Here is a 57671-nt window from a genome sequence, read left to right on the forward strand (position 1 = left end):
GAAGCCCTAAGCATAAGCTGGTAACGGCGTGCATCTTCTTGGTTCTCCCATGACTTTGCCGCCGGCACATTCGTCTCCGGCACTTTCCTCTCGCCAATCGCAAAGGCCATCTTCTCCGACGGGGCATCTTTGCTGACGGAGCGCCAACCGCAAGACGCCACACTACAGGGCGGTGACATGCACCTATCAGAATTACCTTATCGACAACGGCGCCGGGGGATATTTCGATTTTGGTGTCGCTAGTCAGATTATCGACGGCAGACCGAGCTCGATACACGTCCACCGCACCAGAACTTCAGTCCCCGTGCCATCTCCCGGGGGATTATTCGGCGTTGAAATCTTCCAACTCGTGGCGCAGCTATCATGGACTTATCCCACCTGAAGCCTATCGAACCGCCCCTTCATTCGCGGTGGTGATCGAGGCGGATTGCGACACGACATGTCGGGAACCCTACAAAACCCCTCGCATAGCGACAACGAAACATGTGCAATCTCGAAGGCTTACCGGCGCAACCTGATTGGCACGAGTAGTGCTCAGAGTAAGTCGGGTCGCTAAAGCCCGATCGTGGTCCCCGACCTGATTGGCACGAAGGGAGACTGACATGGCAGGAATGCGAAAAAAGATCACCCCCAGCCCTGAGAGCGAACAGCGCGAGGTCAAGGCGTCCGATCTCGTTGTCCGGGCGCTTGAAAACGAGGGGTCACGGTCATCTTCTACATCCCCGGCGAGGAAACCATCGACCTCGTCGAGTCGCTGCGCAACTCGACGATCAAGCTCGTGCCGACCCACACCGAGTGGGCCGCGGCCCTCATGGCCGCCAACTGGAGTCGGCTCACCGGCCGCACTGGCGTCTGCATGGCCACCTGCGGTCCGGGCGTGCTCAACTTCCCGAACGGCGCGGAATATGCCCGGCTCCCTATCGGCGGTTGGAATCGGCGAAGGCGATCTTTCCAAGCTAGCGAAGGATGCGATGAAGCAAAAGGAGCGCCTCCTGATCAACAATCCGCGCGAGCTCGACTACGATCACGCCCGGGCGATCTATGCCAGCGCGCTTGCGGGAGTGAGCCGGCCATGACCCCGAGCTCGGACGACCAACCGGAATTCTCGCAGATGCTGCTGCGCATGTCGGAAATGTGGCGCAGCAACATGGAGCAGTCAGAGGAGGTTGGAAAATTGTGGTTCAACTCGATGATGCCCTTTTTCACCATGCGCGCGGCTGACAGCAGCCTGTTTGCCGCCGCACAGGGCGGCGAGATCTTGAAAACTATCAAGCGCATGGTGGAAGGCCCGCACCTTGCCGACATGTGCAACCTCGACCGGCAGGTCTACGCGCTGATGGCTGCCTGGATGGACGTGGGCCAGCGCATGGCGGCCTATCACGCCATAGCCTCCGTGCCGTGGAGCAAGGCCTATGAACGCTACAGCGCAACGCTCGCCGGCACGAAGGAAGGAGACGCCAAGGATTTCGGCTGGCGCAAGGCTTTCGACAAGTGGAGGGACATTGCGAACAAGGAACTGATCAGCAACCTGCGCTCTAAGGATTTCCTCGCCGCGCAGCGCGAATTGCTGCTCGCCGCGCTGGACCTGCGCACCTGCCAGCAGCAAATGACCGACAGCGTCGCGAAGCTGTTAGGCGTTCCGAGCCAACACGACTTCGACGAGCTGACGCGGCAGTTCACGGAACTCAGGCGGGAGGTGCGCGCCAGCATAAGGGCACAGCGCGATGAAGTCGAAGGTGCACGCGGTGTCGCCACACAACCAGGAAAGGGATAAGCGATGACCGAACCCCGCAAAACCGCCTTCAACAGCATCCTGAAGGATTTCGCCGAGAATGTCGGCAAGTTTTACAAGGGCGCGGACGTGCTCGCCGGCATCCGCGACGAGGATGTCGATGTCGGAACAACCCCGAAGACGCTCGTCATGCGCCGCGACAAGGTGAAGCTGTTTCGCTACGAGCCGACGGTCAAGCGCACCGTTGAGACGCCGGTCCTCATCGTCTATAGCCTGGTCGGCCGCTACACTATCGCGGACCTCCAGCCCGACCGCTCGCTGGTGCGTAGCCTACTCGCCGAGGGCGTCAACCTTTGGCTGATCGAATGGGGCAAGCTCGGCCGCGCCGAGCGCTGGCTGACTATGGACGACTATGTCGACGACTACATCCACGAGGCGGTGCACCGGATCTGCCGCGAGACGGGCCATGACAAGGTAACGCTGCTCGGCATCTGCCAGGGTGGCGTCTTCACCACCTGCTATGCGGCGCTCCACCCGGAGAAGGTCAAGAACCTGGTCCTGACCATGACGCCGATCGACTTCCACGCCGATATCGACGACCCGGAGCCCAGTCACGGCCTCCTCAACATCTGGACGCGCGCGCTTGCGCCCGAGGATATCGACCGCATGGTCGATGCGCTGGGCGTCATCCCCGGCGAACTTATGAGCTTGATCTTCTCGCTCATGACGCCAATGCAAGCGCTGACTAAGTACAATGTCGAACTCTTCGACATCGCCGGTGACAAGGACCGGCTGATGAACTTCCTGCGCATGGAGAAATGGCTGGCCGATCGACAGGACCACCCAGGCGCAGCCGGCCGGCAATGGCTGAAGGAGCTCTATCACGAGAACCGCCTGGTCGAGGGCAGGTTCGAGCTGTTGGGCCGCATCGTCGACCTCCGCGCGATCGACGTGCCCGTGCTCAACATCTTCGGCCTGGACGACCATATCATTCCGGCGACCTGTTCCAAGGCGCTCGGCGGTCAGATCGGCGGCACAGACTATACGGAGGTTCCGTTCCAGGGCGTGGGGCATGTCGGCGTGCTCGTTTCGAGCAAGTCGCAGGGCAAGCTCGCCAAAAGCATAGTTGAATGGCTCCAGCCACGGGACGGGTAGGGGATAGCGATAGCAAACAAGATTTGCTCCCCGCCGAAGCGGTCACGATCATCCGTTCGGGCGATACAGTCGCCTTTTCCGCTTCGAGGCGGGATGTCTCCAATAGAACACAAAATCTCCTCCGAATAAGCTCGGAGACTGATGAAACTGCTTGGAGGACAGGTGCTGCCCAACTGGACCTGGGCAACGTTCGAGCACCAGAACAATCCAGGCCGTTGCGATTATACCGGATGCCATGATGCCTATGGTGCGGTTGTCGCCGACGTGGACGCGAATGAGGTCCTTGATCGGCCCTACAGCGCCTGTGCAAAGAACGACGCACTGAAAGCGGTGCTGGGCTCTGCAGGCCTTTCACCCGTGTGGGAACATTACTGCCTGAAGGGCAGCCAGACCGACTTCGTCTCGGCGACCGGCGTGCCTACGCAACTTGGCAATTCGGTAACGGAGGCCGGATTCGCGGACACTTCGTCCTGCATCACCTGCCATGCGCGTGCCGCCGTCAACGCGAAGGGAATAAAGACGACGCCAGCAGGATTCGTCGACCCGCCGATCCCGGCGCTCTGTTCCAGTCCATCCGGTCCCGGATCCGAATTGGTTCTGGACCAATCCCGGCAAGCTCGACCAGGCAGCCGTTGCCATGCAGACGGATTTCATCTGGTCAATTGCCCGCTTTGCAATCGGGGACTAACACCGGCCCCGTCATGACGCTGCCCAAGAAAGCGACCGACGAAAGCTGGCCGGCGATGAAGATCTGGGCATGACCGCTATGTTCGCCATCGGCGCCCGGTCCGGCATCGTCCCGGCAGCGGCACGGACCTAGCCGCGCCGGTTTCGCGGAGCACGAGACCTGGATCTTGCGCGCGAGCGGCGCAATGTCCTGCGCCAGACCTCTTTCTGAATTCAGCCGGCTGGCGCGGATGTCGAAGGCACGGGTTGTGCGCTTCGAGATCGTCCGCCGCACTGCAACGATCGTCATGTTGTGACAAGAATCTGGATCGTTTCAATTCGCGAGTCCACGTCTTAGGCTAATTAGGGACAAGCGGGGCCGCACGATCCGTGGCCAGAAGGGCCATACGGGGTACATCGAAGGTCGTGGCACGCTGGGTCGAGTGGTCCCTGTGCGGAGGCCCCGCCGGCATGGAGGATTGTTCGTCCCGCCGAACACGAGCCCAAGCCGGACCCCGGAGCAGATCGCCCAAAAAAATCTTGTTCCGCCCTAAGAGGAATTGAGAACAAGAATTCCCTGACGAAAGTATGCAGCCGTAAGTTTCCTGGCGCGGCAAAGTGCTTGTTGACGGCACAGGACATATGCTAAATCGTGACAGCCTAAACACATCGTATACGAGAGAAACCTCCACCGGGAAACTTATGCCGCATTCTGAGAATCCAAGCTTTCAGACGGAGAAAGCGTCGGAGCGCATTTCGCGCCATGCCAATGAAATTGCGGCTCGCCTAACCAAGCGGGGGGCAGTTCCTAATTTCGGAGAACCCGACGACAGGACCCTTCGCTCGTTCTCCTTGGGCGAGGTTGCCGAGATTCTCGGCGTGTCGGGCAGTTATTTGCGCCAGTTGTCAATTGATGGGCTGGGGCCAACACCGGAACTAGGGACCGCAGGACGGCGCTCCTATACGCTTCGACAGATCAACGAACTCCGTGCCTATCTCGCTTCGGCCCGTCAGAAAGAGGCTTTGAAGTTTTGCCCGCGCAGGCGCGAGGGTGAGAAACTCCAGATCATCCCAGTAGCCGGCTCCGCAAGCACCACCACATCGCTCTATCTGGCTCAGGGCCTTGCACTTCAAGGATACCGCGTTCTCGCCATAGACCTCGATCCGAATGGCTCATTGTCGAAAATGTTCGGTTATTATTTTCCAGATATCGGTTTTCCCGACCACTACGTGAGCATGTATGGCGCTTTAAGCTATGATGACGATCGGTCCAGTATGAGCTCTGTAATCCGACCCACCCATTTTGATGGCCTTGATCTTGTGCCGGGTACTTGCGAGCTCGAAATATTCGAACGGGAAAGTACGAAGCGCTTCCATAGTGAGGACTTGAGAATCGCAGACGTTAGCATCAAAATGGTGTCTGCGCTCAAAGAAGTCGAGGCGAATTACGACGTCGTCGTTATCCGCTGTGGAGGTGGAAGCTTTCTGACCGCAGGTGCGTATGAAGCAGCGACCGGCGTGCTGTTGACGGTCCGCCCTGAATGGCCTGAGATCACGTCAATGACCATGTCCCTCAGCGTTTTATCGCATTTCGTCTCCTTGATCGAAGAGGCTGGAAGGTCGGTAAATCATGATTTCACCAAATTCTTGGTGACAAGACACAGCCCGCGTGACGTCTCGCAGCAGGAGGCAGTCGCACTACTGCGGGACTCCCTGGGGCATGATCTGTTGACTGTGACCGTCTGGGAATCGGACGCGATCCGAGACGCGGGGGTCAAAAAGCGATCGTTGTATGAGTTGGTAGCCGGGGCGGTAGGCCGATCGGCGTACGAGCAAGCGATGGAAACACTGAATTCCACGAATGCGGAGGTAATGGACATCATATCCGAGGTTTGGGGCCGTCCCCCGATGTATGTGATGAGGGCTTCGCGCACTGCAGGTAAGGCGAGTTCCTAATCGAGAGGACTTAATGGTTGTATCATCAATGCCGGCCACGCCGCGTGCGTCTGGTGATTGCCGCCTGTCTCGAAGGAAATCGAGATCCCTGGTCGCAGAATCCACCGACCAGAATGGCGCCAGGCGTCCCATCGTCGAAAACAGCCTTCGTGAGCCGCTCGGCCCGGCTACGATCGATATGATTGGGATTAGGATAATCAGGGGCGTGCAACGAGCTCAAAGCTCGTAAATTCGATCTAGACCTAATCCGCGTAACGTCATACAGGCCCGCAGTGCATATGATGCCGCAACGATGGGGCCTGACACATGACCGCGCCCGTTCACATGCTCAAGAAAGCTCGACGCCTACTTGCATGGCCCTGAGCATTTATAGGAAGGCCGCCCCAAACACCCCTACCGCCGAACCAATGTTGTTTCCGACATACCCGATCGCGTGGATCGGGTCGACTGTGCCTAACCCGACCGCTCCCGTGACAATCTCAACTCAGCCGGCCTGATATTTGTTCTGCAGCTGTAAGGTCGGGCACCGCCGATGGTCCGCCACAGGTGGCTCAAAATTCGGCGGTGCACACTTCGTCCGGCTGGAAATTCGCGGGGCACGCCACGCTACTGGTTCTGCACTTCAATTACAGGAAGCCTCTCCAAAATAATCTATCATGCAGATACCGTCCAAAAACGCATCGAGCAATCGCCGCCGCCCAAGCACGTATTGTGGGCAGCTAGCGAACGCGATGGAATAAAGCCAGGCCGCCTAACTCTTAGCACTTAGGGATTTGCTGTTCCGCTAATTTAACAACATTGCGAATGAGATCTATATTTGCCTGATATTTTTGTATTTTGTAATACCCTTCATTTAAGCAATTGAAATAAAGAGCCTTAAGGTACCGGTGGCTTCTGAACCTTAGAAAATGGTTATAGAGGTCATCTGGATCTGCCGAGAGGATGTATTTTATTGTCCGAGCGGTCATGTGATGACTAGGCTCCACCACGATCCGGTTTAGATCCTTGATTGACTTAACGGCGGCAAAATTTAGCTCGGATTCTATGTTAGGACGGAATAGATTCCGAACCGAAATACGCATCCAAAGGTGCTCTCAAGAAAGTTGTGCATCGTAGTGCCGCTAATAAAACTCGAGTTGCTACCAATTGATAGCGTAAACCCGTCGTCTGCCAACGAATGGATTAACCTCACCGTGGTGTCCAAAACAACTGGTTTGCAATTCTCAAAAACGTGCTCAAACGCCTTTGCGATCAAACCTGGATCTTTTTGAACATTACAACGCATCATAAGCAGACGAATATTTTCGGACAGGGATGGGGCGTACCCCGTTTCGATCGCGTGTTGGTTAACCCACTTCTTGACCTCCGCGTATGCATTCCTCACAGCTGCTTCTTCCTTATCAAAACAGGTGGCGAGAAACTTGGTCCTCCTCGTCGCATGACTGGGGTTCGCTGTTACGAGAGTATTCCAGACGTCAAAAGAAATGTGACTGATCAACGTGGCTCCACGGGATCTGCGATCCCTCAAGCGATGCGTAACTGTGATTGGTCGTCCCGCAGCCGTTTCGGCTGCGGCGTGTGGGCGGGTCCGAAACGGATCGTCGGGATGCGCCACTTCCAACTGGGCGGGCAGCCCAATCCGATCCGCCGTACAAGCCGTTCCCTGGATCGGCAACATGGCGACGAATGCACTCCGACGCCGACTTCCTTTCAGGGCGCGCTTTTTCATTTTCGGCATAAAATCTCCATGACGTAGTTTTGGCCAAATGACGCTTTAAATCCGTCGCGGAAACTCAAACCGGTCGCCTGGGTCAGTCAACAGTCTGCGTATAATGCCGCGGCAACAATTCAACTTAGCGGCCGGGTGAACCGAGCATCGGCGTATAGAGCTTCGAACCGGATGTTCAAGAAGCAACCAATCGAATCCAAGGTGAGGAGTTGACGGCGAGTGTGGCCAATCCACTGCGCCGCCACGAGGTAAACCGCATCAATTTTGACTTGATCAACGGCCTTCCAAATCAGACGGTGCAGTCCTGCGTCAACGCCGCGGGAGCTGCCGCCGCCATGCACCCCAGTCGATTTGCCGTGTTCGGCTACGCACATGTTCCAGCCTTAGAATAAACCAACGTCTGATCGAGGAGGAGGCGCTTCGCAGCCGGACCTGTCAGCTCGCGGCCGTGGCCAACGCGCTGATTGCGGAAAGGCTAACTCCCGATCGGCCTCGATCATTTCGCTTTACGGGACGATGAGCTTGCGTTGGCGCAGGAGGCCGGCCGGCTGCGGCGTAACTCTTTGCGGGTATTCGGCACACTCCTGCGCAACGGTGATAGGCTGCGGCGCGTCAGCTATTCATGGTGTAGGCGACGGCTATGTCGTCGACCTCTCCGGTCAAGGCCGGGAGCAGGTTAACTTGCGGCAAGCAAGTTGATGGGGCTGTCACAGATTCCGTCAGCCGCAGTTTGAGTCGTTTCATTGCTAACCTTTTGCAGTCCAAAAGGCGTCCCGGTCGGAGGCTAGTCCACGCCTGCCCGCAGAGCCGAGGAAGTTTGCTTCGATGCGCCCCACTGAGATGAGCAACAAAAAACTCGATGCGGCTGGCGAAAGGCCTGCTCGATGGACCGGTGGGTCTGTCGGCGCGAAAAACGGCGTTTGGCCATTGACCAACAAAGCCGCCTTGGCTATAGACGCTTTTATAACGTCATGTGGTATTATTTCCGTCAGAGAGGCCCCATCTTGTCCATTAGTAATTCATCTTACGCGAAGAGCGAACAGCGCAAGGTCAAGGGTTCCGACCGAGTTGTCGCGGTCCTTGAGAAAGTGGGCGTCGAGCGCATTTACGGCGTCCCCGGCGAGGAAATCCTCGACATCATGGAGTCGCTGCGCAAGTCGAAGAAGATCAAGTTCGTGCCGACCCGTACCGAGTGGGGTGCGGCCCTCATGGCCGCCACCGAGGGCCGGCTCACCGGCCGCCCAGGCGTCAGCCTCGCCACCTGCGGCCCGGGCGCACTTAACTTCCCCAACGGCGCTGAGTATGCGCATCTCGGCGGATTTCCGCTGGTGATGATCGCCGGCCAGAAGCCGATCAACAGCAGCCTCCATGGGCACTTTCAGGTCAGCCCCCTCGTCTCCGTGATGGAGGGGCTCACCAAGTCCGCAGTGCAGATCGGGTCGGTGCAAATGATCCGGCCAGTCCTCACTGAGGCGTTCCGCATCGCTCAAGAGGAAAAGCAAGGCCCAGTGTCTGTTGTAATACCGGAAGACATTGCGGCCGAAGATGGTGAGGAGGATGCACTATGACTACGAAGACCCTCGATCGCGCGGTTGAAATGATCCTTGCGGCCCAGTGTCCGCTGATCATGGTGGGCGGGGCGGCAAGCCGCCTCGACCAGCACTCGATCGCCCAAATCCGTGACTTCGTGCAACGCACCCGCATTCCCTTCTTCGCCACGCAAATGGGCAAGGGCGTGGTGGCGGAGGACTCCGACCTCTATATGGGCACGGCGGCGCTTTCTAAAGGCGACCATGTCCACGCGGTCATCGAGGAGGCCGACCTGATCATTCCGATCGGCCACGACACGTGCGAAAAGCCTCCGTTCATCATGTCTGAGGGCGGCCCGAAGGTCATTCACATCGCACATCAGACTGCGACCTTCACGCAGGCCTATTGGCCGCAGCTCGAGGTCATCGGCGAGATCGGCGCTTCAGTCGCGGCGCTGGCGGATCGCCTCGACGGCAAGCTGCCCAATGCCGGCGGATTGCTGCCGCTGCGCGAGAGGAGCCTCGCCCTGATTGGCGAGGGTGCCGATGATAAAAGTTGGCCGGTCACGCTGGATCGCATAGTGCACGTTGTTCGCAAGGTCATGCCTGAAGGCAGCATTGTTACGCTCGACAATGGCCTTTACAAGATCCCGTTCGCCCGGAATTATCGGACCAATCACCCCAATACGCTGCTGCTCGACAACACGCTCGCGACCATGGGCGCCGGCGTGCCCTCAGCGATCGTGGCGGCGATGCTGAATCCCGGGCTCTGTGTGATGGCGGTCTGCGGCGACGGCGGCTTTCAGATGACCGGCCAGGAACTGATGACGGCCGTCGAACAAAAGCTCAACCTCGTCGTCCTGATCTTGGACAACGGCGGCTGGGGCATGATCGAAGCGAAGCAAACCGCCAAAGGTTTCCCGAAATTCGGCGTCGACTTCCGCAATCCGGATTTCGTGAAACTGGCCGAAGCCTGTGGCGCCAAGGGCACGCGGGTTGAAACGCTGGACGATCTGATGCCTGCGCTTGAAGCCGCTCTCAAAGCCGGCGGGGTGCGTGTGGTCGCAGTGCCGGTCGATGATTCAAAGTACAAGCGACTGCTCGGCGGACTTCGCTCGCCCAAGGCGAAACCGCCGAGCGCCTGAGCAGGCCCGGAATGAACCGCCTCGGGGAGTGCCGGGGCGGTCGACAGCAAGGATCGGCTTTTCAGAGGGGGCGGGCAGGCGGCAGGCCGCCCTGCCTCCCGAGAGAGCCAAACAAAGGGACCAAACACATGAAAGCCTTTACTTTCCAGACCCCGTCAAACATCTTTTTCGGGGCAGGCGCGTCCAGCAAGATCGGCGAGCTCCTCAAGGGCTACAAGGCCGCCCATGTGCTGCTCGTCACCGACGAGAAGGTGCGGGCGGCCGGGCTGACGCGCAATGCGGAAGCGGCGATTGCCGAAGCCGGCATCGCGCTCACCGTGTTCGACGGCGTGGTCGTCGACGCACCGTCGCATGTCATCGAAGCGGCGGCAGAAATCTGCCGCGAGTGCGGCGTCGACGCTGTCGCGGCGATCGGCGGCGGCAGCGTACTGGATACGGCAAAGCTCGTCGCCTATCTCGCCAAAACCCCAGACAAGCTTGATGTTATCTATGGCGTTGGCCGTGCCACCGGCGACCGCCTGCCGCTGCTGCTGGTGCCGACCACGGCGGGCACCGGATCGGAAGTGACGTTGACCTCCATCGTTAAGACGCCGAACAACGAGAAGAAGGCGGTGATCTCGCCGCGCCTCCTCCCGGACTGGGCGATCCTCGATCCCCAACTGACGCTCGGCCTGCCGCCGCACCTCACCGCCCAGACGGGCATTGACGCCATGGCGCACGCGATCGAGGCCTATACCGGTAAGATCAAGAAGAACCCGATCTCCGACCAGTTCGCGCTGAAGGCGCTGGCGCTGCTGTCGGCCAATCTCAGGAAAGTGTACACGGACGGCTCGGACCTCGAAGCGCGCTCGGACATGCTGTTCGGCTCCATGCTGGCCGGCATGGCGTTTGCCAACTCGCCGGTTGCCGCGGTGCATGCGCTCGCCTATCCGATCGGCGAGACCTTCGATGTCGGGCACGGCCACTCCGTTGCGCTGGTCCTGCCCTACGTGTTGGAATTCAACCGCCCGGCAGCCGAAGCGCTCTATGCCGAGCTCTCCAACGTTATCCAGCCCGGCTATCGCCAGCAGTCCGATGCGGTGGACGCTGCGGCCTTCATCGCCGAGATCGAGGCGATCTGCCGAGACTGCGGGGTGCCCGGCTCGCTTTCGGCGGTTGGAATCGGCGAAGGCGATCTTTCCAAGCTGGCGGAGGGTGCGATGAAGCACGAGGAGCGCCTACTGGTCAACAATCCGCGCGAGCTCGACTACGACCAGGTTCGGGAGATCTATGCCAAAGCGCTTGCGGGAGTGAGCCGGCCATGACCCCAAGCTCGGACGACCAACTGGAATCTCCACATTCAACTTACGACATCGTCGTGACCTTTGTCGGCTTCGCGACACCCATTCCTCTTCGCCTAATCCCGTATCTCCGCCCACGTAGCTGAAATAGCAGCAAATAATTGTTCGTCAGCTCAATCCGCCGGCCTGGCACGAATCTTGAGAGCTATTGGGAGGCAGCGGAACGGCCGCCGCATCCACATTGCGGGTTAACCCCATTGCTTCGAACACATGAAGGAACGCCAAGCATGGTAGCACCGCATCAGATCGCATCCTATGGAAAGGGTCGAATTGACAAATCCACCAAGATTGTCTCCGCCGCCGAAGCCGTCGCGACCATCTGTCCGGGCGATACAGTTGCTTTTTCCGGCTTCGTCGGCATCGGCACGCCGGAGGCGGTGATCTGCGCCCTTGAGAAGCGTTTCCTGGAAACGGGCGAGCCGAGCAATCTCACTCTCGTCTTTGCCGCCGCCCCGGGCAACGGCAAAGACAAGGGCCTCAACCGACTGGCGCATGACGGGCTCGTGAAACGCCTCATCGGCGGGCATTTCAAGCTGGTGCCGAAGCTGGCGCAACTGGCGGTTAGCGGCAAGTGCGAGGCCTACAATCTGCCGCTCGGGATCATTTCCCATCTCTTCCGCGAGATCGCCGGGGGAAAGCCCGGGCTGATCTCGAAAGTCGGACTTCGGACCTTCATCGACCCGCGCATCGACGGCGGCAAGATCAATTCCAAAACGATAGAAAACCTCGTCAAGCTCACGGAAATCAACGGCAAGGAGTGGCTCTTCTACAAGACCTTCCCCATCCACGTCGCCATCCTGCGCGGCACGACGGCCGATCCATCCGGCAATGTCACGATGGAGAAGGAGGCGCTGACGCTCGACAACCTGAACATCGCCACCGCCGCCAAGAACAGCGGGGGTATTGTCATCGCGCAGGTCGAGCGGATCGCCGCCGCCGGCTCGCTGAACCCTCGCGACATTAAAATCCCCGGCCACCTGGTCGACTGGGTCGTCGTCGCCGAGCCGGAACATCACATGCAGACCTATGCGACCCCATACAACGGCGCCTTCTCCGGCGAACTCCGTGCGCCACCGGACAGCGCCGCCTCCATGGAACTGAACGAACGCAAGATCATCGCGCGGCGCGGCGCCTTAGAACTGCGGATGGGCGATGTCGTCAATCTCGGCATCGGCGTGCCGGAAGGGGTTGCGGCGGTCGCGACGGAAGAGGGGATCATCGACAAGATCACGCTCACTACCGAATCCGGCACCATCGGCGGCACCCCACAGAGCGGGCTGGACTTCGGCGCGGCCAAAAACTCCGAATCGATCATCGACCAGAACCAGATGTTCGATCTCATCGATGGCGGCGGGCTGGACATCGCCGTTCTCGGCTTCGCGCAGGTCGATGCGCAAGCCAATGTCAATGTCAGTCGGTTCGGTGATGTCCTCGCCGGGGCCGGCGGCTTCATCAACATTTCGCAGAACACCCGCCGGCTCGTCTTCTGCGGCACCTTTACCAAGGACCTGCGCACCGAGATCCGGGACGGCAAGCTCGTCATCCTGCAGGAAGGGCAGGCGAAGTTTATCGAAAAGGTCGAGCAGATCACCTTCTCGGGCGAATATGCCCGCGAGACCCACCAGACCGTGCTCATCGTCACCGAGCGCTGCGTCTTCTCGCTAACCCCCGACGGGCTGGAACTGATCGAAGTCGCGCCGGGTATCGATATCGAGCGCGACATCGTCGCCCATATGAACTTCTCGCCGATCATCCGCGAACCGCGCGAGATGGCGGCGGAGATCTTCACCGACGGTCCGATGAATCTCGACCAGCTGCTGCTCGAACGCCTGCTTTCAGAGCGCTTAGAATTCGATGCAGAGCGCAGCACGAGGCCGCCAGCTATGGGCTAGACGCCCGCAACCTTGTAACCCCATCGTTTGAGGAGAAGCCCACCATGCCTACATCGCAGACCCCGGATATCCAAACGTTGACCAACCAGATCAACGAGATGCTCGCCAAGTTCAACATGCCGGGCGTCGATCCGGCAGCACTTGTTAGGGAGCAGGCCAGGAATATCGAGGCCGTCGCGCAGGCCACGCAGGTTGCCAACAAAGGCGCCTACGGCGTCGTCGAAAAGCAGCTGGAATTGTTCCGCACGGCTTCCTCACAGCTCCTGATGATGTTTGAGGATGCGGCCCTTGCCCCCAAGGAGCGCGGCGAACTGGCGAAACAGGCTTACGAGGTGGCGCTGAACGGCTCGCGCGAGATCACCAGCATGGCGGTCAAGGCCAGCGAGAACGCTTTCGCCATCACCCGCAAGCGGATGACCGAGATTTTCGAGCAGTTCCGCAAGGCCGCGACAATCGGATAGGATACGTGAGGCCGGACCTGCCGAACGGAAAGCATAATTCGTGCATGACAATCCTCCACCCGTCGACGTGATGGGGAGCTGCGAAGAGCGTCCTAGGAGGGACAACGACAATGAACGAAAACAAGCAGGCGGCGGGCGTCTATTCAGTTCCGAAGGAATGGGCCGAGCGCGCTTACATCGACTCGGAGCGCTACGCGGCGATGTATGCGGCTTCGATCGCCGACCCCAAGGGGTTCTGGGGCGAGCATGGCAAGCGCATCCACTGGTTCAAGCCTTACGGCACCGTCAAGAACACCTCGTTCGAGCCGGGCAAGGTTTCGATTAAATGGTTCGAAGACGGCACCACCAATGTCTCCCATAATTGCGTCGACCGGCATCTGCCCGAGCGGGGCGATCAGATCGCCATCATCGGGGTGCGGGACGACCCGAAAGATGACGCCGTCCGGATCACCTATCGCGAACTACACGCCCATGTTATGAAATGGGCGAACGTCCTGCAGTCGCAAGGCGTCCGCAAGGGCGACAACGTCACCCTCTACCTTCCGACGATCCCTGAGGCGGCCTATGCCATGCTCGCCTGCGCGCGCATCGGCGCCGTCCATTCGGCGGTCTCCACCGGCCTCTCGCCGGACAAACTGGGAAGCCGCATCGCCGACGCCGCGAGCACCGTCGTGGTGACCGCAGACCAAGGCCCACGCGGCGGGCGCAATAATCCGATGAAGGCCAATGTCGACGCGGCGCTGGATAAGCTTCCCGGGGTGGTGACAAGCGTCATCGTTGTCAAGCGGACCGGCGCACCGGTCGAGATGCTGCAAGGCCGCGACCACTATTACGACGAGCTGGCCATGACCGTTCCCGACGAATGCCCACCCGTGGAAATGAACGCTGAGGACCCGTTGTTCCTCCTCTACACGTCGGGTTCCACCGGCAAGCCCAAGGGCGTGGTGCACACCACCGGCGGCTATCTCGTCTATGCCGCCATGACGCATCAATATGTCTTCGACTATCACGTCGGCGACATCCACTGGTGCACTGCCGAACTCGGCTGGATCACCGGCCACAGCTACATTGTCTACGGGCCGCTCGCCAACGGTGCGACGACCCTCATCTTCGAGGGCACCCCAACCTATCCGAGCATGTCGCGCTACTGGGACGTCATCGACAAGCACAAGGTCAGCCTGTTCTATACCGCCCCCACCGCGATCCGCTCCTTGATGGGATCGGGCGAGGACGCGGTGAAATCGAATTCGCTCGCCTCGCTCCGCCTCCTCGGTTCAGTCGGCGAGCCGATCGACCCGAAAACCTGGGAATGGTATCACCGCGTCGTCGGCGGCGGTCGCTGCCCGATCGTCGACACCTGGTTTCAGACCGAGACCGGCGGCATCCTGATTACGCCGCTTCCCGGCGCCACCAAGCTGAAGCCAGGCTCCGTCGGCACCCCTTTCTTCGGCGTCAGGCCTGAGCTGGTCGATGAGGCGGGCGACGTGCTCGATGGCGTTGAAAACGGAAACCTGGTTATCGCTGACAGCTGGCCGGGCCAGATGCGCACGCTTTACCGCGACCACGAGCGCTTCGAGCAGGAATATTTCTCCCTCTATCCAGGCAAATATTTTACCGGCGACGGCGCCCGGCGGGATGCAGACGGCTATTACTCGATCACGGGTCGCGTCGACGACGTCATCAACGTCTCTGGCCACCGCATCGGCACGGCGGAAGTCGAATCCGCCCTGGTCGCCCACGCTAGCGTTTCGGAAGCCGCGGTGGTCGGCTATCCGCACGAGATCAAGGGGCAGGGCATCTACGCTTACGTAACCCTTATCGACGGCGAGGCTGCCGCTGACGAGCTGCGCAAGGAACTCGTTTCCTGGGTGCGCAAGGAGATAGGCCCGATCTTCACGATCGACAAGGTCCAGTTCGCGCTGGGCCTGCCGAAAACAACCTCGGGGAAAATCATCCGCCGCATCCTGCGCAAGATCGCGGAGGACAAATGCACCGAGTTCGGTGACTCCTCGACGCTCTCTAACCCCACCGTGGTCGATCACCTGATAGACAACCGGCTGAACCGGAAGGCTGCCTGACGACACGACAAGATGAAGACGTGGGTTCCGGCGCGTTACCGCACCGGAGCCGACGGGACGATCAAGGGAAGGACAATTTGTGGCCAGACGTACGAGGGAGGGAACGATGAGATTGATCATCCTTGGACCGCCGGGGGCGGGCAAGGGAACACAGGCAGCGCGCCTCGCCGAGCGGCTGGGCGTGCCACAACTGTCGACGGGAGATATGCTGCGCGCCGCGGTCACCAAGGGCTCGCCGGTTGGCCTTGCTGCGCGCGACCTCATAGCGCGGGGCGAATTGGTTGGCGACGACATCGTCGTCAATTGCGTCCTCGGACGCATCGCCGAGCCGGGCGCTGCATCCGGCTTCATCCTCGACGGCTTTCCCCGCACGCTGGGACAGGCGCGGGCCTTCGACCAAGCGCTCGAAAAGGCACACCTCGGTCTGGATGCGGTGCTCGAACTGAAGGTTGTGGAATCCGTGCTGCTCGACCGCATCATCTATCGGGCGCGCGAGGCCAAGGCCGCAGGCCTGCCGGTGCGCGCAGACGACAATCCGGAAGCGCTGAAAGTCAGGCTCGAGGCCTACCGGACGCAGACGCAGCCGCTCGCGGACTACTACCGCACCGCCGGGCTCCTACGCACCGTCAATGGGCTGAGGCCCGTCGATGAGGTTACGTCCAGCCTTTTTGCGGAATTGCGGCTCCAACCGAGAACGGCCGACCTGGGTTCTCTTGGGTGACTTTCGATGAGCGACGCAATTCGTCTTGAGAAACCTACGGCTGGCGTTTTAGCCTCCCTGCATTTCTTGTCAGAAGCCTGGGCCAAGCAAAGTTGTCTGTTATTGATAACACCCGCCAGAATAACACCGCCAGAAAATCCAGCAGGCGACATTGAACTGGTACCCGGGCTAGCTGTCCAATACCCAGAAACTGAAAGGCACCTCGGGCGGCACGAAGGACAGCGTAGCGCCAGGCCAGGGCTCCGGCGCACCTGGGATTGCCCGGCCGACGGCATGAGAGGCGTTGTCGCGCCCGCGGCGCCATCTAAGCGCACGCCGACCCAGCAGGAAGTTGCTTGGATGGTCCAGGATGAGGCGATCCGGCAGGGAGTTGATCTGCGCGCTCATCGCTCCCAACGTTCTCTTTCTCTATGTGGAGTGTCGAATTGGTTCTCTTTCCCTTTGGCCACAACGCCTCAGGAGTAAATTGACAGAGCGGCACCCGCCAAGAGCCGCCCGCTTTCCTCAGTCCGCAATGTACAGCTAACCTGTTGTTTAGGAGGTTAAATTCGAGGTGTGCACCTATGCGGCCGTCTTTCGATTTCATCCTTAGCAATGTCGGGAGTAAGCGATGCAGATAGTCTAACTACCATGGCGAGTACCGCCCCTCATCAGACGTAGAACACGGACGAGACGCCTCCGACTGCATCGGTGGGCGCACTCATGCGACACCTGAACGGGAAGCGGAGCCGATGCTCAGAAGACTCGTTGCAGCATGCCGGATTGTTTCTCTTTGCGTCGCCGTGGCGTTTGCCGCCAAAAGCGGCGTCGGCAACCTCGATCGCGGGGACACCAGACTTCTAATTTCGGAATGCAAGTTGCACGCATTACTACGCCCCCAATGCGCCTACGTGTTGGCTACAGCATTTCATGAGACTGGAGGCCTTATGATGCCGGTGCGGGAGACTTTCGCGACATCTGACAATCAGGCGATTGCCGTTCTTGACAGCGCATGGGCAAAGGGCAAACTGCCTTGGGTCTCCTCCCCATATTGGCGTCAAGGCTGGTTTGGAAGAGGATATTCCCAACTGACGCACGAGAACAACTACCGCACGGTCAGCATCAAGCTCGGCATCGATCTCGTGTCCTTTCCAGCAAAAGCACTGATACCGGAAATTGCGGCGAAGGTGCTTGTCATGGGCTTGAAGGAAGGCTGGTTTACCGGCAAGAAACTCTCTGATTACATTAACCTTGGCACAACCAACTTCATCGGCGCTCGCCAAGTTATCAATGGAACGGATCATGCGGGTAAGATCGCGAAATATGCCGTCGCGTACGATGCGACACTTGAGCAAGGCGGCTATAGTGTGATGTAAACTACAGCAAAGGTTGCCGCGCCATAGCAGGAACTAACTACGGAAAGGAAATCGCTGGTCCCGTTCCAGCGTAGTTGGGGCCAGGGCAATGACCTCGTTGATATGATCAGCTTCAGGCGGCAATGATGAAGAACAAAGAATGACCAGTATTTAGTCCCGCGCTCCTAAGCCCGCGCGAATGTCTCAACGCAGCCTTGATAGAGCAGCCGTCGAAACCGCGGCTTACCGAAGTGGTTCACAATTTCGTATGCGGCGGTTGGGAGCATTAGTCGACAAGATCAAAACCGTTCAGGTGTTCCATAAGATAGATTACGCCACATTGGCTTGTAAGGGGGTACATTCTATTTCCAAGTGCGACATGCTTATAAAAACAATGGCTTCGCCTTGGAGATATATGCATGTCCCTTTGCTATTCGCAGCTCACCCTGCCTGATCGCAAGCGTCTTTTTCATCTTAGAGAACGCAAGGTTTCCGTCTCGGAGATTGCCCGCCAACTCGGTCGTCATCGTTCGACGATCTATCGCGAGCTTAAACGCAATACGTTCCAGGATCACGAATTTCCGGAATACAGCGGCTATTACAGCGGTATCGCCAACGACATGAGCAAGGAGCGCCGACGACGGCTGCGCAAACTCAGACGCCATCCGCATCTGCGCGATCTCGTCATCGACCGGCTGAAGGCGCATTGGTCACCTGAGCAGATCGCTGGCCGGCTTCTCGCCGATGGCGTCAGTCCTGTGCGCATTTGCCCGGAAACGATTTATCGTTTCATCTATTGCAAGGAAGATTATCCGCTCGGGCTGTATCAGCACCTGCCGGAACGACGGCGCAGGCGTCGGCGCCGCGGCGCACGCAAACCGCGCGACGGCTTAATCCCGCTCGACTACAGAATCTCCCAACGACCTGATTTTATTGATGATCGATCACAGTTCGGGCATTGGGAGGGCGATCTCCTGATCTTCCGGCGTGAACTCGGAGAGACCAACGTCACCTCTCTCGTCGAGCGCAAGAGCCGCTATACGGTGATGATCAAGAACCGCAGCCGTCACTCGCGACCGATCATGGACAAGATCATCCATGCCTTCTCACCATTGCCGTCTTTTGCACGCCGAAGCTTCACCTTTGATCGCGGCACGGAGTTCTCCGCTTTCAGGGCTTTGGAAGATGGGATCGGCGCCAGGAGCTGGTTCTGCGATCCCAATTCGCCTTGGCAGAAAGGCGCTGTCGAGAACACCAACAAGCGCATTCGACGCTTCATGCCTGGCGATACGGATCTGTCCAACGTCGCTCAGAAGCAACTTGTCGACCTCGCCCATCACCTGAATTCGCTGCCAAGAAAGTGCTTGGGCTACAAAACACCGGCCGAGGTCTTCATGGCGCATTTGCGTGAATGCGGCTGATCCCCTACCCTTCAAACGCCCATGTTGCACTTGGTGTAGATTCTCCAAGGGCTATTTAGTAATGCGACAGTTGGGCCAGTTAGAGATGCGACAGTCTCGCCTCTCGACGTTCTGGTCAATGCCAACGTTGGGAGCAAGGATGACGACCTTCAGCCTGGTCGAGACCATGAGCGGTCGGAGTCGTCATGTCCATGATCACCATGTCGCAGAAAGAATTGCATCGCCTCGAAGTTATTCAGAAGATCCGTGATCAGCGCCTGAGCGTCGTCCAGGCCGCCGAGCTGCTTGGGCTCAGCCGAAGTCAGATGCACAGGCTGCTGCAGGCCTATGACCATTCCGGTGCGGCCGGCCTGGTTTCGAAGAAGCGATCGAGACCAAGCAATCGGCGCCACAGCGAGGAGTTTCGCAATGCGGCGCTGGATCTGATCCGCGAACGGTATCTGGATTTCGGTCCGACGCTGGCGCGCGAGAAGCTGATCGAACTGCATCATATTTCGGTCGCCAAGGAGACGCTGCGTCAATGGATGACCGAGGCCGGCATCTGGGTCTCGCGACGCGAGCGTAAGAAGCGGGTTTTCCAGCCGCGCGGCCGGCGCGACTGTTTCGGGGAACTCGTGCAGATCGATGGTTCGCATCACTGGTGGTTCGAGAGTCGCCGCCCCAAATGCGCTCTGCTTGTCTATATCGATGACGCCACCGGCAAGTTGCTGCATCTGCGGTTCGCTGGGTCAGAGAACACGTTCGACTATCTGCATGCGACAAAGGCTTATCTGCAGCAATGGGGCAAACCTCTGGCCTTCTACAGCGACAAGCATGGTGTCTTTCGTTCGACCCATGCGTCGGAGAAAGACCGCACGAGCGGCCTGACGCAGTTTGGCCGTGCGCTTTATGAGCTGAACATCGACATCATCTGCGCCAATACCCCGCAAGCAAAAGGCCGCGTAGAACGCGCCAACCAGACGCTGCAGGACCGGCTGGTCAAGGAATTGCGGCTTCGTGGCATCGATACGATCGAGGCGGCCAACGCTTATGCATCAGAATTCATTGCGGATTTCAATTCCCGTTTTGGCAAATCGCCACGCAATCCGAAGGATATGCATCGGCCACTGGCCGATCATGAGAACCTTGACGGCGCCATGTGCCGGAAGGAAGTCCGCACGCTGTCACAGGCCCTGACGCTGCGCTACGACAAGGTCTTGTTCATTCTCGATCCGACGGAGCGGGCCAAAGGGCTGGCGGGAAAGAAGGTCGTTGTCTGCGACTACCCGGACGGCCGCCTCGAGATCATGCACGAGAGCTTCACCCTCCCCTACAGAACATTCGATACATTACGGTCGGTGCATCGGGCAGAGGTTGTCGAGAACAAGCGTCTCAACGACATGCTTTCCGTCGTCGCTGAGCTGCAGGCTGGGCGGGAACAGCAGCGCAGCAAGAGCGGTCCTCGCCGCACCGGCCAGACGGATCATATGTTCGGTATTCCCGATGGCAGCCAGGGCAATGGTTATCAGAAGCGCGGTCGCAAACCCGGCCGGCGGACGGATTTCATGAACGACCCGGAAGTCATTGCCAAAAGGCAAAAGGCGCTGGCGCGCATGGAGGCAGCGGAATGAATGGTGCGGACATAGTCTCAAAGCTAAAGCCGAAGGGGTCTCCCTCACCCGCCCCCGCTCCTCCCTCTCAACCCGGCCCAGCCGGTCGGATCGGCGGCTGACCGTCAGAGCCAGGACGACCTAAGTGTCGCATCTCTAACTGGCTGGCGCAGGCGCATCTCTAATCAGCTTTGACATGGCTGTAGCCGATTGACTTGAGCTTTGAGGTGTCTCGGTATCTCGCGCCCGTCTCCGGTCTGGAGCTCCTCCAGCCGCTTACGGCGATCCTTACGGAGCGGTTGATAGCCGCTGATGCCTTGCGCGAAGAGTAGACCCTTGACTCGATTGACATGCCTGACCCGTTCAGCAATCAACACTTTGCGTTCCCGGCAAATCCGACGCCGATCTTCGTCCTCCGGATCTGGCGCTCTGACCATCGCACATACACGTGGCTCGCCGCGCTTAAACGCGAGCAGTGTGCGCGTTAGTGCCGCTCCATCGATCTTGTCGGTCTTCGGTCGCCGACGTCGACGGGAGGTAGCGATCGAAGCTGCGTCAACAACGTAACTCTCGACGCCGTTAGCCTCCAGCACGCGATGTATCCAGAAGCCGTCCAATCCTGCCTCTTGGATCGTCACAATGGGAAATGACTTCCCTGTTCGCAACCGCGCCTTCTGTTGTAGCTGCTCAAACCGATCCAGCAGCTCGGCCACATTGCCACCGTCCACTACATGCTTCGACATCTTCTCGCCGCTGCCCGGCGACAACGAAGTGACCAACCAGGTCGATCGGCTCAGTTCCAATGACACAAAAATTGCGCCAAGATCAGTGCGGACAGCGGTTGGATGAATGGATGTAGGTTCCATAAACTGCTCCTCCTGAGCGAGTGTTTTGATGCAGCCTCACTCTGCCAGAGCGTCGGCCGCTGTTCACTCCTCATGGGATCTAAAGCCGAAAGGGGGCGTCTCACCCGCCCCCGCTCCTCCCTCTCAACCCGGCAGCCGGTCGGACCGGGGGCTGATTGTCGGTGCCAGTGTCGCGTTTCTAACTAGGCTGACAGCGTCGCGCATCTAATCAGCTTTGACATTGGCTGTAGGGGGGTGGGTTCAAAGTTGAAGTGTCCTGTTTCTGCAAAGTTGGAATGTCACTCTCCCCGGGTTTGAGGACGGTGGAGATTGCGGATGGGACTGATAGCGATGAGCGAGCGCGACCTGCAACGGATCGAGATTCTTTCGAAAGTGATCGCCGGCCGGATGACGGTGGCGTCGGCGGCGCATGCGCAGCAGAGATGCACAGGCGCTGCCAATGTCGGTCAAATAGAAGTGATCTGGCCACGGTCCATGCGATAAACCACATCGAGACCCTTACCGGCGTGCCGAAGATCGGCGCCGGAAAGAAGGATGGAAAGACCAAGCGGCCGCAGGGATGCGACGACCTCGGAAATGCGCTTGGAAAGCGCCGGGGCGACGCCTTCGAAGGGCTCGTCCAGCATCAACAGCTGGGTGCCCGTCATGCGTGCACGACCGATGGCCACGAGTTTCTGCTGGCCGCCTGAAAGCTGCAGGGCGCGGCGATGGCGGAAGTCCGCTGCCTCGGGAATGAGCGCATAGACATCGTCGAGCCGCTTCTGCGCATCTGTGACGCCAGCTGCCCACGCCGGAATAAGCAGGTTTTCCTCAACAGTCAGTTCGGGAATAAGGCGCCGGTCTTCCGGCGCGAAGCCCATCTGGTGGTGCACGCGCAGATGCGGCGCCTCATGGGAGATGTCCTTCTTCTCATAATGGATCGAACCTGCCCGGAGTGGCAAGAGCCCCATTATCGCACGCATCAACGTGGTCTTGCCGGCACCATTGCGACCGATGATTCCGACCATCGAGCGGGCTTCGACCTTCATGGAAACGTCACGCAGAATAGGAACCCCGCCGATCGAGACGTTGATTGACTTCACCTCAAGCATAGTTGTCCTCCTTGGGAACGCGATGTTCTTCACCAATGATGAGTTCGCGCACTTGTCGGTCACTGAGGACCGTTTCCGGAGGTCCATCAATCAGCACCCGGCCTTCGAAGAAAGCGAGCACGCGGTCGGAGTAGCGGCGAACGATCTCCATGTCGTGCTCGACGAAGAGCACGCTGACGCCTGCGACACGGGTCGCGTCAATAATGCGGTCCATGACCGAGAACTTTTCTTCGCTGGCGACGCCGCTCGTCGGCTCGTCCAGGAAAAGAACCTTCGGCTTGCCAACCATGGCAATCGCAATGTCGAGAAGCTTGCGGATGCCTTCAGGCATCGTGCCGGCAATCGAGTTGCGGAACGCTCCAAGTCCGAACACCGCGAGCGTCTCGTCAGCATGGGTCGCGAGCTCGTCATCGGAAAGAATCGAAAAGCCCTTGGCGCCAACGCTACCCGTTGCGCTGTAGGCAAACATCAGGTTCTCAATCGCTGTCAGCGAGTTGAACAATTGCGGAATCTGAAAGGACCGGGCAACGCCGCGCCGAGTGATCTGACGAGGTGAAAGCCCGACGATTTCCTGTCCCTCGAGCAGGATCGAACCGGAGTCCGGGCCCAGATACCCCGTAATCATATTGATAAACGTCGTCTTGCCGGCGCCGTTTGTGCCGATCAGCCCCGAAATCGTTCCAGACATGATGTCGACATTCACGTCGTTTGCGGCAGTTACCGCGCCGAACCGCTTGACGAGGCTCTTTGCTTCAATAATCGGTTTCATGCTTTTTCTCCTGCCTCGACGGTTGCCTTGCGCTTACCAAAACGGACGCCGCCAAGGCCTGTCGGCAGAAACAGGATCATCGAGAGGATTATGACTCCAAGTACCAGCTGCCAAGTGTTGGGCGCATGCTGATAGGCGAACGTCCTGACAAATTCGAGTGCGAGCGCGGCGATGAAGGGCGTGAAGATGTTCCCGGTACCGGCAAGGACCGCAATCACCACGAATTCGCCCGAGGTTGCCCAGAAGGCCATTTCCGGATCCACATGCGCGACGAGGATGCCGCTCATGGCACCACCAAGGGCGGCCAAAACTGCGGCAAGGATGTAGAAAAGATAGATGGTCTTGTTTGCAGACGCGCCGAGATACTCGACGCGGATCTCGTTGTCCTTGATGCCAGGCAGCAGGCGACCGAGAGCCGTCTTGCCGAAGTACCATACGGTTATCAGCGCTGTGAAACAGATCAGGACGAGGACAACGAGGCCGTTGAAACGCGCAGTACCGCTCAGCGGCAGGCCGATCAAGGTCACGCCTCGGATGTTGAAGCCGTCCGTGCCGCCAAGTTCCACCGACTTCACCAGAAGACCGTAGAGAAGCATCGACAGGGCGAGCGTCAGCATCGCGAAGAAGATGTCGCGGTAACGCGACAGAAGGAGACCGGCGACAGCTGCAGTCGCCGCGGCGATGACGACCGGGGCGATGAGCAGGAGAACCGCTTCGTTGATTTTCCAGAGATTGACCATCAGGCCGACGGAATAGCCGCCGATAGCATAGTAAAGTCCCTGGCCGAACGAGACCAGCCCACCGCGCATCATCAGTACAAGGCCAAGAACACCGAGCCCCTTGGCAAGGCCGATCGAGATGACGAAGTTCCAGGTGGGTAGCGCCCAGGCTGCGACGATAAGGAAAAGTGCCGCGCCGACGGCGACCGGCACAAAGGTTTGGGCTTTGTTCATCATATCTTGCGCAACTCCACACCGGAAAACAGCCCCTGCGGACGCAAGGCGAGAACGATAGCCATCACTGCATAGATGCTGAACACTTCGACTTCGGGCCAGTAGTGGATCGCAAGCGAGCGGACGAAGCCGACGATCAGGGCACCGACGATAGTGCCAGGAATCGATCCGAGCCCCCCGATCACCACCGCGGCGAACATCATGACGACTACTTCGACGCCCATGCCTGGCGCCACGGAGATGGTCGGCGCTGTGAAGGCGCCGCCGAGCGCGGCGAGGATCGAGCCGACCACAAAGGCCGACACTTTCCAGCGGCTGACATTGATGCCCATCGCCTGTGATACTTCCGGATCATGAATGACGGCGCGCAGCATCTTCCCCTTGGCAGTGAATTGCAGAAACCACGTGAGGAGACCACCACTGACGATCGCCACGACGACGATAATGAGGTTGTAGGTCGGGTAGACAAGGGGGCCGAGATAGACGTTGCCGAAAGCCCACACCGGGTCGGAGGCTATCCATGGATCGACACCCCAGATGAGCTTCACCACGTCTTCCAAAATGAGGAAGAGCGCGTAGGTTACCAGCAGCAGCACGACGGGATCGCGCCCCGCGAAGAAGCGCAGGACGCCCCGTTCGACGACGAGGCCGACAACCGTACCGGCGATCAGCGCCGCGACAATCATGACCGGAATGCTTCCAGCGGGCGGCAGGCCCTGGGCGAACCACCAACCCAGCAGAGTCACCGACATGTAGGCGCCGATGGCATAGAACGTGCCATGGGCCATGTTGAGGATCTTCATAACGCCGTAGATCAGCGTCAGGCCGACTGCGATGATGAAGAGCCATGCGGAATACAGAATGCCGTCAATAATAGCGCCTAGAAACGCGTTCATGCCACACCATTTCGAAACGAGGGGCGGGATTCATCTTTCGGTGCACAGTGGCGCGCGACGGGTGAAAACCGCTTCAAAGGGATTGCGGCGCCAAACGCGCCGGGAAAACCCGCGCAAGCGATGCCGCGATGAACATTTCTGAATCACTTCAGCTTATTCTTGATCCACTCATGGCTGGTCATGCCTTCCGGTGGGTTCACCCTTTCTGGAGCGTAGCGGATCACATCGACGAAGATCAGCTTGCCATCGACGGTTTTGGTGCGGCCATAGACCATTTCCTGCACAGCCTGGTTGCCCTTGCCCAGCGACATCTTCACTTCGCCCGAGGGACCCTGGAAGGTGGCGCCCTTGAGAGCAGCGGCGATCTCCTCCGTAGTCGGCGTCTTGGCGGCATCGCCGCCCTGTGCCTTCTCATAAGCGAACTTCGCCGCAAAAAGCGTCTGCACCATGTGGTAGGACGGATAGCTGGGGGGCGTGGCGGACTTTGCGTTGTAAGCGTTCTTGAACCAGCCGTTATAGGCGTTCTCCGGTGCAAAGATACCATTTGGACCGCGGGCGCCGATGATGGTGCCATCTGGGATTTGTTTGGCCTGTCGATGGATCGCCGTTTCGCCTGCCGTCAGAACGACACTGGCGTTCTTGAACAGGTCGCGCGGCGCTCCCTGAAGCACGAGACCTTCAAGGTCGCCACCCCAGAAGCTCGAATGAATGATATCGGGTTTGCTGCCAAGGATTGCGGAGATTTCGGTATTGTATTGACCGGCCCCGAGCTTCGGCATCTGCGACGTCGTCAGCGTCACTTCGGGGCGAAGGCTCTTCAGTGTGCCCTCGAAGTCGTTCCACGCGTCCTGACCCCAGGCGTAGTTCTGGTTGATGCCGGCGTAGGTGTTGAATTGCTTGACTGTCTCGTTGACGTAGAGCGCGGCACCGACGTTGTCCATCGTCGCGGTTGCAACGGGGCGGAATACATATTCGTAGTCAGCTTCCTCGAAGATACGCGGCGTGCCGCAATCGAAGAGAAGTGTCATGGTCTTCAGTTCTTCGGCAACAGGCGCGACCGCAAGACAATCGCCTGAGGATGTGTAGCCGACGATCATGTCTACGCCCTGCTGTTCTACGAGGTTGCGTAGTTCGGAAACCTGCTTGGTGGTGCCACCGGCCTCGTCGATGACGACGAGTTCGATTGGACTGCCGCCGAAGCCGGCCTTGTCATACGGCGCCGGGAGCTTGCCACCAGCATTGACCTGCTCGGCGAAGACTTCGGCGGCAATCTTTGCGGGGATGCCGAAGGGACCGGCCGGTGCGCCGGAAAGGAACGTCACGACACCAATCGTGAAGGGCTTCGACTCCTGAGCCATGAGACTAGCGGGGGCGGTGGCGGACAGAAAGATGGCTGCAATGGTCAGAGACCACGACTTTTTCATAGGTTTCCTCCTCTACGGCAAATTGCCGGATCTGATGCAATGACACATGCCCTTGCGTTGCAGGCAGAAGCGTCCTCTCACGCTGCGGTTGTGCAACTGAGTTCATTATAATGAACTCAGTTCATTACTGTGTATATTAAAAATTGCAACCAGCGTCAAGATGCTGGAACAACTGTCCAGCCAACAAGCGAGTACAAGCCGCGGCGCAAACTGTTCCGAAAGGGAAAAAGAACCGTAAGGCGCACGAAGAACCACTGAATATGAGGACGGCTTCTCGTGAACTCCCCGAGAGCTCGATGCTCGGCAAAGCTTTCATCAACAAGTCGACACGGAGAAGATTTTCGTTAGCCTGCTTATGCAGCTATTCTCGACTGAAGGGGAAACCGCGACATCGATCACCCGACGGTTCACACGTCAATATTGCATCGGAGTGATAGTGAGCCCAGATGAACGATTTTTGCAGCCCTTCGGTTCGAGGCTGGGACTGCGTTGGGGTCAAGGAACAGACGCGCTGCCAAACGGAGCCACCCCACCTGGCCTCCCTCGGTCGGCAATGAATTTCCGCCCTCGCCAAATGCTACGCTATCATTCGTCACGGAAGTGTGATGAGCTGTTATGCCCCAATTGCTCAGAAAGAATGGCGGCTGATCTGCGCATCGTCTCTCCGAGTGACTCGATGAGCGCCGGAGTTGTTTCGCTTTCCAGAAGGCTGATGGCAATGCCGGCAACCGCGCATCGCGTGTGATCCCGCACAGCGGTGCCGATGCAAATCATCCCTTCGCGAACCTGACCGTTATCGATCGAAAAACCGCGCGTACGGATGTCAGCTAGCTCCTGCCTTAGCAAGCCAAGATTTTTGACGCTTCTCGAGGTGATGGGCGGAGGAAAGTTTGCGCTGAACAGCGCCTCGAGTTTATCTTCCGGCATTTCGGAAAGCAGCATTTTGCCGGTCGCGGTAAAGGTGGCAGGAAGACGCATTCCAATCCGGAAAGTATGGCCCAGGGGCTGGTCGGAATTTCGGCAATCAATATAGACGACCTCGTCACGGTCAAGAGTTGTCAATGTGACTGTGTAAGGCGACAATGTGGTATCGGAAGCGAAGTAATTTCGGAAAATCGAGACAATGTCCATCTCGGACAGAAAGCCGTGCGCCCAGCGCATAGGATGGGGGCCGAGGCGGTACGTGCCGTCCTGTTTGCGAACGAGCAGGCCAAGCTCAATCATGACACCAAGTAGCCCGTGCGCCGTACTCTTTGGCAGCGACATCGCCCGTGTGATGTCGGCGGCCGACATTGCGTCGCCAGAATTGGTGACAAGATCGAGGATCGAAACCGCGCGCCTGAGCGCCGGAACAGAATCGACGGATTTTCCGACCGCAGTGTCTTCCCCTGCGGCGCGTCGTGTACTTGACACTTCGAACACCCCCTGATAGTTCAATATAAAGATATTAGTTCAGCAAATTGAACTATATGTTCGGAAGAGGTCATGGTCAATCTAAAAAAAACGGAACTCCTGCGCGATCGATGCCTGATAGATGGCAAGTGGGTCGCCGGCTCTCAAAACAACATCGCCGTTAAGAACCCCGCGACGGGGGAGATTGTCGGCACCGTTCCTTCACTGGAGGCGGCAGATATTGAGCAGGCGGTCGTAGCGGCCGAAATGGCGTTCCGTTCGTGGAGCGCGCTTTCAGCGAAGGAAAGAGCGGCCGTCCTGCTCCGCTGGTTCTATCTGATAATAGAAAACGCGGACGATCTGGCCGCGCTGATAACGGCTGAACAGGGCAAGCCGCTGTCCGAAGCCAAAGGGGAAATGCTCTACGCCGCCTCCTTTATCGAATGGTTTGCCGAGGAGGCAAAGAGGGTCTATGGGGACATCATACCTCCACCAACCACCGACAAGCGCATCCTGGTTTTCAAGCAGCCCATCGGTGTCTGCGCAGCAATCACGCCGTGGAACTTCCCGGCAGCAATGATCACACGTAAGGCGGCGCCTGCGCTGGCTGCCGGTTGCACCATGGTTGTGAAGCCGGCCGAGCAGACACCCCTCACGGCGCTGGCTCTCGGCGTTCTAGCCGAGCAGGCGGGTATTCCTGCTGGCGCTTTGCAGATCGTGACAGGAAAAGCACGCGAGATCGGCAAGGTGCTGACGGAAAGCGACATAGTCAAAAAACTGTCTTTCACCGGATCGACCGAGGTGGGGCGAATTCTCATGGCGCAGTCGGCGCCGACGATAAAGAAACTGTCCATGGAGCTCGGCGGCAACGCACCCTTCATTGTTTTCGACGACGCGGACCTCGATGCCGCCGTCGATGGGGCCGTCACTTCAAAATACCGCAACGCTGGTCAGACCTGTGTCTGCACAAACCGTATCTACGTGCAGTCGGGTGTTTACGATGTCTTCGCTGAAAAGCTCGCGGCGAAGGTTTCTGCACTGAAAGTCGGTGAAGGCACGCAGGTGGATGTAACGATTGGACCGCTGATTGATGCTGGGGCCATCGCCAGGATCGAGAACCATATTAGCGATGCGATCGCGAAGGGCGCGAAAGTGGTCGCAGGTGGCAAGCGACACAGCCTTGGCGGGACATTCTTCGAACCGACTGTCCTGACAGGAGCGACACAGGCGATGAAGATCGCCCGCGAGGAAACCTTCGGGCCAGTCGCGCCTCTCTTCCGCTTTGAGACAGAGGAAGAGGCGCTCGCTATGGCCAACGACACGGAATTCGGATTGGCTGCCTATTTTTATACTGAGAACATCCGCCGGACATGGCGAGTGGCCGAAGCACTGGAATACGGCATGGTGGGTCACAATACCGGTCAGATCTCGAACGAAGTGGCGCCATTTGGCGGCGTCAAGCAGTCCGGCCTCGGACGGGAAGGCTCCCGTTACGGAATCGATGACTATCTGGAAATCAAATATCTGTGCTCGGCCATCGCTTAAACGGCTGACAACGAGGGAGGAGTTAATGACGATCAATCCATTCGAATTTCGAACTGTCCCATCCATGGAGATGGCTTGGGGCGGAGCGAAGCGAATAGGTGAAATCATCGCTGCGCGATTCGCTGCGCGTAAGGTGCTTTTGGTCACCGACGCGGGCCTTGTGAAGGCTGGGATGATTGCACCCATTGCCGCCAGTCTGGAGGCGGCTGGTTTCAGTGTGGCGATTTTCGACAAGGTTGTGGCCGATCCACCGGAAAGCGTTTTGTATGGTTGTGTCGAGGAGGCGCGGCAAGTCGCAGCCGATATTGTCATTGGTCTCGGTGGTGGCTCGTCCTTGGACATAGCCAAGCTAGCGGCGGTGCTGCTATCAACAGAACAATCACTCGCCGATATGTATGGTGTCGGCAAAGTTCAGGGCGCGCGCTTCCCGCTCGTTCTCGTTCCGACGACGGCAGGCACAGGTTCCGAAGTCACCAATATTTCCATCATCACCACCGGCGAGACGACCAAGATGGGGATCGTGTCGCCGCAGCTATACGCGGATTTCGTGCTGCTGGATGCAGAACTTACCGTCGGTTTACCGCAGGTTCACACCGCCGCAACTGGTATCGATGCGATGGTGCACGCCATCGAAGCCTATACCAGCAAGCACAATAAAAACCCGCTTTCGGATGCGTTGGCACGCGAAGCCCTGCGGCTGCTCGGCCGCAATCTTATCGCTGCCTGCAAGGAGCCTTCCAATCGGGATGCTCGTGAAGGCATGCTTCTCGGTGCAACTCTTGCGGGCCAAGCCTTCTCTAACTCCCCAGTGGCTGCCGTCCACGCATTGGCCTATCCGCTGGGTGGACATTATCACATTCCGCATGGTCTTTCGAACGCTCTGATGCTCGGCCCAGTCCTTCGCTACAATGCACAGGAGGCTGCCCCGCTTTACGCCGAGCTTGCCGATGTGCTTGGCGTCACGGGAAGCGGCGACGCCACGGCCCGTTCGGAATATTTTGTTGCCCATATGCAGGTGCTGATGGATGAAAGCGGCGCGCCGCGACGGCTTCGCGATGTCGGTGTAACCGACAACAGTCTCGCCATGCTCGCCGCTGACGCAATGAAACAAACCCGCCTTCTCGTCAACAATCCGGTCGAAGTCCGGGAAGAAGACGCGCTTGCCCTTTATCGGGAAGCCTTCTGAAGCTTTCCGCAGAAATTCACCGTTCAAATCACCGCGGGAGGATCCAATATGACGGATATCAGACTTTACATGCTTCAGTCCGGCACCCTGAAATGCAAGGTGCACAACATCAAAATGAATCAGGGAAATGGCGCTGATTACGAAATCCCGGTTCCCTTTTACCTCATCACCCATCCCGACGGTCACACGATCATCGACGGTGGTAACGCCATTGAAGTGGCAACGGACCCGCGCGGCCATTGGGGCGGTATTTGCGACGTGTACTGGCCCGTTCTTGACAAGGACAAAGGCTGCGTCGATCAGGTCAAAGCTCTCGGCTTCGATCCGGCCGAGGTTAGATATGTCGTTCAGTCCCACCTGCATCTCGACCATACCGGCGCGATCGGCCGTTTCCCGAATGCCACGCATATCGTGCAGCGGGCCGAGTATGAATATGCTTTCACCCCCGACTGGTTTGCCGGTGGCGGCTATATCCGCAAGGATTTCGATCGCCCGGGTCTGAAATGGCAGTTTTTGAACGGCACTCAAGACGATTTCTATGATGTTTATGGTGACGGCACGCTGACGACGATCTTCAGTCCTGGCCATGCGATGGGCCATCAATCCTTTCTCGTCCGCCTTCCCAACAGTGAGCCGCTGCTTCTGACGATCGATGCGGCCTACACTCTCGACCATTGGGAAGAAAAGGCCCTGCCTGGCTTCCTCGCATCAACGGTGGATACCGTTCGCTCTGTACAAAAGCTGCGCACAATCGCGGAAAGGACGGGGGCCAATGTCGTCACCGGTCACGACCCGGATGCGTGGTCGAGCTTCAAGAAGGCACCAGAGTATTACTCTTGAGAAACCGCCGGGCCACAGCCGCGTCATAATCCTATAGAGGGCGAATACGCCTCTTTGGAACCTGAGAATATCAGCGCAATTACGAAAGCCCAGCGTGTTCGCGATGTCTTTTGCGGAAGAATGGGGTTTTGGACCCGGATCTATTTGAGCTCCAGTGACAAGCAAACCGAGGCTGAGGCGACCACTTTGCTTCATTGGTAACCCAACGAGGGAGAAATAAATGCGTCTGAAAATACTCATCACTATTGCCATGATGGCCGGCCATGCATTGGCGTACGAGCCATTGGTTGAGAAGCGGGAATTTACCCTGAAAAACTTCGTGACACGTGGAGGCAAGACGGTTCCCGAAATGCGGTTGGGATATGAAACCTATGGCACGCTGAACAAAGCCAGAGATAATGCCATCCTGATTCCGCATTTTTTCAGCGGAAGCAGTCACGCGGCGGGGAAATATAAGGAGGAGGATGTAAGCGCCGGCTATTGGGATGCAATCATCGGATCGGGCAAGCCCATCGATACAGACAAATACTTTGTCGTGTCGGTCGACACACCGGTCAATCTCGGTGCCAACGATCCGAACGTCATCACCACCGGCCCGGCGACGACCAATCCCAAAACAGGAAAGCCTTGGGGTATGGATTTCCCGATCATGACGATCGGCGATTTCGTTGATACGCAGAAAGGGCTGATGGAGCAACTGGGGATTGGGAAATGGCATGCTGTCATGGGCGCCTCCATGGGAGGGCTGCAAAGCTATGAATGGGCAGCACGCTATCCCGACAAGTTGGAGCGGGTGATTCCAGTCATTTCCTCTGGTTGGGCAGACGCGAATCTTATCGCGTGGCTGGACGTATGGGCGTCGCCGATCAAACTGGATCCAAACTGGAACGGTGGAGATTATTACACCGGCCAGGCGCCAAAAGCGGGGCTGGCTCAAGCCATGAAGACTTTAACACTGCAGGCAAATTCGGCAGAATGGACCGACGGCACATTTGGGCGTGACTGGGCCAGAGAAGGTGCGGATCCCGGGCAGAGTTGGGCGAATGACTATGAGGTTGTCACGAAGCTGAACGAGGCGGGCGCAGCAAGGGTAGCCCAGTTAGATGCGAACCATTTCCTTTATCTGGTGCGCGCCAATCAATTGTTCGTCGCTGGACATCCCAAAGACAGCCTGTACAAAGGGCTCCTGGATATCGAGGTGCCCGTGATGCTGATCTATACCGATGAAGACCTGATTTTTCCTGGAAATGCAGTGCGAGAGACAGGAACGATTATCAAATCCGACGGTACGCCAGTCGAATTCGTCGAATTGGAAGGCACGCGAGGGCACATGGATGGCGTGTTGAGCATTGCTCAGGCAGGAGAGCGAATTCGAGCATTTCTTGAGGTCAAGTAGGAGCGGGCGGGCCCTCCCTTTTCCTTAAGCCGAGCCAGCAGATGCTGCCGTCGTCGTGGCTGTAGTCGGCCACACCCGCCGTGCTCGGGGTCCATAAATCGGAAAATTAGTGGTCTCCGGCAAGTCCAAGACAGCCGAGGTGGTCCGCTACGCTCTCACTCGTCGCGAGGCGCCATCGAAAACGATGAACTGCGCGTTGCCGCCAAGCTCGGCGCCGCCTTTCATGATCTCGTTGGCGCCCTGGAGCATCAGGATCTTGCCGACATTGGTCGCGCCGGTGAAGGTGAGCTTGCGCACCTTCTCGTTCTCCGTGAATTTCGTGCCGATAAATGGGAATCCTCGGAAAGCACGACCATGAAGACACCAGTCGACAGGCCTGCGCGCTCTGCAAGCAGTGCGAGCGATGTGCCGAAAGCGGTTTCCTCGGTAGTGATCGGTGCGAGGAAGCGGATGATGTGGCCCAACGCCGCAGGTGAGCAGGATCAGCCCTTGAAAGGCGTTTCTCGCTGACCTGACTGATAAATTCGCCAGCGTCGCTGTTGCGAGTAATCGAACACATGGCTATGAAATCCCACACTGATTTCGATCTGCCACGGGTATTTTTCTCCAAATGTGCCCGTGTCTTTCCCTTTGCGAACGCGTTTTGCAAACAATGCAGCGTTCAAGACGCTTCCTTGGATCGAGCGTGCTTATAACCGGCAAAATTGCGGCTGAACGAAAGTGCCGAGATGAACCACAAAAAGAAAATCTATCGCGTTGCGGAGGCTGCACGTCTAGCGGGGGTTTCTGCATCGACACTTCGGCTTTGGGAGAAGGAGGGTCTCATCGTACCGGATCGCTCGGAAAAGGGCCACCGGCGGTACGACGCTGACCACGTTACGCGGTTAAAGCGTATCGCATCGCTCAGAAAAGACAGACGACTCACCATCGCGGGGATCCGCGAAGATCTCAGGAAGTCTTCGCCAGAAACGGGCACGCCTCGGGACGCGAGTGATGCCATTCCGGAAATGAAGAAGCGGAAGCAGCTCGAAGACGAAAACGCCCGGTTGAAACGGATTGTCGCAGAGCAGACGCTGGAGCTCAATATGTTGCGGGAGGTCCATTCGCCGACACGTCCAAGGCCTGCTCGGAAGCGGGAGGGGTGAAGGACATGTGCCGGGATTAGATGGTCTCGATCCGGCGTGTGTGGGCCGTTGAACTTCGATCGAACCACCTACCACTACACCTCTCTCCACGCCGATCAGGCCGGTCCGGAACGTCGTATTCGTGCGATCTGCGAGACGCTTGTGCGGTAAGGCTATCGTTGCTTGCATGTGCGGTGTCGCTGGGTTCGGTCATGGCTCATCCCTTTCCTGGTTGTGTGGCGACGCCGCCTGCACCTTCGGCCGCATCGCGCTGTGCCCTGAGGCGCGCAGCTCCCGCCTCAGTTCCGTGATCTGGCGCGTCAGCTCGTCGAAATCCCGCTGGCTCGGAACGCCGAACAGCTTGGCGCTGTCGGTCATTTGCTGCTGGCGGGTGCGCAGGTCCAGCGCGGCGCGCAGCAAATCGCGCTGCGCGGCGAGGAAATCCTTAGAGCGCAGGTTGCTGATCAGTTCCTTGTTCGCAATGTCCCTCCACTTGTCGAAAGCCTTGCGCCAGCCGAAATCCTTGGCGTCTCCTTCCTTATCAGCGTCACTATCAAGGCAGCACGATCAGCGCCGCGATCCGATCCGGCGAAGAGCCATGACTTCCTTCCAAGTGCAAAACCCCTGAGCGCGCGCTCGGCGGCATTGTTCGTGAGACAAATCCGGCCGTCGTCGAGGAAAGACACGAAGCCGTTCCAGCGCTTCAGCATGTCATCGATCGGCTCTGCGACCGGAGAACTGCGCGACAGTTTTGCCCGCTCGGTTTGAAGCCAGCGGTGCAGTTCGCCGACAAGCGGCAGACTGTGCTTGCGACGGCGCTCCAGGCGTTCCGCTGCGGCTCCTAGTGTTTGCACTAGGACTTCCGATGTTCGTCTCAACCTCGCAAGACGGCCCTGACCGGCTTGCAATTACCCATAAGTAGCTGACTCGTCTACGAAAAGCTTTCGCTGAAATCTTGAATCGAAAGAATCACTTGTGATTCTGTGTCGAGCACCTGATTCTCTTAAGGTGGTGCTTTATGTCGGTTCGAGACGATGTGATGGCTGATAATGACGGCCATTGGAGCAAGCAGGAAATAGACGCGGGGTCTTTCAAGGATGCTCGCCTTGGCCGACGCTGCACAGAACTTTTACGACAGCTTGGAGAGCATATGGGCGGCTCCATTCCTTTCGCCTGCCAGGACTGGGCCAACACAAAAGCCGCGTATCGGTTTTTCTCCAACCCGAATGTTGAGGAAGGCGATATCCTTCACGGCCATTTCGCCGCGACCGCTCAACGCTACGATGCTTCCAATGGTCCGATCTTGGTGCTGCAGGACACGACCGAGTTTACCTATCAGCGCCGTAATCCGCATGCCGTTGGCTTTACGCTCAACAGTGGCCGTGACAAACAGGAGCGGCTGCGCCACCATACGGTCTGCGGGATATTGATGCATTCGAGCCTTGCGGTGACCTTGGATGGGCTACCCTTAGGGTTGGCAGCCGTCAAGTTCTGGAGCCGCGACAAGTTCAAGGGTACGGCTCAGCTCAAACGCAAGATCAATCCGACACGTGTTCCGATCGAAACCAAGGAAAGCATCCGTTGGCTTGAAAATCTGTGCCAATCCGTCGCGCTTCTCGGTCAGCCAGACCGATGCATTCATGTAGGCGATCGCGAAAGTGATATCTACGAACTCTACTGCCTGACCAAGGAGCTTGGCACGCACTTCGTCGTGCGCACCGTCGTCGACCGGCTGGCTGGCAACGGGGATCACACGATATCGGCTGAAATGCGCGATGTTGAAACTGTCGGCCGGCATCTCATCGAAGTTCGCGCCGACACCGATGAGGTCACCAAAGTCCACCTGGACATCCGATTCAAACGGATCCGGGTGCTGCCGCCCATCGGCAAGAAGAAGCGATACCCTGCTTTGGACCTTACCGTCATCCACGCGGTAGAGCCCAACCCTCCGGCCGGCCGCAAGCGCATCGAGTGGAAGATATTGACGGATCTTGAGGTGCATAGCTGCGAGGAGGCAGTCGAAAAAATCAAATGGTACGCGATGCGCTGGAAGATTGAGGTCTTCCATAAGATCCTCAAGTCCGGTTGCCGGGCTGAAGATGCAAGACTACGAACGGCCGATCGACTGGCAAACCTCGTCGCCGTGTTTTGCATCATGAGCTGGAGAGTGCTCTGGTTGACAATGCTCGCGCGCACAGCGCCCGAAACACCGCCAACCGCGGCCCTCACCGAACGGGAAATTGAAATCCTCGATCAAATGGTCAGCAACGCAGGCAACCGGCAAGCGACGCCGGGATCGCTAAACTTCTATCTCACCAAACTCGCTCGTTTAGGTGGTTACCTTGCAAGAACATCAGATCCGCCACCGGGAAATACGGTCGTCTGGCGCGGCCTCAGCCGGCTGACAGACGTTCGCCTCGGAACCGAAATGGCGGCCACACTCAGATGTGGGTAATTGCAAGCTTCACCGGATGCATACCTTCGACGCTTCGAAAGCTTCGAAAGCTTCGAAAGCTTCGAAAGCTTCGAAAGCTTCGAAAGCTTCGAAAGCTTCGAAAAACATGGCCCGATTTTACGCCATGTCAATCGAGCCGACGTTGTTTGGGGAGGCCTGCTTGACGCGGCGCTGGGGGCGCATCGGCTCCGGTGGCAAGAGGGAAGTCCACCATTTCCCTCGGGAGGAAGAGGCGGTCGCACGGATACAAACCGAAACCCCAGTGCGGCCAGAAAACGATGGCCTGATTGGCGACCGGATCAGGCGGCCGACTTCACATCGAACTCGAAATGAAGCTGGTCATAGGGGTATTCGACGCCGGCGTCAGTCCGGTCCAGGACACCCGCGTTGACAAGCGTCGTCACGTCCTTATGGACGGCCTGCACGTCCCGGCCGACACGTCGGGCGACTTCCCGTATCGCCAGCGGCCCCTGCCCTGCCATCGCCTTCACGATCGCAAGCCGCGGCGGCGCAAGAACCCTGTGCATGTCGTCGTAGCTTGGAAAATTCACCGACGGCGTAGCGGGAACGACGACGCCTTCCAATGCCTTCTGCCCCGCATTCACGAAGCGGGCCTTGGCATCGGCAATCGAGCTTAGTCTGATGACGAGCGTCCTCATGCGAGTATCCTTTCCATGTCCGCCTGAAACGCATCGAACAATGCTTCCAGCGTTGTGACTATCGGTTCCTCGATATAACCGAGATGGCGATGATCGCCCTTGCCGCGCTCATTGTCATAACGCATGACGCACTCGCCGTTGACGATCAGCGCCAGACGATATTTGAAATGGTGGTTGCTGCCGGGCACGGGTATCGGCACATGCCACAGAACCGTTTCGAAAAATGCCGTATCGCTGACGACGGTTCTGGATTTTTCGATCAGCACGGCTTCCTTGTTGTTTTTAATAACATCACCCATCGTTGTTGTCAAGAACAACAGCGATGGGCTGTCTTGCGCAGCAAAGCCGGCGCCGGGGTTCGACGCCCCGATGCAGGCTCCAGGAGCGCGTGTTTCGGCCAAACCGTTCCTCTCGAGAAGGGCCGGTTCCGGCCTTCCTCTCCTGATCCTCGATCATCCCCGTCAATTCCCCGCGTCATCACCGGGAAGGTCGCCGTTGGTTGATCGCGGCGGCTAGCTTGTCGATACCCTGCGCATCGAGGGCGGCGAATTCGCCAACCCGCATGACAGATATTCCAAGTCGTTCGGGCGGGTTTCCGCATCGCGCCAGAAGATCAACGCGGCGGTAATGGTGGCCCGGTCCACGGGGTCAAGATCGATGCGAACGTTTCGCAATGTCGGCATGGGCGATCCTCCTATGAGCCCTTCGAAAAGAGCCGCATGATGCGCTTGCGCGTGAGGCGGTCGCGGGTGGTCTTGAAACCGCTCGATCTCGTAGTCGGGCATCCAGCCGTCTTGCAAAGGGTGCGGCGCGTTCCGATAGCGATGCTCGATCGCGGGACCGCCGAATAGGTCGGGCTGTATCCCGGCAAGCCGTCGCTGATGTTGCGCCTTCCGATAGTCGGCACGCCATTGACCGTCCGCGCTCAAGGCGGGGCGGTCAGGTTCGTTTTCGGTTCCGTGCCGCCGATGGGAGTCCTCTACGCTCTTATCACCCATGATGAATGTCCTGCAGATCGAGGGATAGCTGCGCCGCGCCGGCCGCAAGGCGGCGTGCTCGCGGTCGATATGAAGCTCGGCGGCGCGATGACCGGACGGACGCTTGCACCATGTTCCCGCCTTCACATGGCATGTGGGGCAAGGGACGCGGGTGTCGGGATGGTCGGGCCACCCCTCCCCGCAACGGGAGCAACGAAACCGCATGGTCAGAACGCGAAAGCAGCTTGGCCGCTCGCCTCCATGTAGGTGCGCCGGCAAATTGCGGAAAGATCGCGATTCCCGGTGGTGTCCGCGCATCACCAGAGCACCGGAAACTCCTCGAACCCGCCAGTGATGATCTCCTTGCGCAACTTCAGTTCTTCGGGCGCCACGGCCAGGCGCAGCCTCGGGAAGCGCTGGAAGATCGAACCGAACACCACCTTGAGTTCCAGCCTGGCAAGCGCCTCGCCGAGGCAGTAGTGCGGCCCGTAGGAGAACGCCAAGTGCGGTTTTTCGGCGCGTCCGATGTCGAAGATTTCCGGGTCGTCGAAATGGCGTGGATCGAACGACGTCGCCGGCAGGCCGACCAGGACCTTGCTCTCCGCGGGAATATGCACGCCCGCGATGGTCACGTCGGTCCTCGGATAGCGCATGATGCCGTCCCAGCCCGCGCCCGGCGGGTACATGCGCAGGATTTCCTCCACCGCCTTGTCCACGAGGGATGGATCGCCGACCAGGCGTTCGCGCTGTTGCGGATGGCGGAACATGGCCAGCAGGCCGAATTCGATCTGTGCGACGGTGCTCTCGTGCCCCGCCACTAGTATGCCCGCGGCCAAGCCGATCGCCTCTTCCTCGGTCGCCTTGCCCTGGTCGACCGCCGCGAGCAGATCCGTCAGCAGGTTGTCGCCCGGATCCTGGCGCTTGCCTCGCATCTTGCCGCGAATGTAGGTGCGCAATTCTTCCCAGGCCAGGAGCGCCGCGCTACGCGGGCCGCTTTCATGCTGGTGCGTCATCACTTCGTCGGACAGCTCGGCGAAAAAGGCGTGATCCTCGTAGGGCACGCCCATCAGCGCGCTGATGACCATGGCCGGAAGCGGAAAGGAGAGGTAGTGTCGCAGGTCGGCGGGCTGGGGCTGGGCCGCCAGCGTCTCGAACAACTGCGCGGCGATCGCCTCGATTTGCTGCGCGAGCAGCTTCACCCTGCGGTTGCTGAAGGCCGGCGCCACGATCGTGCGTAACCGGGCATGCTCGCTGCCCTCGTGCGAGCCCAGCCACCCCGGCGAACCGAGAATCACCGTAGCCGGGGTGAATGCCGCCGCCGGCATTCCCGAGGGCCGGAACGCCGCGTCGGACAATACCGCCTTAGCTTCCTCGTAGCCTGTTACCCACCAACCTTCGTGCCCGGACGGGAAGCGCACGCGGTGGATCGGACCGTTGGCGCGTAACGCCAACATCTCGGGCGAGGGCTCGATGTGATTGACGCGCCACATCGGCAGCGTCGGCAAGGATTGTCCGGACATGATGGCACTTCACTCTCTATGCGATGAAAGGGCGGAAGGTGACCGGCAAGCGCTGCCGGCAGCCAATGACTTAAGGCGGCATGTAGCAGACGTCCTACGCGGCGATTGTCGGCGCCAGATATTCCACCGCACGAATAGCGGGGAAGTACCGGCATGACGCGCTGGACGTATTGCAAGTGTCAGCAGGAACCGCAATCGTCTTCATCGCCTTGCTCTACGATGTGTCTTCTTACGATTTCCTCATCCCTCTTGAGGAGGTTGAGCACTGCTTCAGCGTCGGCGAAGACCACCTCCACATCCTCGCGTGAGATAACGAGGCTGCCGCCTCGCGCAACGCTTCGCTGAACGAGACGGCGCACCATCTCCTTGACATAAGCCGCGCTGCCGCCCTTTGAACGGACGACGGCCTCGGCCAAAGCTCCCGCCTGAAAGTTCAGGGCATGACCATATTGCTTGAACAGCCGCTCGCGGCAATCGTCATCAGGGTGAGGAATCTCAAGCGCCGCATCTACACGGCCCGAACGCGAGGCGAGTGCCCCCTCGAGGGAGTTCAGCCGATTCGTGGTCAGGAGGATGAGGATGTCCGCGTCTGTGCCGAGACCGTCCATCTCGTTCAACAAGCGGTTCAGGCGGGTTTCTGCCTTTTGGCTCGAAATATCTTCGCGCGAACGGGCGACTAGATCCGCATCCTCAAACACCATGATGCATGGCTGCAGGACACGAGCCAACGCGAAGTATTCCTCCATATTCAGCATCTGCTCAGCCGTGACCAGAATTGTGCTGTGCTCGGGCAGGTTGGCAGCGATATAGTGGACGACATGGGTCTTGCCGGTGCCAGGATGTCCGTGGAGCAGAATACCCTTGCGTCCCGATTGGCCGAGGCGCTTCAACTCGTCCCGGTATTTAACAAAATCGAAGATGTGCGTATCGAGCTGGGTCATAGTCGCCTTGGAAAGCACGACGTCGTTCCGGCTCACCGCAGGAAGCTTGTGCACCCTCATTGTTTCGTGAGTGCCCCCGAAGTCATTGAACTCGAAAGAGACAGCCTTGTTGCGATAATATCGGGAGCTCTTGCCCTGCGCCTGGATTGTGCGCAGAAAGCCCTTGGCGAAGACATGACCCACCTCATTGGGCAGATGAGCTATTTCGACCTGGACCTTTGTACCATACTGAGTAAGGAACTTCGACAGCATGACTGCTGCAGGCATGTCGTCGTCGATCGTTATTAGCCAGAGACCGTTGTTAAGCGAAGCATATGGCTCATCTTCGCCAATGTCGATGTCCTGACTCTGCACGGGCGTCAGCCGCACGACGTGTTCTCCCTCACAAATGGTCAAGTCTGACAGCTTCATCGGGAAAATCTCGAACTTTTGTTGGAACCCCAAGAGCTCAGGGGACCAAGGTGCGACTAGGTCCTCGATAATGGTTTGAAGATCTGGCAGGAGATGTGCGGTAAACTGCCGACGTGAGCTCACGAGAACTGCCAAATCATTGGTCTTGAAATGGCGACGAAGTTGCTGCCACACAAAGCTATCGGATTCACTCAAGACGATGTTCCTTTGAAAGTGGAGTGGGGTGGAAGGCCTGGGTCTCTAAAAGCAGCATTCGCATCAGGTTTCTCTCCAAACGCTATTCGGCAGATATGGGTCTTCGGAGCTCGCCATAGGGCAACAGCCCCAGAGTGCAAGCTCGTAAAGTGTCTGCTTCTAGCCGCCGCCATGGCGTTGGCCGCCTTGAAGAGCTCGGCCGGTCCGTACAACATGAAGCGTATGCGCTGCGTGCGTGGGCTCATTTGCTAAGTCCCCTGGATTGGGAGTTCGCCTTACCTGCAGTCCTGGAGCACGAAGCCTGTGACATATAGATCGGGGGACGGCCCCAAACCTTGGATACGATGTCCATTACCTCCGCATTGGTGGAAGTCAGCGATTCGATCGCTTGCTCGTACGCCGATCGGCCTACCGCTCCCCCTGACAGCTCATACAACGATCGGTTTTTGAGCCACGCTTCCCGTATCGCGTTCGATTCACCCTCGCGCCTCTGCGGGCAAAACTTCAAAGCCTCTTTCAGACGGGCCGAAGCGTGATAAGCACGGAGTTCGTTGATCTGTCGAACCGTATAGGAGCGTCTTGCTGGGATCCCTAGATCCGGTGTTGGCCCCAGCCCATCGTTTGACAATAGCCGCAGATAACTGCCCGACACGCCGAGAATCTCGGCAACCTCGCCCAAGGAGAACGAGCGCGAGGTCCTGTCGTCTGGAAATTGGAACCTGGTCGTATGCTGCATAAATTGCCTCGTGACGGTTTACTGTCTTTATAGCGTTGTTATTCCGTCACGCACTAAACCAGTTGCCTGGGCTAGTCAACTCTCAACAGCCAACAAGCACTTGCCGCGCCAACAAACTTACCGGCTCCATCGGAGCAGGCCTTTCGTCCGCCTGATCTGGCCCCTCAACCTGGACCAGTTTTAGCTAGAGTTTTCCGGTGGAAAGGAACAACGATGAAGGCATCGCAATTTTCGGACGCGCAGAAGGCGTTCATTCTGAAGCAAGGTGATGAAGGTGTCTGTTGCTGCGATCTGCCGCAAAGCGGCATCAGTCAGGCGACCTACTTCAATTGGAGGAAGAAGTATGCCGGCATGTTGCCGCCGACAGACATCGGCGATCGGACTCCCCCTCTACCAAAATTGAGGACAATGCGATCTCCGCTTAATTTCTTCCTGCATGGGTCGTAAGTCGCAGTTCCAGATGGCCCGATTAACCGAAATTCTCGACATCCAATTCACGACATCGTCGTCACTTTTGTCGGCTTCGCGACAAGCATTCTTCCTCGCCCAATCGCGTATTTTCCGTCCAGGTAGCTGAAATAGCAGCGAATTATTGTTGGTCAGCTCAATCGGCCTGCCTGGCACGAATCTTGAGAGCTATTGCGAGGCAGCGGAACGGCCTCCGCATCCGCGTTGCGGGATAACCGCATTGCTTCGAACACATGAAGGAACGCCAAGCATGGCAGCTCTGCGTCAGATCGCATTCTATGGAAAGGGCGGAATTGGCAAGTCCACTACGTCCCAAAACACGTTAGCCGCCCTTGTGGACCATGGGCAGAAGATCCTCATCGTCGGCTGTGATCCTAAGGCTGATTCTACGCGCCTGATCTTGAACTCGAAGGCTCAGGATACGGTTCTTGATCTCGCAGCAACGAGAGGTTCGGTTGAAGATCTTGAACTCGAAGACGTGCTCAAGGTCGGCTATAAAGGTATCAAATGCGTGGAGTCTGGCGGCCCGGAGCCGGGCGTCGGCTGCGCGGGACGCGGCGTTATCACGTCGATCAACTTCCTCGAAGAGAACGGCGCCTACAACGATGTCGACTACGTGTCTTATGACGTGCTCGGTGACGTTGTGTGCGGCGGCTTCGCGATGCCGATCCGTGAAAACAAAGCTCAGGAAATCTACATCGTCATGTCCGGCGAAATGATGGCCCTCTATGCCGCCAACAATATCGCGAGGGGCATTCTAAAATATGCTGCAGGCGGCAGCGTCCGCCTGGGTGGGCTCATTTGCAACGAGCGTCAGACCGACCGCGAAATCGACCTCGCCGAAGCGCTGGCTGCCAAACTCAATTCTAAGCTCATCCATTTCGTGCCACGCGACAACATTGTCCAACATGCCGAGCTTAGAAAGATGACGGTAATCCAATATGCGCCGGACTCTCAGCAAGCGGCCGAGTACCGGACACTTGCCCAAAGAATACATGACAATTCTGGCAAAGGCACCATCCCGACCCCCATCACCATGGAAGAACTTGAGGACATGCTTCTCGATTTCGGCATCATGAAAACCGATGAGCAGATGCTTGCCGAACTTCAAGCCAGGGATGCGAAGTGATAGCTGCCCAGTGATCACACTGACACGGGCGCGCAGCGACACGCAAAGCGCCCGCCATCCCGTGAAGGAGGTTTCGCCAATGAGGCTTCATCCGGATTTTCTAAGGGGTAGGGTCAATGAGCCTCAAATACGACAATGACAGTGACTTCCACGCGAAGCTTATAGCAGACGTGCTGTCGCAATATCCGGGCAAAGCAGCGAAGCGCCGCAGTAAACACCTTAGCGTGGCAACGAGCGAAAAGGACGCCGGCGAGGACCCAAACACGATTAGCGAATGCGAGGTAAAGTCGAACATCAAGTCTGTTCCTGGCGTGATGACGATCCGCGGATGCGCCTATGCCGGTTCAAAGGGCGTTGTCTGGGGACCGATCAAGGATATGGTTCACATTTCACACGGGCCTGTGGGCTGTGGTCAATATTCCTGGTCGCAACGTCGCAACTATTACGTCGGTCTGACAGGTATCGACACTTTCGTGACCATGCAATTTACCTCCGATTTCCAGGAGAAGGACATCGTTTTCGGCGGTGACAAGAAACTGGAAAAGGTCATTGACGAGATTGCTGAACTTTTCCCGCTAAGCAATGGCATCAGCCTGCAGTCCGAATGTCCGATCGGTCTGATTGGCGATGACATTGAGGCCGTAGCGCGAAAAAAGGCCAAAGAACACACGACGACCGTCGTGCCGGTGCGCTGCGAAGGCTTCCGTGGTGTCTCACAATCACTTGGCCACCACATCGCCAACGACGCAATTCGAGATTGGGTCTTCGACAAGAAAGACTTAAAATTCGAGCCGGGTCCTTACGACGTAAATGTCATAGGCGACTATAACATTGGCGGCGATGCATGGGCGTCGCGCATCCTGCTCGAAGAGATCGGATTGCGCGTGGTCGGCAACTGGTCGGGAGATGCAACACTCGCCGAAGTGGAGCGCGCCCCGAGAGCTACGCTCAACCTCATTCACTGCTATCGGTCGATGAATTACATCTCCAGACACATGGAGGAAAAATATGGCATTCCATGGATGGAGTATAATTTCTTTGGCCCATTCCAGATCGAAGCCTCGCTGCGCAACATAGCCAAGCATTTCGGGCCGGAGATCGAAGATAGAACGGAAAAAGTCATCGCCAAATACCGACCCTTCGTTTCGGCTGTGGTCGACAAATATTGGCCGCGTCTTTCTGGCAAACGGGTGATGCTCTACATCGGCGGATTGCGTCCTCGTCACGTCATCACCGCCTATGAGGACCTCGGAATGGAAATCGTAGGAACCGGCTACGAATTCGGTCATGGCGACGACTATCAGCGCACCGGCCACTACGTAAAAGAAGGCACGTTGATCTACGACGACGTGACTAGCTACGAACTAGAGAAATTCATCGAGCGAATTCGGCCTGATCTGGTCGGGTCCGGCATCAAGGAAAAATACCCGGTGCAGAAAATGGGCATTCCGTTCCGTCAGATGCACTCCTGGGATTATTCTGGTCCGTATCACGGTTATGACGGCTTCTCGATCTTCGCCCGAGACATGGATATGGCCATCAACAATCCGGTTTGGGGTCTTTACGATGCGCCCTGGAACGACCGCGCTTCGGCGGTGGCAGTAGCATGAGCACCTAGCATTTCTCGAAGAAAAACGCGGGAGGCCTCGCGCCGAAAGTCTCTGTCCCGCCTCCATGTCGCAGCCAACCGAAAGAGGTGACCCTATGCCGCAATCAGCTGAGAAAGCTCTCGACCATGCGCCTTTGTTCTGCGAGCCGGAATATAGGCAAATGTTGGCCGAGAAAAAGCTGAACTTCGAATGCCCACACCCGGATCAGGTCGTGTCAGACCAACGCGAATTCACGAAGAGCTGGAAATATCGCGAGAAAAACCTGGCCCGCCAAGCCCTTGTCGTTAATCCAGCCAAAGCCTGCCAGCCACTCGGCGCGGTCTTCGCAGCGGCGGGATTCGAGCGAACGATGTCGTTCGTTCATGGCAGCCAAGGTTGCGTTGCCTACTACAGATCGCACCTATCACGCCATTTCAAGGAACCGTCATCGGTGGTCTCGTCATCGATGACAGAAGACGCCGCTGTATTTGGTGGCCTGAAGAATATGGTCGACGGTCTCGCCAACACGTACAAGCTCTATAACCCGAAGATGATCGCGGTGTCGACCACATGTATGGCCGAGGTCATCGGAGATGACCTACATGGCTTTATCGAAAACGCCAAAAGTGAAGGTTCGGTCCCGCGCGATTTCGATGTCCCCTTCGCCCACACGCCTGCCTTTGTCGGCAGCCATGTCGATGGCTATGACAGCATGGTAAAAGGTGTGCTGGAGAATTTCTGGAAGGGCACCGCGCGAACTGAAGCCACCGCTACCATCAACATCATTCCTGGATTTGATGGCTTCTGCGTTGGGAACAATCGCGAATTAAAACGCCTGCTCGACTTGATGCAAGTGAATTACATGTTCATCCAGGACGCATCAGATCAGTTCGATACGCCTTCCGACGGCAATTTTCGGATGTATGACGGCGGGACCAGCATCAATGACGTGAAGGCGGCGTTGAACGCGGAGTGGACATTGTCCCTGCAATATTACAACACTCGCAAGACGTTAGATTACTGCAGAGACGTTGGACAAGCGGCGACCTCCTTCCACTACCCTCTCGGCGTCGAAGCTACCGACGAACTGCTGATGGTGATATCGGAGATTTCCGGCAGAGAAATTCCCGAGGCGATCCGTCTGGAGCGCGGCCGACTCATCGATGCGATGGCGGACAGCCAAGCTTGGCTGTATGGAAAAAAATACGCGATCTACGGCGATCCAGATTTCGTTTATGCGATGGCGCGCTTCATCATGGAGACCGGCGGCGAGCCAACCCACTGCCTCGCCACAAATGGCACCTCAGCTTGGGAGGACGAGATGAAGGAACTCCTCGCATCCTCGCCCTTCGGGAAGAATGCACAGGTTTGGCCAGGCAAAGATCTCTGGGCACTGCGCTCGCTACTGTTCACCGAGCCGGTGGATCTCCTGATCGGAAATTCTTATGGGAAGTATCTCGAACGGGACACCGGTACCCCACTGGTTCGGCTGATGTTTCCAATTTTCGACCGGCACCATCATCATCGATTCCCCCTCATGGGCTACCAAGGCGGACTGCGTCTTTTAACGGCGATCCTCGACAAGATCTTCGACAACCTCGATCGCGAAACAATGCACGCCGGTGTGACAGATTATTCGTATGACCTCACTCGCTAAAAGCGGCGGCCGGCCAGGCGGCCTATCTCTCAACCAGATATGAAGGCAGACGAATGTCCTCGCTCAACGCCAAAAACAAAGATGCCTTCCACGAGCTAGCGAGTGAAAAGAGCGGCAGCAAGGGTCCTAAGGCGCGCCTAAGGAATTGCGCGAGGCCAATGGCCCCGGGAACGGCCGTCGGCGGTTGCGCTTTCGACGGCGCCAAGGTCGCACTGCAGCCGATCACGGATGTCGCACATCTTATTCACGCGCCGCTCGCCTGCGAGGGAAATTCCTGGGACAACCGTGGCGCTGCCTCGTCAGGCCCAACACTTTGGCGCACGAGCTTCACGACTGATCTTACGGAAATCGACATCGTAATGGGACACAGTGAACGGAAGCTCTTTAAAGCGATCCGGGAAATCAAGGATGGGTATGCGCCCGCAGCAATCTTCGTCTATTCAACCTGCGTTACGGCGATGATCGGTGACGACATCGACGTTGTTTGCAAGCGAGCGACGGACGAATTTGCCTTACCGGTGGTGCCGGTCAATGCGCCAGGCTTTGTCGGGTCTAAAAACCTCGGCAACAAGCTAGCGGGCGAGGCACTGCTCAAGCATGTCATAGGTACCGTGGAGCCCGATGAACCAGGCCTTTGCGACATCAACATACTCGGCGAATTTAACCTCTCGGGTGAGTTCTGGCAGGTGAAGCCGCTCTTGGATAAGCTCGGCGTCCGCGTCCGCGCCTGTATTCCCGGAGACGCGCGATATCTGCAAGTCGCCTCCGCCCACCGCTCGCGCGCAGCGATGACGGTGTGTTCGACAGCGTTCGTTGCGTTGGCACGTAAGATGCAGGAACGCTGGGACATTCCATTTTTCGAGGGCTCCTTCTATGGCATCTCCGGCACCTCGGAGGCACTCCGGCGGATCGCCGATCTGCTTGTAAAGAAGGGTGCTGACCCCTCGCTTTTGCATCGCACAGAAATCCTTGTAGCGGAAGAAGAGGAAAAGGTGTGGAAGAGGCTGGAAGCCTACCGACCTCGCCTTGAGGGCAAGCGCGTGCTTCTAAATACAGGCGGCGTGAAATCCTGGTCGGTCGTCCATGCCTTGATGGAGATCGGCATGGAGATCGTCGGCACATCAGTCAAGAAATCGACGCTCGAAGATAGGGAGCGAGTGAAACAGACCCTGAAGGAGGAGAACCTCGTGTTCGAGTCGATGTCGCCGCGCGAGCTTTTCTCGCTTCTGCTCGAGAGAAAGGCTGACATCATGCTGTCGGGCGGACGCACCCAGTATATAGCGCTAAAGGCAAAACTGCCCTGGCTCGACATTAACCAGGAGCGTCATCATGCTTACGCTGGCTATGAGGGAATGGTGCAACTTGCTCGACAAATTGACCTGGCAATCCACAATCCGATGTGGCCGCAGGTGCGCGAGCCGGCGCCATGGGAGCAGGCCTTGGTCGTTTAAAAACGAGCGAAAAGAGAAGCGTAAGCGCGTCGAACCAAAACCGCGAGATCACTCGCAAAAAATGTTGAGGTCGTACTATGGCACGCGTCGTATCTCAAACGAAGTCGGCGGCGGTCAACCCCCTGAAGTCGTCTCAGCCGCTCGGTGCTGCCTTCGCCTTTCTGGGCGTCGACGGCGCAATACCTCTGCTCCATGGCAGCCAGGGATGTACGAGCTTCGCGCTCGCACTGCTCGTGAGGCATTTCAATGAAGCGATCCCGCTTCAAACGACGGCGATGAACGAAGCCGCGATAATCGTCGGCGGCGCGGATCGTCTCGAAGAGGCAATTCTCAGCCTCAAAGCCCGCACAAGGCCACGACTGATCGGGATATGCACGACCGCATCGGTAGAGGCCCGCGACGAGGATGTCGCCGGTGACGTCGAAAACATCAAACGCAAGCGGGCGATAGAACTTGTGGGCACCGAAGTGGTACTCGCCAACACGCCGGACTTTGACGGCGCGATAGAGGAAGGTTGGTCCAAAGCTGTTACCGCCGTGATCGAGGCACTAGCGCGACCTGACAAGCAGTATCGCAATCCGAGGAAGATCGCGATCTTGCCTGGCTGGAACTTGACAGTTGCCGACATAGAACATCTGCGCGAGACGGCCGTAAGCTTCGGGCTCGACCCGGTTATTCTGCCCGACGTATCCGGAGCGCTCGACGGCTCCATCCCCGAAGATTGGATGCCGACAACGTATGGCGGCACGAAATTGGAGGAGATCCGCGATCTCGGTGCGACGATGCAGTGTATCGCAATCGGTGAGCACATGCGGCGACCGGCTGAAGCGCTGCAGAGACTGACCGGCGTGCCGTACGTGCTGTTTAGATCGCTGACGGGCCTAGAGAACGTCGATCGCTTTATTCGCCTGCTTGCCGCTGTGTCATGCAAACAGACACCGCTCAATGTCCGCCGTAACCGAATGCAGTTGCAGGATGCCATGCTCGACGGACATTTCCATATGGCAGGCAAGAAGATCGCAATTGCCTCCGAGCCGGATCAACTCTTCCAGTTCTCCGATTTTTTTACTGCCATGGGTGCGGAAATTGCGGCCGCGGTCACCACGACCGGCACTTCGAAGGCGCTCGAGATGGTACCGGCGAAGACCGTCAAAGTCGGCGATCTCAGTGATCTGGAAAGTCTCGCCGCAACGGCCGATCTTATCGTCACTCACTCGCACGGCCGTGAAGCTGCCAGACGTCTCGGCGTTCCGCTGATGCGGGTGGGTTTCCCCATGTTCGACCGCTTCGGCAGCCAGCACAAGCTTACAATATTATACCGGGGAACCCGCGACGTGATCTTCGACTTCGCGAACATCATTCAGGCTAACCACCCTCCGAACCCCTGGCCCACTTGACTCAACCGACAGGCGGGAATCGCAAAAATGAGATCAGTTCGTCGCCTCTCGCTCTTCAATGGCGGACTTCATCAACGCGGACGAAATGGCAGTTGGGCGCTTTGCGAATCGATCGGCCAAATGATTGGCCATCTATGACGCGACGCGCGACGCCGTGGACCTTCGTGGAAGCCGCTAGGTTCGAGATATCTCCGACGAGATCGGAAGACACCGTATCGAAGGAGGACTGCACCGGGCAAAGATAGCGGCGTTAGACAGCTGCCCGCTCGCATTTTGTCCCGCAATCGGCGCGCCCTCGGCGGTCACATTTGTCATCGGCAGAACTCGCTAAATTGGAGGAATCTATGACAAGCTCATCCGCGACTCGCGACGGGTCCCTATGGATTCCGGAATATCTGAATTCGATCAACCCTGCGATGTGCATCGGCTGCGGTCGCTGTTTCAAGGTCTGCTCACGTGAGGTCATGCATCCCTACGGCATCGATGAAGCAGGTGAAATGCTCGGTGTCTGCGATGGCGAGGACGACTTTAATGGTGAGCTCAGTCGCGTGATCATGGTCATTGACTATCCCGGCCGCTGTATCGGCTGCGGAGCGTGCGCACGCGTCTGTCCCAAGAATTGCCAGACTCATATCGCCGTTGATGATCGTGCGGTGCACGAATCTTGAATTCCGTTCGGAGCGGTAGAAGCCGCCGGCGCTATTCACAGCGCGAGACAATCGCATCGGTTCGAAGGCGTGGAGAAGGCGGCATGGCAGCTTTGCGTGAAAGCAAATCCAGCCATGCGACGCGAAGCTCTTTCTGGGCATCCAATCTGCCATTCGGAGACGATCATCACTGGAAACACCAGGTCGAAAGTCCAACGATCCGAAGAGAGGGGACATTGAACTGTGAATCAAGCCGCGACTTACCTCTCTACCATTATTCTTTGCGTCGCCGAAGCGACTGTTGCGAGTGAAACCAACGTCATGCCCAACCCGTCCGGACTCGATGTGCTCGACCTCGGAGCATGTAAACCCGCCGACGAGGTCGACAGCCTTCCGGTTACATCCTTGGGTGGCGGAAGCGAGCTTCGTAATTTGAAAGCAAGATCCAACCGTGAGCTTCTAAATGAGGATACTCATGAGAGCATTAGATATTTCTGTCGTTGGAGCAACCGGGGCGGTTGGAACGGCCCTGATCAAGTTATTGGAAAAAAGCGAGATTGCGATCAATCGACTGCGGGTGTTCTCCTGTAGTTCAGGTGCGCGCCAATTCAAGTTTCGAGACCAAACATATGTAGTTGAGGCACTCCGCGACATCGGCGATATCGCCGATACAAAAGCCGATATCGCATTCTTCTGCGCAGGCGGTGACGTAAGCGCCAAATGGGGGGCTCCGTTCGCATCCCAAGGCACCTTGGTGATTGACACCTCGAACTCCTTTCGAATGGACCCTGACGTACCTCTCATCGTACCACAAGTTAACGCCCGTTCACTTACTGTTCGCCCATCGCCTGGAATAGTAGCAAACCCAGATTGCTCCACGATACAGCTGGTTCGGGCACTGAAACCGCTGATAGCGACGTTCGACATTCACCAGATCATTTTGACTACCTATCAGGCAGCGTCTGGAATGGGTCTGCTCGGGTGTAAGGAGCTACTAAACGGTGCCGAAGCCGTGCTTGAGGGGAGCGCCGGCCCCCCTGCGGAGAGGTTTCCTGTCCCTCTCGCGTTCAATGTCATACCGCAGATCGGAGAGATTTCCCGCGAAGGCGTGGCTCTTGAGGAACGCAAGCTGGTTCAAGAATCACGGAAGATCTTCGGTATGCCTCATCTGCAGTTAACTGCCACCTGCGTTAGAGTGCCGGTAAAGACGGGTCATTCCGAGGCGGTATACGTCGAGTTCGACGATCATGTTCGACTAGAACAGGTCCGTGAGCTCCTGGCAAATGAACCAGGTGTTCGACTTTATGCTGATGAAATTCGCCACGGATATCCAACGCCGCGCTTTCTGGGAGATCCTGCAGATGTTCACGTCGGACGGGTCCGAGTTAATCCCGAGAATCCGCGCGGGCTGTGGATGTGGGTGGTAGCCGACAACCTTCAGGTTGGGGCCGCACTCAACGCACTCCTCATCACACAGCTTGCGATCGCTAATAACTTGATCGGTGAAACATGAAAACGACCACTGTCAATTTTGGGGCTCGAATTTTCGAGGTCCTTGTAATACGCTTGAGTTGCTCGGAATTTAGGTGAGCTGCGGTCTGTAAGCGGAAATAAGATTATTGCTGTGGTTAGCGCAATGTCTGGAATGACCGACGAGCTGAAAGCAACCATGCTTGGCGTCAACAGGGAAGCATCACCATCGAATCTTGATGCGGCGCTTGCCACCGGCGAGATGCTAAGCGCGCCTGATGGATGCTGCAGTCAGCTGCCTTGGGACTCCCGTAACGTCGTTGAACGGCTATGTCCTAGGGATACCCACTAATTCAGACTTCGGCCGAGCGTCAGTAAAATGCGCTAAGCGCGGTGCCGGCGGATGTGGTGCCAGGCACATTTCGACACAAAACATGCCCGCGCGCCCACAATAAAAATGGCAGACTTGGCCAGCGCAAGCACCGCAGGCGTGATCCAAACTCACCCAGGGCTAGCTTTCATAGAGTCGCGCCGCTTAAGGCAGGATTTTTCGGTTCAGGTCGAAGCATGACAGCGTCAGAAGGCAACGACCTTGGCGAGCGCCCGCTTCTCGCGGCGTCGCTGGACCGAAGAGGCGATGTTCATTGCCTCTCTATATTTCGCAACGGTGCGGCGGGCGAGATCGACGCCGCCCTTCTTCAGCATGTCGACGATATCGTCGTCGGAAAGCACCGCCTCCGGGCTCTCCTGCAGGATCAGCGCACGGATCTTGTGACGCACGGCCTCGGCCGAATGGCTGTCGCCGCCGGCGACGGCGCTGATCGAGACGGTGAAGAAATATTTGAGTTCAAAGAGGCCGCGCGGCGTCAGCATATATTTGTTCGAGGTGACGCGGCTGACGGTGGATTCATGCATCTTGATCGCCTCGGCGACCGTCTTCAGGTTCAGCGGGCGCAGATAGTCGACGCCGTGCAGCAGGAAGGCGTCCTGCTGGCGGACGATTTCGCTTGCCACCTTCATGATGGTGTTTGCCCGCTGATCGAGGCTGCGGGTCAGCCAGTTGGCGCTCTGCAGGCAATCGGAGAGGAAGGCCTGAACCTCTGCATCCTTGGTCTTTGTCACCCGGGAAAAATAGGACTGGTTGACCAGCACGCGCGGCAGCGTATCCGGATTGAGCTCGACCAGCCAGCCGCCATCCGAGGCGGATCTGACGACTACATCCGGCGTGATCGCTTCGGAAACACCCGCTTCGAAGCCACTGCCGGGCTTCGGATTGAGCTGACGGATCTCGCCGAGCATGTCGAGAAGATCCTCCTCGTCGACGCCGCAAAGCCGCTTCAGCGTGGCAAAATCACGCCGGGCCAGCAGTTCGAGGTTTTCGACCAGAGCCTGCATGGCCGGGTCGTACCGGTCCTTCTGCCTGAGCTGGATCGCCAGGCATTCGGCGAGGCTGCGGGCGAAAACACCTGGCGGATCAAGGCTCTGCAGGGTGGCAAGCACGCGCTCGGCCTGTGCGAGGCTCGTGCCCAGCCTCTCGCCCGCCTCGACGATATCGGCCTGCAGATAACCGCAGTCGTCGAGCTGGTCGACGAAATTCTGCGCGATCAGCCGGTCGGCCATGTCAGGCAGGACGAAGGGGATCTGCTGGACGAGATGATCGCGCAGCGACACCTGGCCGGCGACGAAATCGTCGAGATCGTAGTCGGCGCCCTCGCCGCTGCCCGGCATCGACTTCCACTGGCTGACGAGTTCCGGCGCATCGAGGCGCTGCGGGGGGGCACCGTCATCAGGAAAGACATTGGTGTAATTGGCGTCGAGTTCGTCGTTCAGCCGACTGGTGCTGGCGCTGCCGCCATTGTCATACCAGTCGCTGGAGAGCGCCTCGCTGCGGTTGTCGTAGCCGTCGTCCGAGCCGGCATCCTCCGGCTGATGAGCATATTCTCCATCTTCGGCATCGCCGCGTTCGCCGCCCGCCTCACCGTCATTCGACGGAAATTCGAGCAGCGGGTTCTTCTCCACTTCCAGGGCGATGAACTGGTTGAGTTCGAAATGCGTCATCTGCAGCAACTGGATGGATTGCATCAGTTGCGGTGTCATCACCAGGGACTGGGTCTGGCGCAGGAGGAGATTGGCGGACAGTTTCATGATAAAGTTCCACTTAATTCTTGGGACCATGCCTGAACATGACCGCAGGGCACGGAGATCGGTGCCTTCACGTGGAATTGGCACCTGCTTGGCATCATGAACCACTTGGGGCAACTTGGGCGCCCCGGCGCGTGATAGCTTTCAAGAAGTGTGCCAAAACCATCGACTGGATTCCGAAAAAAGAATATGCCTAAGTTTCATTTATTTATGGCGAGCAGTGAACTTGGTTGGGAAAGGGCATTTGTCGCAGAGCCGACAAACGACGACAATGTGAGGTTTAGGGTTTTCGTTCATCGGTTTCGTCCTCGGCGAGGATTCGCCAGGCGGCGCCTTGAAGGTCGTCATACTGGCCGCTCTTCAGCGACCAAAGGAATGCCAGGAGTCCCATTCCTCCCATCAGCAGCGCGATCGGTATGAGATAGATCAACATGTTCATGCGGCTTTGACCTCCGCACTCCTGCCGATCCCCCCTCGAATTTTCATATCCCGACGCTTGCCGAACGCGTTCAGGCGCAAGGCGTTCGTCACGACGATGATCGACGATGTCGACATTGCCACCGCCGCTATGAGCGGTGTCGCCAATCCGGCGATGGCGATCGGCACCGCCAGAACGTTGTAACCGATGGCGAGAGCGAAGTTCTGCCGGATGAGGCTGGCGGATCTTCGCGCAACGGCGATCGCTTCCGGAACAGCGTCAAGGCGCTCATTGAAAAAAACGAGGTCGGCGGCCTGTCTGCCGATATCGGAGGCCGTGGCCGGCGCCATCGAGACATGCGCCGCAGCAAGTGCCGGGGCGTCGTTGATACCGTCGCCAACCATCAGCACGCGACGACCTTGGCCATTCAGCCTCTGGCATTCCTCGACCTTCTGTTTCGGCGTCAGAGAGCCAAAAGCCCTGTCGATACCCAGAGCATGCGCCGTATTGTCGACGACAGTCTGCCTGTCGCCGGACACGATCAGCGTTTCAAGACCGGCTGCACCGAGCCGATCGGTGGCCTCGTACGCACCCGGACGAAGCGTGTCGTCGAAGAAGAAGCGGGCAAGATCGACGCCATTCTTCGACAAGACCACTTCCGAGTACGGACTATCGGCAGTCCGGGGTACGAAGCTGGTTCCGCCGGCAAACGCTGTGTTGCCCAATCGATAGATATCCGCTCCGTTCCTGGCCTTCAGTCCGCCACCGGGGATTTCCGTGACGCTGTCGAAGGATATGGGGGCGGTTTCGGTATCCCGCACCAGGGCCTGAGAAAGAGGATGCCGTGAATGCTCGGCCAATCCGCGGGCGATTGCAGTGGCGCTCTCGTCCATTGTGTCCACTCCGACAAGCCGCGGACTGCCCATCGTCAAGGTGCCTGTTTTGTCAAAGGCCACGGTGTCGGCCTCGGCCAGTCTTTCAAGTGCTGAACCGTCCTTCACCATGATGCCCTTCCGGAAAAGCTCCCCCGCAGCGACGACCTGGACCACGGGCACGGCAAGACCCAACGCACATGGGCAGGTGATGATCAGCACCGTTACGGCGACCAGCATGGCCTGTTTCCAGTCTCCGCCCAGGATGCCCCAGGCAAGAAAAGAGACCAACGCCAGCAGATGCACGACCGGGGAGTAGAGTGCGGCAGCGCGATCGGCGATTCTGCGATAGCGAGCCCTTCCGCCCTCAGCGGCTTCCATCAGGCCGATGATCTCGGAGAGAAGCGAATTCTTGGCAATTCTCGTTGCCCGCAACACCAGCGAGCCGGTCAGATTCATTGCCCCGGAACTCACTTCGCTGTTGCTGGCAACGGCGACGGGGCTGCTTTCGCCGGTGACGATGGAGAGATCCACGTCGCTTTCTCCGCTGACCACTACGCTATCGACGGGAACCCTTTCGCCTGCCGCTATCGAAATTTCATCTCCCACCGCGATCTCTTCTACCGCAATGTAACGTCGGGACCCGTCCGGATTGATCAGCAAGGCCCCGCGCGGCGCCAGCCTTGCGAGTCCGTTGATCGCCGCCCGAGCCTTTTCCCGCATGACATGGTCGAGGGTTCTGCCGATCAGCAGGAAGAAGAGCAGCGAAACCGAAGCATCGAACCATGCATGCTCGCCGTGATGGACGGTTTCCCATAATGAAACGGCATAGGAGATCGTCACGGCGAGCGAGATCGGAACGTCCATGTTGGTGCGCCCGTGCCGGAGCGCATTCCAGGCCGATTTGAAGAAGAAGCGCCCCGCATAAACCAGCGCGGGCGCTGCTATCATCGCCGAGATCCAATGAAACATGTCGCGCGTCGCGGCGTCTGCGCCCGACCAGACCGATACCGAGAGCAACATGATGTTGGCGGTCGCAAAACCGGAGACGCCGATCGCGAGAAGAAGCTGATTTCTAGTCTTGTCGTTCTCGGGCGCCGAGGGGGTAAACAGATGCGCGCGATATCCGGCCGAGTTGATCGCTGCGAGGATCTTGGACGGATCGGTTGCACGCGTCTCGATCTCCTCCTGGTAAACGCAGGTCACCCTTCGAGCCGTGAGATTGACGCGCGCCGTCTTGACGAAGGGAAGCGTCAACAACGCCCTTTCGATGGTCGAAATGCAGCCGCCGCAGTGAACGTCGGGAACACTCAGGTCCAGCTGACGCAATCCCTCGCCGAGCGGCTGGCTGGCAAGGCGGACCTCTTCGGCACTGGATGATGTCGTGCTGAGGGCAAGCACGCTTTCTGCGTCCATGGTACAGCAGGTCATTGGCCTAACTCCGCAGTATCGAGGCGTTTTGCCTCATGCATGACGACCACGCCGCCGTTTCGCGAGATGGCCTCGACGATCCAGTCACCTTCGGCTAGGCCATGCTCCGCTTCGAACCGCCCCGCGGCTGTCTTCCTGAGCGTAAGGTGGAAGTCCTCGTGGTCTCCGACGGGCCGTTTGAAATTCAGAACGACGTCGTCGACGATCGCAGGCGATCCGCTCTTGTCGTGAATGTCGTAGCGGATCTCGTGCCCCTTTATGGAAAGGGTGCCCTCGATGCCGGAAGTGGCCATTGCCTTCATCGCCGCCGCTTTGCGGTTGAACTCCTGACTGGCGACATAAGTGTTTTCCACGACCAGCCCGCTCCAGCTGGAAGAGGCATAGAAGGCCATGGTGACGTTCACCGCGATCACCACACAAAAGAATGCCGAGGTCGAAAGCAGCATGTGCAGGCCTGTAAAACCTTGAGTGGAGGTCTTCATTTGATGTCTCCCGGTGCATTGAACGCCGCGCGGTAGGTTGCCCGATCGGCATGATCGGTATCTTCGATAACGAACAGAAATTCATTGGTCGCGGCTCCGGTAGGTTTGCGCGTAACGAAGGCCTTCAGCGTCGTGGCCGCGTCGGGTTCGGCATGGACTGTAAAGCTGCGAGCGTCCTCCTTGCCGAACTCGGGAATGCGCATCGTCGCCCCCTCCAGCCCGACCAGGCTTATGTTCACATCCCTCGGCGTCGGCACCATGTTCAGGACACGAAGCGTGTAGCCATTCCGCAGAGAGCCGTCGCTTTCCAGAACATATTGGGGGTTTCGGTCGTGAACGACGTTGAGTTCAAGGCGCTCCCGAAAGGCGAGATGGACCAGCATGGCCATGCCGA

General features: G+C 58.1%; 45 protein-coding genes and 12 pseudogenes (1 of these 57 cut by a window edge). 33 read left to right on the forward strand and 24 right to left on the reverse strand.

Translation table 11 applies throughout. The features are described 5' to 3' along the window. Positions 1-611: 611 nt before the first annotated feature. The 5 genes and pseudogenes from J0663_RS31550 to J0663_RS30655 all read left to right on the forward strand — a co-directional run. Positions 612-931 (forward strand): annotated as a pseudogene (locus J0663_RS31550) (thiamine pyrophosphate-binding protein); the annotation flags it as partial. After that, entirely contained in the window at positions 906-1076 is a 171-nt protein-coding gene (locus J0663_RS31555; protein ID WP_375337011.1) for a hypothetical protein, read from the forward strand. The pseudogene J0663_RS31550 and the gene J0663_RS31555, both read left to right, overlap by 26 nt. 35 nt (positions 1077-1111) lie before the next feature. Then, complete coding sequence (locus J0663_RS31560; protein ID WP_246590490.1) at positions 1112-1774, forward strand: poly(R)-hydroxyalkanoic acid synthase subunit PhaE; 663 nt, start codon at positions 1112-1114, stop codon at positions 1772-1774. 3 nt (positions 1775-1777) lie between these two features. After that, on the forward strand, positions 1778-2887 hold the full coding sequence (phaC, locus tag J0663_RS30650) for a class III poly(R)-hydroxyalkanoic acid synthase subunit PhaC (protein WP_207246256.1): 1110 nt from the start codon (positions 1778-1780) through the stop codon (positions 2885-2887). 141 nt (positions 2888-3028) lie between these two features. Continuing rightward, positions 3029-3592, forward strand: a complete 564-nt coding sequence (locus J0663_RS30655; RefSeq protein WP_246590477.1) for a hypothetical protein — start codon at positions 3029-3031, stop codon at positions 3590-3592. Here J0663_RS30655 and J0663_RS30660 read toward each other — a convergent pair. Next, positions 3546-3863 carry a hypothetical protein gene (locus J0663_RS30660; protein WP_207246257.1) on the reverse strand — a complete coding sequence of 106 codons (318 nt, stop codon included), beginning with the start codon at positions 3861-3863 and terminating at the stop codon, positions 3546-3548. The genes J0663_RS30655 and J0663_RS30660 overlap by 47 nt on opposite strands. 392 nt (positions 3864-4255) lie before the next feature. On the opposite strand from J0663_RS30660, the gene repA reads away from it, so the two are divergent. After that, entirely contained in the window at positions 4256-5509 is a 1254-nt protein-coding gene (repA, locus tag J0663_RS30665; RefSeq protein WP_207246258.1) for a plasmid partitioning protein RepA, read from the forward strand. A gap of 758 nt (positions 5510-6267) precedes the next feature. Here repA and J0663_RS30670 read toward each other — a convergent pair. Together J0663_RS30670 and J0663_RS30675 are read right to left on the reverse strand one after the other, a co-directional pair. Next, entirely contained in the window at positions 6268-6591 is a 324-nt protein-coding gene (locus J0663_RS30670; RefSeq protein WP_246590478.1) for a phosphoribosyltransferase family protein, read from the reverse strand. Then, positions 6552-7247 (reverse strand): HAD family hydrolase, encoded by a 696-nt coding sequence (locus J0663_RS30675; protein WP_207246332.1) that lies wholly within the window; start codon positions 7245-7247, stop codon positions 6552-6554. The genes J0663_RS30670 and J0663_RS30675 overlap by 40 nt, the downstream gene beginning before the upstream one ends. Positions 7248-7396: 149 nt before the next feature. On the opposite strand from J0663_RS30675, the pseudogene J0663_RS31565 reads away from it, so the two are divergent. From J0663_RS31565 to J0663_RS30725, 10 genes and pseudogenes are all read left to right on the forward strand, one after another. Then, positions 7397-7883 (forward strand): annotated as a pseudogene (locus tag J0663_RS31565) (oxygen-independent coproporphyrinogen III oxidase); the annotation flags it as partial. A 326-nt stretch (positions 7884-8209) separates the two neighbouring features. Beyond that, positions 8210-9912: pseudogene (locus J0663_RS30685) on the forward strand (acetolactate synthase large subunit). A gap of 128 nt (positions 9913-10040) precedes the next feature. Continuing rightward, complete coding sequence (locus J0663_RS30690; RefSeq protein WP_207246259.1) at positions 10041-11216, forward strand: iron-containing alcohol dehydrogenase; 1176 nt, start codon at positions 10041-10043, stop codon at positions 11214-11216. Between the two features lie 263 nt (positions 11217-11479). Next, positions 11480-13123, forward strand: a pseudogene (locus J0663_RS30695) (acyl CoA:acetate/3-ketoacid CoA transferase); the annotation flags it as partial. 65 nt (positions 13124-13188) lie between these two features. Next, positions 13189-13605 (forward strand): hypothetical protein, encoded by a 417-nt coding sequence (locus tag J0663_RS30700; RefSeq protein ID WP_207246261.1) that lies wholly within the window; start codon positions 13189-13191, stop codon positions 13603-13605. A gap of 110 nt (positions 13606-13715) precedes the next feature. Further along, positions 13716-15683 carry an acetate--CoA ligase gene (gene acs / locus J0663_RS30705; RefSeq protein WP_207246262.1) on the forward strand — a complete coding sequence of 656 codons (1968 nt, stop codon included), beginning with the start codon at positions 13716-13718 and terminating at the stop codon, positions 15681-15683. Positions 15684-15789: 106 nt separating this feature from the next. Then, positions 15790-16404 carry an adenylate kinase gene (locus tag J0663_RS30710; RefSeq protein ID WP_065283009.1) on the forward strand — a complete coding sequence of 205 codons (615 nt, stop codon included), beginning with the start codon at positions 15790-15792 and terminating at the stop codon, positions 16402-16404. A 731-nt stretch (positions 16405-17135) separates the two neighbouring features. Beyond that, on the forward strand, positions 17136-17759 hold the full coding sequence (locus J0663_RS30715; protein ID WP_186806596.1) for a hypothetical protein: 624 nt from the start codon (positions 17136-17138) through the stop codon (positions 17757-17759). 398 nt (positions 17760-18157) lie between these two features. After that, complete coding sequence (locus J0663_RS30720) at positions 18158-19159, forward strand: IS30 family transposase (RefSeq protein ID WP_064648104.1); 1002 nt, start codon at positions 18158-18160, stop codon at positions 19157-19159. A gap of 185 nt (positions 19160-19344) precedes the next feature. Continuing rightward, on the forward strand, positions 19345-20769 hold the full coding sequence (locus tag J0663_RS30725) for an ISNCY family transposase (protein ID WP_207246263.1): 1425 nt from the start codon (positions 19345-19347) through the stop codon (positions 20767-20769). 185 nt (positions 20770-20954) lie between these two features. Here J0663_RS30725 and J0663_RS30730 read toward each other — a convergent pair. From J0663_RS30730 to J0663_RS30760, 7 genes and pseudogenes are all read right to left on the reverse strand, one after another. Continuing rightward, positions 20955-21614, reverse strand: a pseudogene (locus J0663_RS30730) (IS110 family transposase); the annotation flags it as partial. 446 nt (positions 21615-22060) lie between these two features. Next, positions 22061-22741 (reverse strand): ABC transporter ATP-binding protein, encoded by a 681-nt coding sequence (locus J0663_RS30735; RefSeq protein ID WP_246590479.1) that lies wholly within the window; start codon positions 22739-22741, stop codon positions 22061-22063. Next, entirely contained in the window at positions 22698-23474 is a 777-nt protein-coding gene (locus J0663_RS30740) for an ABC transporter ATP-binding protein (protein ID WP_207246264.1), read from the reverse strand. The genes J0663_RS30735 and J0663_RS30740 overlap by 44 nt, the downstream gene beginning before the upstream one ends. Continuing rightward, positions 23471-24427: a branched-chain amino acid ABC transporter permease gene (locus tag J0663_RS30745; RefSeq protein ID WP_246590480.1), complete on the reverse strand. Its 957-nt coding sequence runs from the start codon at positions 24425-24427 to the stop codon at positions 23471-23473. Before J0663_RS30745 ends, J0663_RS30740 begins: the two co-directional genes overlap by 4 nt. After that, positions 24427-25323: a branched-chain amino acid ABC transporter permease gene (locus J0663_RS30750; protein ID WP_207246266.1), complete on the reverse strand. Its 897-nt coding sequence runs from the start codon at positions 25321-25323 to the stop codon at positions 24427-24429. Before J0663_RS30750 ends, J0663_RS30745 begins: the two co-directional genes overlap by 1 nt. Positions 25324-25466: 143 nt before the next feature. Further along, on the reverse strand, positions 25467-26747 hold the full coding sequence (locus J0663_RS30755) for an ABC transporter substrate-binding protein (RefSeq protein WP_207246267.1): 1281 nt from the start codon (positions 26745-26747) through the stop codon (positions 25467-25469). Positions 26748-27332: 585 nt separating this feature from the next. Then, positions 27333-28160: an IclR family transcriptional regulator gene (locus J0663_RS30760; protein WP_207246268.1), complete on the reverse strand. Its 828-nt coding sequence runs from the start codon at positions 28158-28160 to the stop codon at positions 27333-27335. A gap of 72 nt (positions 28161-28232) precedes the next feature. Between J0663_RS30760 and J0663_RS30765 the strand changes: the two genes are divergently transcribed. The 4 genes from J0663_RS30765 to J0663_RS30780 all read left to right on the forward strand — a co-directional run bounded on the left by J0663_RS30765 (position 28233) and on the right by J0663_RS30780 (position 33106). Beyond that, the gene (locus J0663_RS30765) at positions 28233-29684 is read left to right on the forward strand and encodes an NAD-dependent succinate-semialdehyde dehydrogenase (protein WP_207246269.1); all 1452 of its coding nucleotides are present in this window, start codon (positions 28233-28235) and stop codon (positions 29682-29684) included. A gap of 25 nt (positions 29685-29709) precedes the next feature. Continuing rightward, positions 29710-30870: an iron-containing alcohol dehydrogenase gene (locus J0663_RS30770; RefSeq protein ID WP_207246270.1), complete on the forward strand. Its 1161-nt coding sequence runs from the start codon at positions 29710-29712 to the stop codon at positions 30868-30870. 48 nt (positions 30871-30918) lie between these two features. Further along, the gene (gene attM / locus J0663_RS30775) at positions 30919-31710 is read left to right on the forward strand and encodes an AttM family quorum-quenching N-acyl homoserine lactonase (protein ID WP_207246271.1); all 792 of its coding nucleotides are present in this window, start codon (positions 30919-30921) and stop codon (positions 31708-31710) included. A 220-nt stretch (positions 31711-31930) separates the two neighbouring features. Continuing rightward, complete coding sequence (locus J0663_RS30780; protein WP_207246272.1) at positions 31931-33106, forward strand: E22 family MetX-like putative esterase; 1176 nt, start codon at positions 31931-31933, stop codon at positions 33104-33106. Positions 33107-33274: 168 nt separating this feature from the next. Here J0663_RS30780 and J0663_RS30785 read toward each other — a convergent pair. Beyond that, positions 33275-33510, reverse strand: a pseudogene (locus J0663_RS30785) (aldehyde dehydrogenase family protein); the annotation flags it as partial. A gap of 78 nt (positions 33511-33588) precedes the next feature. Further along, positions 33589-33771, reverse strand: coding sequence for a hypothetical protein (locus tag J0663_RS30790; protein WP_207246273.1), 183 nt, complete (start codon positions 33769-33771; stop codon positions 33589-33591). 63 nt (positions 33772-33834) lie between these two features. On the opposite strand from J0663_RS30790, the pseudogene J0663_RS30795 reads away from it, so the two are divergent. Continuing rightward, positions 33835-34104: pseudogene (locus J0663_RS30795) on the forward strand (MerR family transcriptional regulator); the annotation flags it as partial. A 3-nt stretch (positions 34105-34107) separates the two neighbouring features. Further along, positions 34108-34398, forward strand: a pseudogene (locus J0663_RS31570) (IS3 family transposase); the annotation flags it as partial. Positions 34399-34440: 42 nt separating this feature from the next. Here the strand turns inward: J0663_RS31570 and J0663_RS30800 are convergent. Together J0663_RS30800 and J0663_RS30805 are read right to left on the reverse strand one after the other, a co-directional pair. After that, complete coding sequence (locus tag J0663_RS30800) at positions 34441-34713, reverse strand: poly(R)-hydroxyalkanoic acid synthase subunit PhaE (protein WP_207246327.1); 273 nt, start codon at positions 34711-34713, stop codon at positions 34441-34443. A 56-nt stretch (positions 34714-34769) separates the two neighbouring features. Then, a pseudogene (locus J0663_RS30805) lies at positions 34770-35069 on the reverse strand (IS66 family transposase); the annotation flags it as partial. A 200-nt stretch (positions 35070-35269) separates the two neighbouring features. Here J0663_RS30805 and J0663_RS30810 point away from each other — a divergent pair. Both J0663_RS30810 and J0663_RS31575 read left to right on the forward strand, forming a co-directional pair. After that, positions 35270-36685, forward strand: coding sequence for an IS4 family transposase (locus J0663_RS30810; RefSeq protein ID WP_207246274.1), 1416 nt, complete (start codon positions 35270-35272; stop codon positions 36683-36685). A 106-nt stretch (positions 36686-36791) separates the two neighbouring features. Continuing rightward, positions 36792-36923 (forward strand): annotated as a pseudogene (locus J0663_RS31575) (WGR domain-containing protein); the annotation flags it as partial. 61 nt (positions 36924-36984) lie between these two features. On the opposite strand, the gene J0663_RS30820 reads toward J0663_RS31575, so the two are convergent. The 5 genes from J0663_RS30820 to J0663_RS31580 all read right to left on the reverse strand — a co-directional run bounded on the left by J0663_RS30820 (position 36985) and on the right by J0663_RS31580 (position 41388). Next, positions 36985-37344: an HVO_A0114 family putative DNA-binding protein gene (locus J0663_RS30820; RefSeq protein ID WP_207246276.1), complete on the reverse strand. Its 360-nt coding sequence runs from the start codon at positions 37342-37344 to the stop codon at positions 36985-36987. Next, complete coding sequence (locus J0663_RS30825) at positions 37341-37643, reverse strand: toxin-antitoxin system TumE family protein (protein WP_207246328.1); 303 nt, start codon at positions 37641-37643, stop codon at positions 37341-37343. The genes J0663_RS30820 and J0663_RS30825 overlap by 4 nt, the downstream gene beginning before the upstream one ends. 213 nt (positions 37644-37856) lie before the next feature. Next, on the reverse strand, positions 37857-38342 hold the full coding sequence (locus tag J0663_RS30830; protein WP_207246277.1) for a hypothetical protein: 486 nt from the start codon (positions 38340-38342) through the stop codon (positions 37857-37859). A gap of 296 nt (positions 38343-38638) precedes the next feature. Continuing rightward, positions 38639-39841: a cytochrome P450 gene (locus J0663_RS30835; RefSeq protein ID WP_207246278.1), complete on the reverse strand. Its 1203-nt coding sequence runs from the start codon at positions 39839-39841 to the stop codon at positions 38639-38641. A 179-nt stretch (positions 39842-40020) separates the two neighbouring features. Then, positions 40021-41388 carry an AAA family ATPase gene (locus J0663_RS31580; RefSeq protein ID WP_246590481.1) on the reverse strand — a complete coding sequence of 456 codons (1368 nt, stop codon included), beginning with the start codon at positions 41386-41388 and terminating at the stop codon, positions 40021-40023. A gap of 949 nt (positions 41389-42337) precedes the next feature. Here J0663_RS31580 and J0663_RS30845 point away from each other — a divergent pair. The 9 genes and pseudogenes from J0663_RS30845 to J0663_RS31880 all read left to right on the forward strand — a co-directional run. Beyond that, positions 42338-42487 (forward strand): annotated as a pseudogene (locus tag J0663_RS30845) (transposase); the annotation flags it as partial. Between the two features lie 355 nt (positions 42488-42842). Further along, positions 42843-43721, forward strand: a complete 879-nt coding sequence (gene nifH, locus J0663_RS30850; protein WP_028756151.1) for a nitrogenase iron protein — start codon at positions 42843-42845, stop codon at positions 43719-43721. Between the two features lie 116 nt (positions 43722-43837). Next, entirely contained in the window at positions 43838-45331 is a 1494-nt protein-coding gene (nifD, locus tag J0663_RS30855; protein WP_207246279.1) for a nitrogenase molybdenum-iron protein alpha chain, read from the forward strand. 94 nt (positions 45332-45425) lie between these two features. Further along, positions 45426-46967 carry a nitrogenase molybdenum-iron protein subunit beta gene (gene nifK, locus J0663_RS30860; RefSeq protein ID WP_207246280.1) on the forward strand — a complete coding sequence of 514 codons (1542 nt, stop codon included), beginning with the start codon at positions 45426-45428 and terminating at the stop codon, positions 46965-46967. 53 nt (positions 46968-47020) lie between these two features. After that, a complete protein-coding gene (gene nifE, locus J0663_RS30865) occupies positions 47021-48418 on the forward strand; it encodes a nitrogenase iron-molybdenum cofactor biosynthesis protein NifE (protein ID WP_207246281.1) in 1398 nt (465 codons plus the stop codon). A 77-nt stretch (positions 48419-48495) separates the two neighbouring features. After that, positions 48496-49815 (forward strand): nitrogenase iron-molybdenum cofactor biosynthesis protein NifN, encoded by a 1320-nt coding sequence (gene nifN, locus J0663_RS30870; protein WP_207246282.1) that lies wholly within the window; start codon positions 48496-48498, stop codon positions 49813-49815. 344 nt (positions 49816-50159) lie between these two features. After that, positions 50160-50483, forward strand: a complete 324-nt coding sequence (gene fdxB / locus J0663_RS30875; protein WP_207246283.1) for a ferredoxin III, nif-specific — start codon at positions 50160-50162, stop codon at positions 50481-50483. A gap of 454 nt (positions 50484-50937) precedes the next feature. Next, on the forward strand, positions 50938-51975 hold the full coding sequence (locus J0663_RS30880) for an aspartate-semialdehyde dehydrogenase (RefSeq protein ID WP_207246284.1): 1038 nt from the start codon (positions 50938-50940) through the stop codon (positions 51973-51975). Further along, positions 51965-52312, forward strand: a pseudogene (locus J0663_RS31880) (amino acid kinase family protein); the annotation flags it as partial. The gene J0663_RS30880 and the pseudogene J0663_RS31880, both read left to right, overlap by 11 nt. 196 nt (positions 52313-52508) lie before the next feature. On the opposite strand, the gene rpoN reads toward J0663_RS31880, so the two are convergent. The 5 genes from rpoN to ccoG form a co-directional block, all read right to left on the reverse strand. Next, a complete protein-coding gene (gene rpoN, locus J0663_RS30885) occupies positions 52509-54077 on the reverse strand; it encodes an RNA polymerase factor sigma-54 (RefSeq protein ID WP_207246285.1) in 1569 nt (522 codons plus the stop codon). Between the two features lie 277 nt (positions 54078-54354). Next, positions 54355-54513: a cbb3-type cytochrome oxidase assembly protein CcoS gene (gene ccoS, locus J0663_RS30890; RefSeq protein ID WP_028734514.1), complete on the reverse strand. Its 159-nt coding sequence runs from the start codon at positions 54511-54513 to the stop codon at positions 54355-54357. Continuing rightward, entirely contained in the window at positions 54510-56795 is a 2286-nt protein-coding gene (locus J0663_RS30895; RefSeq protein WP_207246286.1) for a cation-translocating P-type ATPase, read from the reverse strand. The genes ccoS and J0663_RS30895 overlap by 4 nt, the downstream gene beginning before the upstream one ends. After that, the gene (locus J0663_RS30900; protein ID WP_207246287.1) at positions 56792-57277 is read right to left on the reverse strand and encodes a FixH family protein; all 486 of its coding nucleotides are present in this window, start codon (positions 57275-57277) and stop codon (positions 56792-56794) included. Before J0663_RS30900 ends, J0663_RS30895 begins: the two co-directional genes overlap by 4 nt. After that, on the reverse strand, positions 57274-57671 hold the 3' portion of the coding sequence (ccoG, locus tag J0663_RS30905) for a cytochrome c oxidase accessory protein CcoG (protein ID WP_207246288.1). It continues 1171 nt past the right edge of the window; 398 of the gene's 1569 nt are visible here — the last part of the coding sequence; its start codon lies beyond the right edge, outside the window — the gene reads right to left on this strand; the stop codon is at positions 57274-57276. The genes J0663_RS30900 and ccoG overlap by 4 nt, the downstream gene beginning before the upstream one ends.

Origin of the sequence: Rhizobium lentis (assembly GCF_017352135.1) — a bacterium.
In the GTDB taxonomy this organism is placed as follows: domain Bacteria; phylum Pseudomonadota; class Alphaproteobacteria; order Rhizobiales; family Rhizobiaceae; genus Rhizobium; species Rhizobium lentis.

What these genes read in the sequence shown, in the direction of transcription:
- J0663_RS31555 (WP_375337011.1), top strand. Translation starts at nt 906, where the DNA reads ATGCCCGGCTCCCTATCGGCGGTTGGAATCGGCGAAGGCGATCTTTCC.
- J0663_RS31560 (WP_246590490.1), top strand. Translation starts at nt 1,112, where the DNA reads ATGCTGCTGCGCATGTCGGAAATGTGGCGCAGCAACATGGAGCAGTCA.
- phaC (WP_207246256.1), top strand. Translation starts at nt 1,778, where the DNA reads ATGACCGAACCCCGCAAAACCGCCTTCAACAGCATCCTGAAGGATTTC.
- J0663_RS30655 (WP_246590477.1), top strand. Translation starts at nt 3,029, where the DNA reads ATGAAACTGCTTGGAGGACAGGTGCTGCCCAACTGGACCTGGGCAACG.
- J0663_RS30660 (WP_207246257.1), bottom strand. Translation starts at nt 3,863, where the DNA reads ATGACGATCGTTGCAGTGCGGCGGACGATCTCGAAGCGCACAACCCGT.
- repA (WP_207246258.1), top strand. Translation starts at nt 4,256, where the DNA reads ATGCCGCATTCTGAGAATCCAAGCTTTCAGACGGAGAAAGCGTCGGAG.
- J0663_RS30670 (WP_246590478.1), bottom strand. Translation starts at nt 6,591, where the DNA reads ATGCGTATTTCGGTTCGGAATCTATTCCGTCCTAACATAGAATCCGAG.
- J0663_RS30675 (WP_207246332.1), bottom strand. Translation starts at nt 7,247, where the DNA reads ATGCCGAAAATGAAAAAGCGCGCCCTGAAAGGAAGTCGGCGTCGGAGT.
- J0663_RS30690 (WP_207246259.1), top strand. Translation starts at nt 10,041, where the DNA reads ATGAAAGCCTTTACTTTCCAGACCCCGTCAAACATCTTTTTCGGGGCA.
- J0663_RS30700 (WP_207246261.1), top strand. Translation starts at nt 13,189, where the DNA reads ATGCCTACATCGCAGACCCCGGATATCCAAACGTTGACCAACCAGATC.
- acs (WP_207246262.1), top strand. Translation starts at nt 13,716, where the DNA reads ATGAACGAAAACAAGCAGGCGGCGGGCGTCTATTCAGTTCCGAAGGAA.
- J0663_RS30710 (WP_065283009.1), top strand. Translation starts at nt 15,790, where the DNA reads ATGAGATTGATCATCCTTGGACCGCCGGGGGCGGGCAAGGGAACACAG.
- J0663_RS30715 (WP_186806596.1), top strand. Translation starts at nt 17,136, where the DNA reads ATGCTCAGAAGACTCGTTGCAGCATGCCGGATTGTTTCTCTTTGCGTC.
- J0663_RS30720 (WP_064648104.1), top strand. Translation starts at nt 18,158, where the DNA reads ATGTCCCTTTGCTATTCGCAGCTCACCCTGCCTGATCGCAAGCGTCTT.
- J0663_RS30725 (WP_207246263.1), top strand. Translation starts at nt 19,345, where the DNA reads ATGTCCATGATCACCATGTCGCAGAAAGAATTGCATCGCCTCGAAGTT.
- J0663_RS30740 (WP_207246264.1), bottom strand. Translation starts at nt 23,474, where the DNA reads ATGAAACCGATTATTGAAGCAAAGAGCCTCGTCAAGCGGTTCGGCGCG.
- J0663_RS30745 (WP_246590480.1), bottom strand. Translation starts at nt 24,427, where the DNA reads ATGAACAAAGCCCAAACCTTTGTGCCGGTCGCCGTCGGCGCGGCACTT.
- J0663_RS30750 (WP_207246266.1), bottom strand. Translation starts at nt 25,323, where the DNA reads ATGAACGCGTTTCTAGGCGCTATTATTGACGGCATTCTGTATTCCGCA.
- J0663_RS30755 (WP_207246267.1), bottom strand. Translation starts at nt 26,747, where the DNA reads ATGAAAAAGTCGTGGTCTCTGACCATTGCAGCCATCTTTCTGTCCGCC.
- J0663_RS30765 (WP_207246269.1), top strand. Translation starts at nt 28,233, where the DNA reads ATGGTCAATCTAAAAAAAACGGAACTCCTGCGCGATCGATGCCTGATA.
- J0663_RS30770 (WP_207246270.1), top strand. Translation starts at nt 29,710, where the DNA reads ATGACGATCAATCCATTCGAATTTCGAACTGTCCCATCCATGGAGATG.
- attM (WP_207246271.1), top strand. Translation starts at nt 30,919, where the DNA reads ATGACGGATATCAGACTTTACATGCTTCAGTCCGGCACCCTGAAATGC.
- J0663_RS30780 (WP_207246272.1), top strand. Translation starts at nt 31,931, where the DNA reads ATGCGTCTGAAAATACTCATCACTATTGCCATGATGGCCGGCCATGCA.
- J0663_RS30810 (WP_207246274.1), top strand. Translation starts at nt 35,270, where the DNA reads ATGGCTGATAATGACGGCCATTGGAGCAAGCAGGAAATAGACGCGGGG.
- J0663_RS30820 (WP_207246276.1), bottom strand. Translation starts at nt 37,344, where the DNA reads ATGAGGACGCTCGTCATCAGACTAAGCTCGATTGCCGATGCCAAGGCC.
- J0663_RS30825 (WP_207246328.1), bottom strand. Translation starts at nt 37,643, where the DNA reads ATGGGTGATGTTATTAAAAACAACAAGGAAGCCGTGCTGATCGAAAAA.
- J0663_RS30830 (WP_207246277.1), bottom strand. Translation starts at nt 38,342, where the DNA reads ATGGGTGATAAGAGCGTAGAGGACTCCCATCGGCGGCACGGAACCGAA.
- J0663_RS30835 (WP_207246278.1), bottom strand. Translation starts at nt 39,841, where the DNA reads ATGTCCGGACAATCCTTGCCGACGCTGCCGATGTGGCGCGTCAATCAC.
- nifH (WP_028756151.1), top strand. Translation starts at nt 42,843, where the DNA reads ATGGCAGCTCTGCGTCAGATCGCATTCTATGGAAAGGGCGGAATTGGC.
- nifD (WP_207246279.1), top strand. Translation starts at nt 43,838, where the DNA reads ATGAGCCTCAAATACGACAATGACAGTGACTTCCACGCGAAGCTTATA.
- nifK (WP_207246280.1), top strand. Translation starts at nt 45,426, where the DNA reads ATGCCGCAATCAGCTGAGAAAGCTCTCGACCATGCGCCTTTGTTCTGC.
- nifE (WP_207246281.1), top strand. Translation starts at nt 47,021, where the DNA reads ATGTCCTCGCTCAACGCCAAAAACAAAGATGCCTTCCACGAGCTAGCG.
- nifN (WP_207246282.1), top strand. Translation starts at nt 48,496, where the DNA reads ATGGCACGCGTCGTATCTCAAACGAAGTCGGCGGCGGTCAACCCCCTG.
- fdxB (WP_207246283.1), top strand. Translation starts at nt 50,160, where the DNA reads ATGACAAGCTCATCCGCGACTCGCGACGGGTCCCTATGGATTCCGGAA.
- J0663_RS30880 (WP_207246284.1), top strand. Translation starts at nt 50,938, where the DNA reads ATGAGAGCATTAGATATTTCTGTCGTTGGAGCAACCGGGGCGGTTGGA.
- rpoN (WP_207246285.1), bottom strand. Translation starts at nt 54,077, where the DNA reads ATGAAACTGTCCGCCAATCTCCTCCTGCGCCAGACCCAGTCCCTGGTG.
- ccoS (WP_028734514.1), bottom strand. Translation starts at nt 54,513, where the DNA reads ATGAACATGTTGATCTATCTCATACCGATCGCGCTGCTGATGGGAGGA.
- J0663_RS30895 (WP_207246286.1), bottom strand. Translation starts at nt 56,795, where the DNA reads ATGACCTGCTGTACCATGGACGCAGAAAGCGTGCTTGCCCTCAGCACG.
- J0663_RS30900 (WP_207246287.1), bottom strand. Translation starts at nt 57,277, where the DNA reads ATGAAGACCTCCACTCAAGGTTTTACAGGCCTGCACATGCTGCTTTCG.